A 57,671-nucleotide genomic window follows, 5' to 3' on the forward strand; every position below is an offset into this window, starting at 1 on the left:
TCACCGCATCCAGCTTGAACTGCCGGTCGTACGTCTTTCTCTTCTTCTCTGTCTCCATTTCCAGTCTCCTCTACGAGGTCGTAGACCTCCTTCACGAAGTTACTGGCTTTTCTCCTTGTCTACAAAACGGGGTAAGGTCCATGGCGAGCACGACATATATCTCATGTTGAGCCTCTTCCTTGGCTGTCGGCCGCAGACACGGGGCCTTGGACATTATCGATAAGCACCTTTGACAGGAGGAAGGGATTTGAACTCTGGCTTCGATGCAATTATGTCTCCTATTAATTGTGTAATGCTCTCGATGACATCCTTAAACTTGTTATGCGGGACCAGCTCTATCCCATCGTCCCAAACCACTGTTTTGTCCTGATCCTTGTATCTTATCCGTAACACTTGTTTACCCAAATCCGGAGATAAGGTTTCGTTAGCTGGCCTTTTATAAAGAGTATCTGGCAGTGAGAAGAACCCGTATCGCTCCAGAGTAGTAATGATGATTTCCTGTTCTCTGGTGGTCAACCACATCGTGGTCTTTACAGTACCAGGGATGAGATCCTTCTGGTAAGTTCCGTGGAAGGTGTCTAATTCATCAAGCGCACCTGTGTGAAGGAAGATCTGAACGAATTGAACATCACGGCTGCTCTCCGAGGATGAAGAGAAGAGACAGCATCCGGTCATGAGAATACTTCCAACGAATGTTAAGAATAATTTCATGTTTGATTCCGAGAGTTTATTGGCATTCGACCTGCCTCGTACTCGCGGCGAACCATTGGCCTTAAACTTTCTAACTTTTTCTTGCCGTCCAATGCATGTTGGACGCCAATGGGTTCTTTATTCTTTTTTAATTGCACTCCACGACAAGGTCCATTCCCCGCGCACTTCTGCCAGCATGACATTGACTTAAGAAGATCACCACCGAACTTAGCAAGCACAGAGACAACTTCTTCACGCTTGCCCCCTTAACTTCTGAGAGGTTATATCTCTCATCTGATATGTCTTAAGCTTTTTGTCTCACAATCATGAATGAATCTAACTCCAACATTCTCGCCAGATTTACCTCGTTAAATAACAATTTCGTGGCCATTTATCCACTTTAACACCGAATTTTCCCCCGGCGGATAGTAGTTTGTGACACATAGAAACCACTTTCAAGTAGTGAAAGCGCGCTAGTTCTCAATTTTGATTTTTATCAGCTTCTTCACGATCTCTACAGTCTTCGCGCTCTTGACTTCCATTCGAATTCCTCTCCCCTCCACATACTTCTTAGCGTTCCGAACCTCGTCAATGATCTTTTTCGGGATATCGCTCTCTTCGATTGCAGAGACCGCCTTATCCCCGAATATGAATGACATTCTGAACCCGCCGTCGACCGGACTAAGGAAGAAGAGATTGCGTTTCTTCAGGAGAAGCTTCATTGTCCATCCGGATTTTTCGCTGTAAAATTTCCATTCTGATTTGACCGGTCCGAAATCTTTCTCGATATAACTTCTTATCTCGCGCCAGAATTTTCCGGTGTCTCCGAGAATTTTGAGGAGCTTCATCTCGTCGGGTATGACTGCTTTATCAGGAAAAGGATTCGGTGTTACCACTATATTATTTCACCCATCTCCGTTCATTTTCATTTGATTAGAATTTCGATTATCAAAATTTTGACGGACTCTTCTCGAACCGGGAAATGGATGCCGGCGATTCCTTCAACCGCCGGCGTGTTTCCGTCAATCTCACCGTCAGATCTAAATCAAGTCGACGACTTGACAATCCTCAATACGTCCTGCGCAACGTCGACATTATATTCGAACGCGAGCTTTTTGTAGTTGACCAGATCGACGATTGTTCCGATAAGGCAGAGGCCGCCTGTGAACAGGTAGAGAATTCCCATTCCTATTTGTCCGACGAGAAACCGCTGGACGCCCGCAATTACGATAAATCCCAGTAGAGTGACAAGTAGAATGGTCTGTGGATCTTTTCTCCGCGCGTTATAGATCCCCGCAAACATCTGGACCTGATTGTCGTTAAGATCCTTGACAGCTCCCTGGACATAAGCCAGCTCGTCGCCCTGAAGCATCGGCATGAGTTGATAAAGATTCGCCATACTGTTTCCTCACTTTATGATTGGTTTAATGAAATCCTTTTAGCGGCTGCGGATCTGACCAGCGTTATGATCCGTTGAATCAAAATGACAAGCGCAGGTACACCGAACACGTGCGTCTTAAATGAACTGATAAGATCTCCGTGGAGAATGAAAGATATCGATCTCCCGAGTCCGCAGCCCGGACAGAAAGTGAAACCGAGATTCTTGAAAGGACAGAATGTGAAATCTGTTCGCAAGTACGGGTTGTAGATTGCCAGATAGACGAGTGCGGCAATCCAGATCAGGACTTCCAGGTTGGAGGCAATGAAGTGGACCGCAAACGATGGTGACCATTTCGCGGAACTGTCGGGCACGACCATATCAACTGCCTTCACCGGACTTCAGCCTCCACAACGAGTGTATTCATTTCTGCGGCACGCATCGCCGATTAAATCGTTTTGAAAATCTAAATTCCGGATTAAGAAGAGTCAAGCGGGTGTGCCGTTCAGTATTTTCACTTCAATTGAATTGGGTCGATACAATTGCTCGCCGTGTACCCGCAGGACACGCAGCCGTCCACAGGATGATTTTCATTTTCCCGTCTGCACTTTTTCTTTCTTTGTGATACTGCCGGCAGCGAACGCTATGAGTCCAGCCACGAGTCCGGTAATGGCGCCGTAACATCTCATTTCATCGAAGTGAGATGCTCGCTTAGTTCCCACAATTTTCTCGATGTCTCCGAGTCGCGTGAATGTTCGGAAGAGAGCACCTGCTTCTTATCGATAAAGTACTTTCCGGTAATTCCTGTCACCTCGACTGACGATGCAAGATAGACGATCGTCTCCGCTCCTTTTTCAGGCGAGCGCATCGTCCACCCGAACAGCGAATAGTACGTCTTTACCGGGCCCGATGCATTGCGATAAAAATCTGACTTCACCGCGCCGGGGTGCATGCAATTCACAGTGATCTCTTTTCCTTCCAGGCGGTGTGCGAGCTCGTAAGTGAACATGATGTTTGCAAGCTTTGATCGCGCGTACGCTTTCATCGATGAGTAACCATGCTCGCTCTGCGTGTCGACGAGATCTAGCTGCACGTACCGGTGTACATCCGATGCAACGTTTATTATTCTTGAGGGCGCCGACCGTTTCATGGTGTTCAGGAGTAAATTTGTCAGGTGAAAATATCCTAAATGGTTGAGGCCGAACGTCATCTCTAATCCGTCAGCCGTGAGATATCGCTTCGGCACCAGAGCGCCCGCATTATTCACAAGGATATGGAGCGAACCGAACCTGTCCTTAAACCCGTCGGCGACATCGTGGACCCCTTTCCGGTTTGACAGATCGCCGCAGATTAGAAAGATGTTCGAGTTACCCGATACCGATTTTATTTCGGTCGCCGCGAGCTCCCCATTGGTTCTGTTGTGACAGACGAGTATGACTGTTGCGCCTTTCTTCGCCAGCCCGAGAGCCGCAGCTTTCCCGATGCCGCCGCTCGCACCTGTCACCATGCATATTTTGTCTTTCAATTCGATATCAGCTTGTCCACTTATCCGACTTTTTAAGCTTCCATATCATGAAAGGGGAATGTTCCTCGTCAAATTTGCTCTTTGAATAGTCGCCATACAGATTGACAACATCAAAACCGCACTCGCGGATCAAGAGTTCAAACTCTTCCCGGTTGAACAGGTAAAAATTAATCTCGAGAGAGCGCTCGCCCACCATTCTGCTCTCATGATCGAACAACTCGTAATACTGAAATCCATGAGCAAGCCGTGTGGAGTGATCGTAATTAAAATGATACCTGACGACGAGTGATCCGCCCGTCTTGGTGGGGAATCGTCCGAGCGTGCCCGGGCGTCCGTCGATATTCCCGAGTCTGATCCGCTCGTTGTGAAGAGTACAAATGAAATGGCCCGAATCAGTCAGGTGTTCCATGATGCGTTCGAGTGTCTGCTTTTGCAGATCGCGTTCCAGGATTTCGGAGAAGGAATTAAATGGAATGAAAATCAGTTCGAATTTCTGGCGGAGCGCAAGCTGAGTCATGTCCATCGCGATGAGCTTACACGGAAGCCAGCCGTTTTCGGTCTTGCGCTGGAGGACAGAGAGCATGCCTGTTGAATAGTCGACACACGTCAGATCGATCCCGCCGCGGATGAGGGGGACTGAGACTCTTCCTGTGCCTGAAGTCAGCTCGAGAACTTTTCCCCGCGCGTTTTTGGCTTCCTCCAAGAAGTAGGGAATATCGAAATCTTGATTGACATAGGAATCGTAGAGGTCCGCCACGCGATCGAACTGTATCGATTTCAACGACGAACCCTCCCCAGCCTCTTTAAGAAAGCACGTCGCGTGGCAATCCCTGAGGCGTCAGCTCCCCGAATTCTCATGAAAAACTGATTTTCGCCCGATTTCATTGTCGAAAATTCTTTGACCGCTTCCACCCTCCTTGCTTGAGTTGAAGGGTTCAACTCAAGCGAAAATGTAAACCGGATTCATCGAAGAGTCAAGAAGAGCGGATGGGTGATTGATCCGGAATGCCGGCCGTACGGCCAGGATGGCAGCTTCTCAAAACCTAACTCACCACCCAGCAATTATGTGTCCGTTCCAGGAAGAATGAGGGCAACCGATGTCTGGTAGAGCTGAATCGCCTATCTCCTTACGCTTACCTCCTGACTTCTTCCGCTCTCGATTCCTTTCGAGTTCACGGAAGTGACATAATAAAAGTAGAGCGATCCCTTCTTCGCCTTCTTGTCGAGTGCTTCAAGATTTTCAGAAGGCGTGACTAGTGACGGCATTCACAACGCCGGGTATCACAAACTATTTCCGCATATTCGTCCGGTTCGCGAGTACACACAATATCGAAATGCGACAAAGTTGAAATGCGCTGCTATGTCAAGAAGATCAGCCAGCTTTGATTTGACTCGTTAATGTGAACGATGGGAATGCTGTAGATGGTTCCCCTCGCCGTGGTGACCATGATGCGCGGTGGGTTCGGTCGTGATGGGAAGCTTGCCGGCTGACGCGAGCGCGACTGCTTCGTCCGCGGGCATGCCCGACCCAATGTGTACCTCGACTTCAAATTTTTCGGCGACCTGGAACGCATGTGGTCCGATCCCGCCACAGATAATCTTCTTCACGCCCGACTTTGCGGAGTCTCTTATCACGAGATGCGGGTCGACTCCTTCACCGTTGGTGATGACATCGACACGATCGTCTTCGTCATCGTAGACAAGGAAGAATGGGGATTTCCCGAAATGAACGCTTACGTTCCCTGACATTGAACCCTTTTCTGATGCGATTAAGTATTTCATCTTTTCTTTCTTTAGTTGGTCAACTGTTATACTTGCCGTCGACAGATTGGTTTCGACGACTCTTTCTAATATGATGCAACCGGTTCGGAATGGTTGCGCCTTCCTTCCAAAAAACATCTCTCGGATCGCCTTCCGGATCCTTCGGTTTCATGGTAGCATGAGCCATGTAGTCTTCTCTTTCCTACCACGGGCTTTTTTTTCCGAGATACCAGAAATTTCCCGAGTCGAGATTTTTGGTCGCGAGCGCGAAGATCTCTTCAGCCGCCTCGGCACTCTTCCTGGGCGCGGATTGTCCGCCCATGTCTGTCCTCACCCAACCTGGATTCAGCGAGCTGACGCAAATATCCTTTGACTTCAGCCTGTCCGCAAGAATTCTTGTGTACATGTTGAGCGCCGCTTTTGAGATCTGATAAGAAGGCGTATACGCCCCATGGAAATCTGTAAGCGAGCCCGCTCCGGAAGACACATTTACGATACTTCCACCATCTTTCATTAGCGGAAGAATTAACTCGGTGAAATCCACGAGCCCCATAAGGTTCACGTCGAGAGTCTTTCTCAGCACGTCGCCGGTCATGATGCCGGACCTGTCTCGATCTTCTATGATACCCGCATTGTTGACGAGCACATCGATCTCGATTCCGAATTTTCGGATCTCATCGGCACAGGCTTTTATTCCGACGGGACTTCTGAGATCAAGAATGCAGACTCTGAAGTCGGGGTGAGCTATACTCGACTTTCCTGATGTCGAAGTACCGACAACATGCCATCCTTCATCCAGAAACTTCTCGGCCGCCGCCCTTCCAATTCCCCTGCTTGCGCCGGTAACGAGCGCCGTCTTCACCGGCCCACTACCGGGTCATTCAAAAATCTCTTCAAGCTTTGCTTGATTAACATTAGTCTCAGTACGATTAGAATTTTCTTGTCTTCATCAGAATGGTCTGAATAACGGACGCGAGGAATGGCTGAACGGCCATGGAATCGCCGCGAGAATAACCAGAAGCGCAATAACGTAGAAAATTGTCATGCGAGAAAATTTCTTCTTGTCATCGGGTGCCTTCTTCGACCTTATCTCTCCGATGGATATCAGCCCGATTGCAATCACCGTCATGGCGACGTGTTCGAGTCCGAAGAATCTTACTTCGGGAAAATCCATAGCTTTCCTGATGTCTGAAACGAAATACGCGGTAATCGGGCTGAGAATGTAAAGGGCGACACCTACCACGAATTGCACGCGAACGATAACTGAGGCCGCGAGCCTTGCGACCCCGTCGGCGTGAGTGAATTGTCCGCCGCCCATCCATCCTTTCGCTCCCCGGAAAATCGCATACAGCAGGCTGATGAGCACGAGCCACCTGACAGCTGAATGTGTAGCCAGAACTATTTCATAGAACATGGTGCTTTCTCCTCCTCTGGAACATCACGAGTCCGCCGGCAAGAGCGCGGCGGACCCGGATCGTTTATGAAGACTTATCCTCTTTCGCGGCACCGCCGGCTTCATCGTCAGAGTCGTGTTCATGCCACCTCCTCCACTGATCCCAGTGGCGGTGCCGGCCATAAAACGGTCTCGGCCGCCTGCCGAAACCGCCGAACAGGATTTTCGCCAGGACCAGCAATCCGATTGCCTGAAGATAATCTATTGTCTTCAATCCAAACAACACGGGGAGAAGCGCGTTCCATAATAGCATCACAATCAGACTTCCCACCGCCAGGAAAAACAGAACGAACGGCAGTCCTAAAAGAAACCACCAGCCTCTTCTGTGTCTTCCGAGGGGACCCTTTTCGGCATTCCAGCTACACATTGTTTTTTAACTCCTCATATAAATTTTTCAAACGTTTTCTCAAGTACAGGACCGCGTAGCGCTTCCTCGAAATCAGCGTGTTCACCGGTTCGCCTTTTATTTCCGAAATCTCTCTGAAGCTCATGTCTTCGAATTCATTCATCTCAAACACCTCGCGCTGCTCCTCGGGCAGCTCGTCAAGAGCGTCTTCCATCTCGTCCCAGAACTGGTTCTGCCAGTACGCTTCGTCAGGATAACCACCGAGGTTCGGGATTATCTCTTCGATAGAAAGAGAATCGCCCTGCTCGTCGCCAGAGTTTGCGAACCTGACATCCGCAAAAGTTTTCGGCTTCTTCTTCCGGCGCGAGTCTATGATCCTGTTCTTCGCGACGCGCATAAGCCACGCCGACACACGGTCCATAAACTCTATGCTCTGGAACGAATTCGCAAACTGGTAAAGAACGTCCTGCAAAATATCTTCCGCCTCTTCTTTTGTGGGCACATTCCGCCTTATAAAGTTGAAGAGTTTGCCTCTCTCCTTCTCTATCGTGGCTTCAATCTGTTTCGATATTTCTGCAGTCAACTCTATTTGGGCCTCTGTTAAGTATAACGGATTGGAAGGAGAAATATTTTAAACGAAAAACAAAACCTGTTGGGCGGTTCGGATTCGAGATGAATCGTGACGTTTCAATCTACAGGGAAGTATCCTCAATCCGCTGTACCACACCTACAAACCTAGAACGTGACGAATGCAATTAACGAGGTTGCTGCGGAGGCGAAAGCGCGATTGATACGGGATTTCTTCGGAGACGAGAAGTAGCCGTAATCTACTGTTCAAAACGACTACTAACTAGTAATGAACGGGCCTTACAATTACATAAGACGTCCACGATATCCGAGCATAATAATTCTTCCCTCGGGCATCTCATTTATCTTTCTACGGTGGATCACGCTCCTCCTTGTCGCAGCCGCAATACTTCTTCTGATACGGATGATAAACGACAAAGAGAACCTGATGCATGACGAATTTACGTAACAGCGAGGTCTCCTCGTGCACTATTTACCCGCGTGAAGATTTCCCCGTCGCGGAAAAGTTTTGAGAAGACTGATGCCCGCCGTTATATTCTAAAGGAAATGATCGGCTGAACGTTTTCCTTTTCCGGGCACAATACGAAACCAAGGAAGATCAAAAGCACTAATTTTGTCAGGGGGAAGAATGAAAGCATATCATCAACTAACGACGGCTCTTGCGCTCGCGATTCTTTTGATTCTGGCTGGAGACGGCTGCGCCCAGCGCTCAACGCCGCCAAGTAAGGCGTCGCTCTCAGTTCCATGTTCTTTAAACGACGGCTGGGTCCCAGGAAACCTCAGCGACGCGGATATCGATTCCACGCGGCTCGTGAATCTTCTGAGAAGAATAAATGAGAAAGAGTACTCAGGGATAGACGGGATACTCATTGTAAGAAATAACCGCCTTGTCTTCGAGGAATATTTTCCCGGAAACGATTTCGAGTACACTGCAAAAGATTTCAAGGGCAGACTCATTGACTACGACTGCGCCACGATTCACAACCTCGCTTCGGTAACCAAGAGCATTACTGCATTGCTGTTCGGAATTGCCGTCGATAAAGGTTTTGTTCGCGGAGTTGATGAAAAGCTGTACTCGTTCTTTCCTGCCGACAGCTCACTCTTCGACGGCGACAAGAAAAAGATCACGCTCGCGCACCTCCTCACGATGTCGTCGGGACTAAAATGGAACGAGCAGGACATTTCGTACGGCAATATGAGCAACGACATCGTGCAGTTGTTCATTGTCCCTGATCCGGTGAGATACATCCTGTCTAAACCTCTCGCAAACCGGCCGGGGACAACGTGGTACTACAACGGAGGCGGCACCAACCTTATCGGTCAAATCCTACAGAGAACATCAGGCGTCAGACTCGATACGTTCGCGCAGAAATATCTGTTCGATCCGCTTGGAATCAAAAACTTAAAATGGGTTTATATAAACGACCGATTCGTGGACGCATCCGGTGATCTCAGATTAAGTCCCAGATCAATGGCGAAACTCGGCTCGCTTGTGCTAAACAAGGGAGAATGGAACGGAACCAAGGTGATCAGCCCGCAATGGATCGAAGAGATGACGAGGAAGCGCGTGTGGCTGCCGAAAGATGATGGTTACGGTTATCAGTGGTGGCTTCAGACTTATAAGCTCGGCTCACGCGCCGTCGACTCGTATCACGCCGGAGGATGGGGAGGACAGTGGATAATCGTTCTTCCTGAACTCAACGCCGTTGTCGTTCTCACCGGCAACAACTACGTCCGGCCGGACGTGACAAACGACATCATGTGCAACTATGTTCTCCCGTCGATGGTGAAAGATTTCTCTTACGATTTCAAAAAAATACAAACGGAGGCTCCTCTTCCCGACAGCATATCATTTGTTGCATCCGGCGGCAATTCTCCGTTCGATTGCTTGTCCGGAAGATGGTGCGGCCAATGGGACGCCCACTTCCTTTCATGCCAGCTCGTCGTGGAAAGGATAAGCGCCCGTGAAGCTACTGTTGTATACTCGTGGGCCGATCACCCCGCAGGTTATTTCAAGAAGGGATGGGTACGGAAGAGTGCAGGCGTCGACTCCACAGGAACGATCAGGTTCGAGACATCAGACTCGCTCAGCTTCCGGTATGATCCAAAGGAGGACGTGCTCATCGGAAATTTGAAGAACCAGTATGTTACGTCAAAGGCAATTTTGAGACGGATCAAAATGTAAGTTGAAAGAATAAATTTGCATTCCATGTCGGCAGATATCGTTTGAAATTGAATCGGTCAGATTCCTTCAATAAAATCTCGGCCAAGAAAGCATTGAGTGAGGTCTCAGAGCGCAGTCGATCTTGAGTGACAACTTCCTATTGCTCGCACTTACGTTTCTGGCTTGTCTCGCGATTCGTTCTGTTTATGAACGGCTCAAAGACGCACGACTGATAAATCCCGAACACAAATTCATATTGTCCTTAGTCTTCGCGGCTATGGGCGGAATGTGGGTATCGTGGTTCGGTATGTGTCTCCTCGATCCGCTCGCGCTCAAGATTGGGAGCGTTTTCAAGTGGACCGGCTTTGCTTTGGTCATACTGGGCATCCTCCTTGCCGTCGCCGCACTCGTACAACTTCGCGGAGTCGAGAACATAGACCACCTCGTAACATCCGGTTTATTCAAGCGGCTTAGACATCCAATGTACACAGGTTTCATTCTGTGGATCCTCGGCTGGGCATCGTATCACGGCGCAATCCTGAGTTTTGGAATCGGAGCCGTTGGAATAGCAAACATTATCTACTGGAGACATCTAGAGGATGGGCGACTTAAAGAGAAGTACGGAGAGCCATATCTGAGGTACAGAGAGAAGACCTGGTTTTGATGTACGGCTCAGCTGCCACGCGCGTGGCAGGTTTACATTCCCGCCGTACTCTCAGGCATTCGTGGAACATGAGGTTGGCTTCAAACAATCGAGCGGATTCCTTCGGCCGGCTATCCCCTCTTCTCCGGAATTGTCCTCCCCATTATGAACGCGATCCCGCTGAAGGCAAACGCTTCGCACACGCTCGTCCATTCGTTTCCCAAAGTGCCCGACGGATCCGCAATCGCGCGCGGTATGTGAAGTATGATCACCCAGATGAAAAGCATGACTCCGAGAAGCGTAGCCGCGAGTCGGGCCTTGACATTTATGATTATTCCCACACCCGACGCTATCAACGCAATTCCGGCGAAGTAAGTCCAGAAAAGATCGCCCGGAATCCATCTTGGCACCAGCGATCTGACTAAGTCCGTGTATATGAAGTGATCGAGACCAAACACGGCCACCATTATCGCCAGCGGATATTTTGAAAGCGGCATGAAAAAATCTTCCAACTTAGAGAGCACGGACGGTTTTACCCCGCCGTCAATAGCTTGTCGCGGCAGCGATCCCGCCACGACGAGCGCGCCCCCGAAGAATGCGAACTCTTTGAACGCGGCTGTCCACGACCCCATCCGGGTTGCGTGTATTATTACGTCGTGCGGGATATGAAGGAACAGGACAAACGCGAGAAAGACGAGACCCGACAAGGCGGCCGCCGGTCTTCGCCATCTTCCGAATACGATGAGTGCAGCTCCCACTAAGTGGACCCACACATGTCGAAATGGCACCCACGCGGGAGGCCACGCAACCATCACCGGTTTGAAATCTGAAAATATGAAATGCTAAATCCCGATTCCGATCACACCGATTGCAAACTTGATCCGGCCTGCGAATAGAACTCTATCGTCTGAGATGAGATTTGAATCAACCATCTCTCTTCACCTTCTTTAAAAGCGGGAACAGTCGCCGGTATTCACCGAACATTTTTTTATACTGGCTGAAGATCTTCGCGTCCGGTTTGATCTCCTTCCTCACGGCTGTCATTTTAGTCGCGGCTTCCTTGAAATTCGCGTACCACCCCACACCTACCGCAGCGGCTATGGCAGCTCCCAACCCGGACGCCTCGATGTCCTCCGGAATAAGAACACTCCTCCCCGTTACATTCGATATGATGGTACACCACAGATCGCTTGCGGCACCGCCGCCGATGGCAACAAATTCTTTCACCCTCTTTCCAATTTCCTTTTCAACCGCGTTCAGTGCAAAAAGTTGTTCGAACGCAATCCCTTCCAGGATGGAACGATAAATATGCGCGCGCGCGTGAGACGACGACAGGCCCACGAACGCTCCTCTTGCATTTGCGTCCCAATATGGATTCATGACTCCGCATAAATACGGAAGGTAAAATAGCCCGTCGCTTCCGGGTGGAATGTTACGCGTCGCATCCTCGAGTTGTTCATAGATTTCGGTTGTCGGATCGATATTTAAGATTTTCCTTAACAGCCACTCTAAGGAAAATGTCCCCGCTCTCAAGCTGCACTCGTAGTAGTAGCCGCTATCAGAGCAGCTTCCCATGGTTCGGAACGCCCTGCTTATCCGGTAGCGATCTCCGTAAACCCCTGCAACGACGGCGGTACCCAGGTTGAGGTAAGCGCGATTGGTTGTCAGCGCATTCGATCCAAGTCCCGCTGCTTGACCGTCTCCCCCTCCCGCCACGACTATCGTGTCTGTCGTGAGCCCTGTTTCCTCAGACGCGTGGGCACAGACTTTTCCCAATATCGTCCCGGGGCTGTAAGTTTCCGGCAACTGGCTCTCACGCAGCCCGAGTGCCTTAAGAATGACCGGTGACCACTTTTTGTTTTTCAGATCAAAAAGTCCGAGCGGATCGGCGCTTGCCCAGCTGGTCTTGAAGGACTCCGTCAGTTTCCATGTTACGTAAGTGTGCACATCGCACACCATCGCGATTTTTCTGAACAGTTCCGGTTCGTTTCTTTTCATCCACGCGAGCCTGTACACCACCGGCGCATAATCGGGAGGCTTGCCGGTTATGCGGTGAATCCTGTCCTTACCGATCTTGCGGGCAAACGGTTCGACTTCGTCCTTACATCTTTCGTCGAGCCACACGATCCCCCGCCGAAGACTTTCTCCACCTGCGCCGAGAGTCACAAATGTCTCTCTCTGATTCGCGACTGCGAGAGCTGCAATTCTTCTCTTGTCGATCGCTTTTGTGATTTTGTTGAGCGCCATTACGGAGGATTTCCACCAGTCAGCGGGATCCTGTTCGTAATAATTCGCCTGCGGCGAGAACAGCGGGACCGTTTCACTTGCGTATGCGGCGACTTTTCCGCGCCGGTCGAACGCAATCGCCTTCGTGCTCGTGGTACTGCAGTCGAGTCCGACCACCAGATCGCCGGTCATCCTCAGCCCGTCAGTCGATGAATATCATGGTCTTCATGACGCCGTCCCTGCGGTGACTCACAAGCTCGAACGCATCCTGAGCTTTCTCAAGCGGGAACCGGTGAGTAACAAGTGGATCTACATTAATCCGTTTTGCCGCGACAAGGTCGATTGCCCTTTGAGTGGAGTTGAGTTGCCTCCGAACATTTATGATCGTAATCTCCTTCCTGCGGAGTTCGTGTATAAGGAATGAGATCTCATCTCTCTCCGGTATCCCTACGATCACTAGTTTGCCGCCGGGTTTAACGAGCTCAACCGACTGACCTATCGCTTCCTGATCTCCGCTGCATTCGAAGACAACGTCCATTTGAAGCGGTTCTATCCGCAAAATTTCTTTTACAACGTCTTCTTTATCAGGATTTCCTGACCACGAAGGATTCAACTTCTTTGAGAACACCACTCGCGCATCTATTTTATCTGTTACGAATACTTTGCCGACATTCTTCGTCCGCAAAACATGAAACACGGACATCCCTATCGGCCCCGCTCCGAGGATCGCGGCATCTGCACCATCGGAGAGAGCAGATTTCTCGACCGCGTACAGGGCAATCGCCAGAGGTTCTGTCAGAGCCGCCTGGTCGAATGTCATGTCTTCACCAATCGGAAAGCAATTTCTTTCGGGAAGAACGATATACTCGCACTGAGCGCCATCCAGTTGTTTCGGCGCGCCGAGGAACCGGAGTTCACGACAAGTATTCTCTCTTCCCGCCTTGCATTGGTCGCATTTCCCGCACGACACCGCTGGATCAATAGCTATCCTGTCACCGCGTTTCAGTCTTTTTACGTCCTTTCCGACGCCTTCCACGACTCCGGCTGTTTCATGTCCCACTGTGAATGGATACTGCACTATTTGCGAACCGATCCTGCCTGTGGTGTAATAGTGTATGTCCGACCCGCAGACACCAACAGTCTTAATTCGAATTAATACATCAGTATCGTTTTTTATCTTCGGATCAGGCAGAACATGTATCTCGAATTTTCCGGGACCCGTCAGAAGAGCGGCCTTCAATTCCAGAGTCTCCTTTCAATTGAATTCAGATCGGATTTATTCACGCTAATTTTCAGATTTCGCATCGGGTTAATATGTAAAGGATTTTGCTCAAAGACTAACCATGGTGTGCGTTACTCTGGGAATGAGGTTGAAGGGAAAAAGGGACAAAGCTGCAGAGGAACAAAGGCAAAATGGTATCATGTCGCGGAGTATTGGTCGATGCGGGATTGGAGTTGCACTTCGGTTCAGTCAACTCTGTCGACTCTGCGGTCTCTTATCTCGTTCAAAATACGTCGCGCATCGTACGGAGCAATGAATGAGTCGTACTTCTCTTTTGAGATCTTTCCGGCGTATCTCGCGATTACTTTTTCGACGCTTTCCATCCGCTCATCCATTTTCTTGCACGGAAACTCGATGCAGTCCGCGCAAGTGAACATACCGCGGCCGATGACGCACTTTCTGATCTCACAATCCTTGCCAGGAAGCGGACAGCTTCCACTGCCTTCTGTCAGACAACCCTTGCAGTGAAGATCTTTCGGCTGAAAATTCAAGTGGAAGTATTTCTTCCAACCCTGAGCTGCTCGCTCCCTGTCGGCAACAGTCTTGCTCCTACCGATGAACGCAACGCATTCATCGCACCTGAAGCCACATCTCGATACAATATTTTTCATCTTCTAACTCCTCACGCGGCATTGTCGCAAAATTGCATCTTGTTGCCCGGTAATTGGAATGGAATCTCCCGATCTCTAATCTCATGAATTAACAATTTGTTTGTGAAATCTCATGAAAGCATCCGAAGGATTCATATTCTTCAAAACTTTTATCAGCAACCCGGCGCTGACTCCCATTAATAGGATGAACATTACAATCGGTGCGACAGGCATAAAACCCGTCTCGAGTCCGCCGACGATTGCCCCCGCGAGAATCGACAGGCACATGTTCACTGAGAAGACGAGTACAATCGGAGAGAGGATGAATCCGAATCCACGTCTCTTCAAGAGGAGTCCTCCTGTAAATAATGCGAATGGAACGAGGAGGCCGAGGTCGCTCGCCTGACTTATTGCGGTCTGTTCTCCTCTGAATTCCCGCGGAAGAGTGCCTGTCACTGATGCCGGGACCAACTTGAGCATGCGTTCAAAGCACCTTCTCCAGATACATCTCGTTCATCGAGTAGCCCATTCCGGTATACAACGGGTAGCCGGATGTCGATGCATGCAAGCTAACACGTCTGATCCGGTGTCTCTTGCCCTCCGTATGAAGTCTCTCCATGATTCTTGTCGCGATACCTTCCCGCCTGCGTTCGCTTACGACATAAACGTTGAGAATGTATCCGAGCCGCGTCCCAATGTGTGAAATGTGCGGTGGACCATCGAGGAAGAGAATCGATCCGCAACCTACCACTTCTCCACCGCTGACCGCGACACAATCGAATTGACTTTTCAATCCTACATGAGTGAGATAGTAGCTCTTCGATTTGCGGATGAATCTGACTTTCTTTCCCGAATAATTCTCGTCCGGCCTCATCTCGGAAAACATCCTGTACCTGAAATCTGCGAGGATTCCGGCGTCTTTTTTTCCCGCCCGGCGGATGAGGATTTTCTCTTTCGCTGATTTAGTCGTCATGCTTTTCATTTTCTCCCAATCTCTCGAGAAGCGTGAGCTTAGTGATTCATCCTGTTGAACTGCTCATAAAATCCGCTTTGCGACGCAGCCGCGACGAGATTCTGCGCTTGACCTACACCGTGCTCGAATTCGTCTTTGGCCAGCGCGGTCATGGTAGATACCGCCACTTCGGAAGGAGGTATTCCTCTGAACGTTTGTCCTCTCCCCGCACGGGCGCCTTTATCGAGATCGGTATCAACCGTAGGAGGAATAATTTCGAAGACCTTCACGGATGTGTTCTTTAGTTGGTGCCGAAGTGAAATCGTGAATGAATGGATCGCAGCCTTTGTGGCACAATAAACGGGCATGATCGCTATCGGAACAAACCCGAGTCCGGACGAAACGTTGATGATAGCCGCTTCAGATCGCTTCATGAATTCCGGAATGAAGCAGGCCGACAAGTGGATTGTGGATCCGAGGTTGATGTCCAGCTCGTTTTCATTCGCGCGCAAATCCCGCAGACCCGCTTTCAAATCTATCATCCTCTGGATGCCCGCATTGTTTACGAGAATGTTAATGTCCTTGAAGTTTGAAGTGACCCAATTGTAGAGCCCCTCGCGATCTCCGGGGGAGGACACGTCGCATACATACGTGTGAATCTCAGGAAGCCTTCTCTCCGCTTCATTTAGTTTTTCCTCTCTTCTCCCACAGATGATTACTTTATTCCCGGCTTTCAGAAATTCCTCCGCGAGACAGTACCCGATTCCTGTGGCGCCGCCGGTGATAAGAACCGTATTTCTGGTTGTGTTCATTTAAAAGCTCCGCAATTTTTTGTATTCATGTATGACAAGCAGCAGGATCGTTGCACACTCATCGAGCTATTTCCTGTTGATGTTAACCTGGAGCCCGACGTTCATCACGAACGGCATCCATTGAAATCGGATATTGTCGCGAAGGGGCCAGGAGACTCCCATCTGAGCGGTGAACTTAAGGCCGGGTCCTCCGAGAGCGCCGAAGATAAACGGTTCCGCAAATAGCCCGTCCAGATTTGAAGTAATATTTCCTTCCTTATCCTGAATCTTTGTGAAATGAACGTATGACGCACGCATTCCGAAACCCCCGTCCGCAATATCGCCGTATGCTCCAATGTCCATCTGGAAGAAATACCGGGTGTACCACCCTGTCGCAATAATCTGTGAGGATGACGAATTGGTCCACGCATCGCTCGACGTCGACCTTCCGGCTCCCGCACCGGCGAACATTTCCATTGTCCCGTTGGCCGTCACCGGCATGTAATAGCCAAGTGCGCCTTCGAGATAATTGTGTACATTGTAGCTGAGTGAATCTGACGACGACTTGGAGCCGAACGAACCGTTCGCCATAATGCCGATAGCGCCCGATACGGCAACTGCAGTCTGGAAGTCCCAGCCCGTCGTTCCCGTATTTGCAGCGATCCTTACTTCTCCTGCATTTTTCAGGAGGGGCGCGTCGATCGTATTTGGAATGTAAACCGGGACGCACGACTCCACACACAATCCCAGGATTGCGCCAACCAGAAGCAGGCATTTCTGAAAATTCATACTCGCTCCCTTTTATGAATCAAAATAGCAATAAAGAACGAAATCTTCCGGCGACCACGCTCACGCAAGAAATGTCGGCGACCTCCTCGTCGGGCAGCACTTGACTTATATTGGTATATGTACTAATCTACATATATTCATCAGCCAACTATGAAGAACATCGGGAATATATTCGGAGCCCTTAGTGACCCGACGAGAAGATTGATCCTGGAAAACCTCCAGGGAAAAGACCTGACCCCGTCGGATTTGCTTGAACGTATAGATGTCAGCCAGCCTACCCTTTCTCATCATCTCGATATCTTGAAGCGGGCAGAGTTGATCCAGGGAGCGCGCGAAGGGCAATTCATCCGATATTCACTGAACATGACCGTTTTCGAAATGGCTCTGCAATATATGGTTTCTCTGACGAAAAGGAGAAAATGAAATGAAACTCGATTTGAAGCGGGAACTCATACCATTGGGAGTGATTGCCGCCGTAGCAGCGATCGCAGTTTATTATTATCCTCAGCTTCCGGAAGTAATACCGAGTCATTTCAATGTGCACGGGGATGCCAACGGTTGGATGCGGAAGACAACGTTCTTCGTCGTCATGGGGGCGACGTTCATTTCGATTTACCTCTTGTTCACCTTTCTGCCCAGCATCGACCCGCTAAGGAAGAAAATTGAGCCGAGATTTCGCGTCGTCCTGTTCTTGAGGGATATCCTTCTCGCCCTTTTCGGGGCGATCTTCATGCTAACCCTCGCCGCTGCCCATAGCGGAGTTCTTCAAATGAATCTATTCGGTCTTGCCTTCGGAGCATTGCTTGTCGTATTGGGCAACTATATGCCGAAGCTGCCGCAAAACTGGTTCATAGGAATCAGGACGCCGTGGACGATTTCTTCCGAAAGCGTTTGGAGGAGAACCCACATACTCGGCGGTTGGCTCTTCGCAATTTCTGGAATCATCTTCATCGTCTGCACTTTATTTAAAGTCAACAACCTTGTTCCGTTGGTCGCAATAATCAGTGCGGCGCTGATCAGCGTGCTATATTCGTTTTACCTTTTCAAAAGAGAACAATCGTCGGGACCCGGGGATAAGGACAACCCATGAAGTCTCCGGCGTCGCTGGAGTTCTTTCATTCAACTAAATCATGCGGGGCTGAACAATGAAATCAGGAATTAGAAAAATTGTCGCGAGCTACTCCGTTGTACTCTCTCTAGTCATGCTCGTCATATCCTCGAGTTCTTTCGCAGGTGCGAAGATTGACACTTCACTCGTAGGGGATTGGACCGGAACGATCGAATTCAGCGGAGCGAAATTGAAAATTGTTTTTCATGTGGTTAAGACGGATAGTGGAACCTTGTCTGCAACTATGGACAGCCCCGATCAGAGCGCCTACGGGATCCGCGCAAGCTCGGTTCAAGTGAAAGAAGATTCTGCTTTCATCGGCGTCAGCTCGATCGGAGGCGCTTATGAAGGAAGATTTTCGGCCACGAAGGATACAATCGACGGCAAATGGAAACAGGGCGGCGTTACAATAAAACTCGTCGTTTTAAAAAGCGCAGCTCCACTTCCTGTTGTGACAATGAAACGTCCCCAGGAACCTAAGCCGCCGTTTCCATACAAGTCCGAGGATGTTTCCTTCAAAAGTGAAATTACCGGGATGACTTACACGGGAACAATTACCGAGCCCGACTCCGGAGGTCAGTTTCCTGCGGCTATTCTGATAACCGGTTCCGGCGCGCATGATCGCGACGAGACGATTTTCGGTCATAAACCGTTCATGGTGATCGCAGATTTCCTGACGCGCCGCGGGATTGCGGTCCTAAGAGTGGACGATCGCGGAATAGGCGGTTCCACGGGCAACAAGATGACCGTCACCACCACTGCCCACACAGCAGACGCCATCGCGGAAATCGGGTACCTGAAAGGCCGCAATGAAATCGACAGCAAGAAGATCGGGGTGATCGGTCACAGCGAAGGTGGGGTCATTGCTCCTATGGTGGCTTCCGAATCGAAAGATGTCGCGTTTGTAGTCCTACTTGCTGGTACAGGGATGCCGGGCTCTGACATCATTCTAGCGCAGACGAAATTAATCGAAGAAACCGAAGGCGTCGATTCCGCTTTCCTCGCACGACAATTGGAAGATACCAGACGCACATTCGAGATTGCAAAATCGGACAAGGATAGTGCCGGCGCCGCGGCGGACCTGCGTTCCTATTTTGAGTCTACGATCGGAGAATGGGGGGCGGAGATCAAGAAGAACGGCGGGAAACCCGAAGAATCGATCGATGATAAGATAAGATCGCTGCTAAATCCCTGGTTCAGATATTTCTTAACCTATGATCCGAGACCCGCTCTTGAAAAAGTGACGTGCCCTTTACTCGCGATGGGCGGAACGCTCGACCTGCAGGTCCCTGCCGAGGACAATCTGAGGGAGATCGAATCGGCTCTCAAGAAAGGCGGGAACAAGGATTACACGATCAAATTACTTCCGGGTCTGAACCATCTTTTCCAGGATGCAAAGACCGGATCGCCAAAAGAATATTCGCAAATCGAAGAAACTTTTTCTCCGCAAGCTCTGAAAATTATGGGAGATTGGATCGTAGAGAGGTCAAGAAATAGATAATCTTGGAATCAGAGGGGCCGGGAGCTGGTCGCGGCTCCTCTTAGCTTTTCTGTTCGATTGAAATCCGATTCTTGTTATTCAATCTCTGTGTGTCCGATCCGGCAATCCGTTCACTCTTTCAGCCTGTCCGCGTACATCTTTCTGAACTTTGCGACCTTCGGTGCGATTACAACCCGGCAATACGGCTGATTCACATTATTGACAAAATACTCCTGGTGGTAATCCTCGGCGGCATAAAATGCCTTGAAGGGAGAAATCTCCGTGACAAGCTTGTCGTCCCAGATTTTCTTCTCTTCGATTTCTTTCACAATTTTCTCTGCTACCCGCTTCTGCCCGTCATCATGATAGAAAATCACCGATCTGTATTGCGTTCCGACGTCGTTTCCCTGTCTGTTTAGCGTGGTTGGATCGTGCACAGTGAAAAATATTCTGAGCAGATCGCCAAATGACACTACGGTCGGATCAAAATTGATCTGAACAACTTCGGCATGACCCGTCGCTCCCGAACAGACCTGCTGATATGATGGGTTTGCGACAGTGCCGCCGGAGTAGCCGGACTCGACGCTGATCACGCCCTTAAGATCGTCGAATACAGCTTCAACGCACCAGAAACAACCGCCGCCGAGAGTTGCCGTTTCATGCTTACCGGATGCTGACATTTTTTCTCCTGCTTATAATTTAATAACAATAAAGGTGCGTAGGGAATTTCATTGTCCGGCTAAACTTACAGCTGCGAGCATGCCCAAAGATCGCCGAGCCGTCTTCGACTGGCAAGTAGCGCCCTTGAATAATGAAACATTAGACTGCGTCATGGATGGCCTAGGGGGACACATTCGACTTGACAATACAGACTGAAGCGGAGTCGGTCCCGCAAATTTTACCCGGTTTGCTTTTATTGCAAGCCGGTTTTAGTTTTAAGCGAGTCGTGATTCAACAAGGCGTGATCTCCACGGTATCTCAAGATCGCCAATACGGCATTAGCCTTTGACGCGCACATCTCCTCGAAGAAATCGCACCTTGAGACAAATCATGGAGAGCTGGGAAGGGAAATTGAAGTTGAGCTCCAATCCTTCCGATAATAACATCGGTGAATCATTCATAAAAAGGGGCGTTTGCTTAAGAGGTGTCCTATGAGCATGTATAAAATAGTTTTGCCAGTCTTGATGTTCTTCGTTGCTGGATCTGTTTCAATCGCACAGATAGTTACGGGCAAACCATCGTCTCCAAAGAAGCCCGAGATAACTTATGAAAAAGTCGATGTGAAGAATGTTTTACCGGACAAGGTCTGCGTCGATTTTGTATTTCTAGTCAACAATCCAAATACATTCGGCATCGACAATGTGTTTGCGGACTATGAGCTATTTCTTAAGAAACAGCCGGCGGGTTCAGGCAAAGATATGAAATTCGATATTGCCGCGGCCGGGAAGTCGGAATTGAAAATGCCCATGGAAATTCTTTACAGCCACGCTTTTAAGTCATCCGAGGAACTTACGAAAGCTGTACTTAGTGGGCAGAAGACAATTCCCTTCCGATTGGAGACCAAATTCAAAATCCCTCTTGGCATTTTGCGAGTCGAAATACCTGTGACTGCGACGGGCGATCTTCCCCTTCCCGAGATCAGGTCGACTCCGACTGGAAAAGCGCTGCCAAAGCCTAAGTTCCATTAGTCGTCAAGGCTGTTGATCACCGCATGCTGTGACTGCCACTGAGCTCGACCCCAGGCCGTGAGCCACTCTCAGTAACTGGTCAGTTCCACCGTACCATTCAGAGCCGAAAGTGAAATCGTCCCTTCTCCAGTGCCCAGCGTTCCTTTGAGGCTCGTTCTAGAACTGGAAGCCAACGTCAGAGACAGATTCGAGACGGACACTGAGCCGTTCAGTACCGATGCCGTGACGCTTGCCGACGTCGACGTGGGCACAGCCAGCAGAATATTTCCGTTCAATGTGCTAAGAGTGCATTCCCCGTTTTGTGGAAGTGTGACTCTCCCGTAAATATTTCCGTTCGTCAGATTCGACTCGACGCTTCCCGCAATATCTTCCGCCGTAATTGTCCCGTTCACCTGCGAGATTCCGACGGAATTGTTGATGTCCTGTACATCCACCGAGCCATTGACGTTGTTTATCGAGACCGTCCAGTTCTTAGGGACTCTAATGTTGTAATCAACTCTATAATTTCTGTCGCCGCTGCTATTCGGCTGAGTTGTTCTGAGTTCAACAACGCTGTCGGTAAGGACTGTCGAGATCTCGATGTCCCCGATGTGGCTTTTCGCTTCATCAACGGATTGGTCCTGAACTGTCTTGCGACCCGAAATAATTACAGATGTAACCGTGTCGTCGCCGACGACATTAATATTCCCGTTGATGTTCTCGATCGAAATCCCTCCACGCTGACCGAGCGGTTGAGTGATCGAGAAGTTTTCACCATATTCGGACTGAGAATTATTATTGACATTAATATTGCAGCCGGCCAGGAGTGCGCCGGCCAAAATCCCGATAAAGAAAAACTTAATCTTTGGACGCATAGACGTTCCCCCTCTTTTTGGATTTTTCACAACGCTCATGTCTTAAGAATTCCACCGCACGCTCGCACATTGGACTGAAATTACGACAGCTGCTTTATCTAAAGTGAACGATGTTTCACACGACTCGACGCCCGCGGGGGTCGCTTCAATCTATCTTTGCGTAGGTTATGACACAAGTGCGGTGGGAGGTGTATGTGCGCGCCGACAAAACACCGGGCATCAGTGAAGAAGGTCGATCAACCTTACAAGTTGCTCTATCTTTTCGTCGTCCGTATCAGGAAGCGCCGACGTGAAAACTATTTCGATTTTTGCCTGCGCTTTTTCTTGAGTGATTCTATGAGTGATGTCGTTAACCCGGTCGAGCGCGTTCATTATGCCGGGAAAAATATTCCTGTAAAATTCTCTATCGTCGACCGGAAGATGCAGCTGCACGCTCGACCCATGCATTTCCACCTTAGGAAGCCGGAGCGGCTCCAGTGATATTTTCAAGCTGATAAGTTTTAGGAGGTGGTCGGCCTGGAGAGGAATCTTTCCGAACCGGTCGACCATTTCTTCGCGCATCTCGGTGATCTCCTTTACGTCTGAAGCTCTCGACAATCTCTTATAGAAATCGAACCTTTCGGCATCGAGAGAGATATAATCGTCCGGTATGAACGCGTCTACGTCGACTGTGATTTGCGGCTCGACCCTTCTGCGCGTGAGAGTATCGAGCTGCTCCGTCAGGTGCTCCTCGAATTTCGCTTCCGCGACCGCCTCTTCCAGGACGCGGTTGTACATCTCGAACCCCATGTTGTTTATGAACCCGCTTTGTTCTCTGCCGAGGAGGTTTCCGGCTCCTCGGATTTCCAGATCCCTCATCGCAAGGTTGAATCCCGAACCGAGCTCCGTGAATTCCTCTATAGCTGTCAGCCTGCGGACCGCGTCTCTCGTCAGATTGGAAAATTGCTGCGAGATAAGATAAGCATACGCCTGCACGTTTGACCGTCCGATTCTCCCGCGCAGCTGGTACAGTTCCGCCAACCCGAACCTGTCGGCGTTATTCACAATGAGAGTGTTCACTGAAGGTATATCGATACCTGACTCGATAATCTTCGTCGCGATCAGCACGTTTAGCTTCTTTTCGAGAAAGTGGATCATCGTCCGCTCGATATCGTTCGCTTTCATCTTTCCGTGAATTATCCCCGCCTTCGCCGCCGGGACTCTTCGTTTGACAAACTCACCGAGTTTTGCCAGGTCCTTTACCGTGTCGCTGACGACATAGACCTGACCGCCGCGGGCGATCTCCCGCTCAATCACCGACTGCATGTGTTTTCCGTCGAATCCGACAATGTACGTGTCGATGGGCAGCCTGTTTGCCGGAGGCGTTTGCAGGATCGATATGTCCATCGCCGACGAAAGCGACATGTAGAGCGTTCTCGGTATAGGCGTCGCCGTCATGTAAAGGGTGTCGACATTTGCCTTCAACTGCCGGATTTTTTCTTTCGCCTCGACGCCGAACCGGTGTTCTTCATCCACTACGAGGAGACCGAGATCGTGGAACTTTACGTCGCCCGAGAGAAGCCGGTGAGTGCCGATGACAATATCGACTTTGCCAGCTTCAAGCTTATCAAGAATTGTTTTCTGCTCCGATTTTTTTCTGAATCTGGAAAGAACTTCTACCTTCGCGGCGTAATCGGAGAGCCTGTCGCGGAACGTGTTGAAATGCTGTTCGGCGAGAATCGTCGTCGGGACGAGGACCGCTACCTGTTTTCCGCTCATCACCGCTTTGAACGCGGCGCGAACGGCCACCTCTGTTTTGCCGAAGCCGACGTCGCCGCATAGCAGCCTGTCCATCGGGTTTTCGCTTTCCATGTCCTGCTTGATCTCGGAAGTCGCCTTCACCTGGTCCGGCGTGTCCTCATACACGAACGAAGCTTCAAGTTCGTGCTGCCAGATGCTGTCAGACTGAAAATTGAATCCTTTGGATTTTTTTCTCTCCGCGTAGAGTTTAATCAGGTCCCTGGCAATGTCTTTCAACTTTCCCTTCGCACGTGTTTTCATCAATTGCCAGTCTGCGCCGCCGAGCTTGGAAAGCTTCGGTTTGAAACCATCCTCCGAAGCGTAACGCTGAAGCTTTCCGACGTACCCGACGTTCACATAGAGAGAATCCCCTTCGGCATATTCGATCTTGACGCACTCCTGTAAACTATCGACGATCTTAAGCTTCTCCATCCCGAGGAATCTGCCGATCCCGTAATCTTCATGGACAACGTAGTCGCCTTTTCGCAAGGTGGTGAGGTCTCGTCTCAGTAGACCAACGAATTTCTTGGCCTTGTCCTTACGGGAGACGAGCGGAGAGCGTCTTCCAAAAATCTCGTGCTCGGTAAGAATGGCGAGTTTGTCCTCGGGTAAAATGAATCCGCCGGAAAGCGAACCCTGGACCAGAGTCAATTCTTCTCTCAGCATCGTACCGTTGAGCTCATCGTACTCGGCAAGCATGTTTATAAAATTATCTTCGAGATGCTTGGTGCTCGAAGCAACAACGATCTTGTATCCATCGGCGGAAAGTTCGTCTATCTTCTTTGCGGCGAACTGGAGCTTTCCGCCAAAGGTCGGCTGCGGGAGCACGTTTATCTCGATCACACCCTCCGGCCGCTCGAGGATATTCCAGTCAATAGTCTGAACATTTTCGGAGAGCCTTTCTTTGAATTTTCGAAACTCCCTGGAATTTTCGTTCGGTATGGTGGATGGCTCGAAGAAGACAACAAGCGTTCCCTCAGGAACCTGATCGGCGAACGGCGCATTATTTCTTTTCGAGTCGGAGAATGGCAAAACCGTAAAGGAACCGATCGTCTCAATTGACCGCTGTGTGATAGAGTCGAAAACCCTAATGGAGTCGACGTTGTCGCCGAAGAAATCGATCCTGACCGGATTCTCCGCCGAATCGGAGAAGATATCGATAATGCTTCCGCGCACTGCGAAATCACCCACCTCTTCGACATAATCTTTCCTCTGGTAGCCATACCGAACAAGCGTCGCAATCAACATCTCATGGTCGAGGTCCGAATGCGCTAGGACTTCCACTGCAGTTTCCTGCAAAGATGCGTGGGCAGGAACGTCTTTGAAAACTGAGCTGTAATCGGCGACATAAAGATTCTTCTTGCCGGTGTAAAAATCGAATAAGCCTGCAAGATTGATTTGCTCGTCGGTAACCAGATCGACCGGGAGATGACCGGAGTAGATCGCGAAATCAGACTGGATCCGTTCGCTTGAGTCGCGATCATCCGTTACCAGGAGAATACTTGTGCGGCGTGTGGCAAGGAGTCTGGTCATGACGAAAGTGACGAACGGGAGACTAATAGAATGCAAAGCCGCAGGAGTACCAGCCGAAAGCCGGTCGGTCACTTTTCGCACGGTGGTGAGCTGAGAGAGAAGCGCGTTCAGCTTATCGGGAGCTGTGTCCTTCAAGTTGCCTTTCTATCGCCTTTCGCACGAAGCCGTCCGACTTTGCCAATCTCTTCTTCGCTTCTGCCGCGTTCACATTTGCGCACATCATCACGACGGCAGTCTTCACATGACCGCCCGCCAGCTTGAGGATCTTCGATGCTGTGTTATAGTCTGTGTTCGCGATTGTCATAAGTGTCCGTTTAGATCGCTCATGGAGCTTCTCGTTCGTCATTTGAAGGTCTACCATCATATTTTCGTAGACCTTCCCGAGTTTCACCATTGATGCGGTGGTGAGCATGTTCAGGACCATTTTTTGCGCCGTGCCGGATTTCATGCGCGTAGATCCCATGATTACTTCCGGACCGACTTCAGGACAAATCGCGACATCGACATCGAGATCAAATTGGGAACGCGGGTTAGTGGTAACGAAAATTGTTTTCGCACCGACCTCTCGGGCCTTTTTCACGGCGCCGACGACATAAGGAGTTCTCCGGCTCGCGGCAATTCCGCAGACAACGTCTTTGTCTGTAACAGAAATAGCCACGACATCGTTGGCGCCGTCGGATTCACTGTCTTCAGCGCCTTCCTGAGATCTAAAGACGGCCCGCTTGCCGCCGGCGATCAGGCCGCGGATCAGACCCGGATCTGTGCCGAAGGTCGGAGGGCATTCAGCGGCGTCCTGCACTCCGATGCGACCGCTCGTTCCGGCGCCGACGTAAATCAGCCTACCGCCGCTTCTCATTGCAACGACCACAATGTCGACGGCACGAGCGATATAGGGAAGTTCGAGGTTTACCGCGAACGCAATCTTCTTGTCTTCGTTGTTTATCACTTTCAGGATTCCGAGCGTGTCGAGTGAGTCAATGTCAGTTGAAGCTGGGTTTCTGGATTCAGTCGTGAGCGATATTAATTTGTCAAACAAAGTTGTTTGTTTGGTCATTCAAGGACTCCTTCTTCCAACATTTCCAAGCGTGAGCATACCAACTACTCCGGACCACTTTCTGTTACAGGTTCGCATTTTTTGATCCGGAGTTTCTATTGGTGTTCATTGTTTCACGTGAAACATTATCCATGTAAATAAACCATCAGCACGGAGATATCGGCAGGAGACACGCCAGAGATGCGGCTTGCCTGTCCGATGGAGGCGGGTTTGACTCGAGAGAACTTTTCAAGCGCTTCTCGCGAGATCGATTTCACTCTGGTGAAATCAAAACCCTCCGGTATTTGCATCATGTCGAACTTGTTGAACTTGTCAATCTCATCGTGCTGTCTTGCGATGTAACCGTCGTACTTTGTTTCTATCTCAACTTGGTTAACTACATCCCTCCGGCTTGCGGCGTCCTGGGGAACAGAATCCGTGCGGAAGAATTCAAGCTCCAGCAACTTCCCGAGCTCGACGTTTTGTCTCTTGATGAGCTGAGACAACTTCTCGTTTTCGTCGAGTGGCGAAGATCCGATCGAATCGAGATACGAGTTCACGGCGTATGGTGGTACACTCTTGGTGTTGACGTAGTCTGTGAGGATGGCGATCGCTTTTTCCTTTTGGACAAGGGAAGTATAAGTGTCCTCAGGGATCAGTCCGAACTCATGCCCATATCTCATGAGCCGCCTGTCGGCATTATCCTGCCGCAACATTAGCCTGTACTCCGCCCGGGATGTGAACATTCTGTAGGGCTCGTCTGTACCTTTATTAACGAGATCGTCGATAAGAACCCCAATGTACGCTTCAGATCTTTTAAGTATGAACGGCTCCTTGCCGCTTAGCATCAACGCAGCATTGATGCCCGCCATAATACCCTGACCGGCGGCCTCTTCATAACCGGACGTTCCATTTATCTGGCCGGCGAAATAAAGTCCACTGACAAGGTGAGTCTCGAGTGAAAGTTTCACCTGGTGTGGCGGGAAGAAATCATACTCCACCGCGTATCCCGGACGGAGCATCTCCACATTTTCCAGTCCTGGAACCGTTTTCATTGCCTCGAATTGCACTTCGGCGGGTAGGCTTGTAGAGAATCCATTGACGTAGATGACGTCAGAACCTCGGCCTTCGGGTTCAAGGAATATTTGGTGTCTTTCCTTCTCGGCGAACCTTACAATCTTGTCCTCTATAGACGGACAGTACCTGGGTCCGATCCCCTTTATAAGGCCGGTGAACAGTGGTGAGCGGTCAAAGCCCGTCCTCAAGACTTCATGAGTCCGATGGTTCGTGTATGTCAAGAAGCAGCTGATTTGGTCGCGGGTCACCTCGCGGGTCTGGTAAGAGAACGGTTCGGGTTCTGCGTCCCCCGGCTGTTCTTCCACCTTCGAGAAGTCAATACTCCGCCTGTCTATTCTGGGAGGTGTCCCGGTTTTCAGTCGCCCACTCACGAATCCCAGCTTTTCAAGCGAGGCTGTCAGACCGGTTGCCGCAGGCTCATTGAACCTGCCTCCTGCCCGGCTGCTAAGTCCTGTGTGCATTATTCCATTCAGGAATGTCCCCGAAGATATGACGAGAGCCTTACACTGCACCCTCATGCCGGTCGAAGTTTCGACACCTGCGATTGATCCATCCTCAACAGATATCTGTGTGACCATGTCCTGTAGGATGTGGATATTTGCCTGGGCCATGATACGCTGTCTTGCCTCGATCGAGTATCCTTCTCTATCATTTTGAGAGCGAGGTGACCAAACGGCCGGTCCTTTAGATCTGTTGAGCATCCGGAACTGAATGCCCGTAGCATCAGCAATCTTTGCCATCTCGCCGCCAAGCGCATCTATCTCGCGGACGAGGTTGCCTTTTGCCGTGCCACCAATGGCCGGATTGCACGACATCCTGCCAATCGCAGCGACATCCATAGTCATCAACAGCACGGAGTGTCCCATTCTGGCTCCAGCCAGAGAGGCCTCTATACCAGCGTGACCGCCGCCTATCACAATTATGTCGTATTTCAAGCTTCCCATTTTCCAGAGATCACAATATCGTTGAAATTAAGACACAAGATTCTGGCGGGCTGTACCACCCTGTGTTCCACGTGAAACATTCATTTACCTATACAGAATTTTGAGAATATGTTGTTAAGGATATCTTCTGTGGTGACCTCACCAGTAATTTCACCTAGTGCATCCAAGCCACATCTCAGGTCAAAGACGACAAATTCTCCTGATTTTCGACTTTTCAGCGATTCTATGGCCGAATTCAAGCTGTTTTTGGCCCTTTTGAGTGCGTCAAAATGTCGGGAGCTGGTCACCACTACGCTATTTTCGTCAGATTTTTTAGCCAGCGCCATCTCATATAACCCTTTTTTCAGCGATTCAATTCCTTCACCTGTAAGCGCAGACACGTAGTAACTCGACTTGTCCGACGGTTGACGAAACGCCTCTGTCTTGTACAAATCTATCTTGTTGAAAACCTTTAAGACTCTGACGTCTTTTTTTGCACAGGACTCTATAAGCTTGCGGTAAATAAGATCGCTTTGTACCATCTCCTTCTCGCCATAGTCCATAGCGAGGAGAAGGATGTCTCCCTCTAATGATTCCCTTTCCGCTCTCTTCACCCCCTCAAATTCAATAAGATCTCCGGTCTCCCTGAGGCCGGCTGTATCTGTGAGTCTGAACAGGATGCCGCCCAGAGAAATACTCTCTGAGATCGTGTCGCGCGTTGTACCCGGGATATCGCTCACGATGGCACGATCCTCTTGAAGAAGAAGGTTCAGAAGACTCGACTTGCCGACGTTAGGCTTACCGGCGAGCGTCACCCGAACTCCTTCCTTGTAGATCCTCCCAACAGAGTATCCGGATATCAGCCTCGACACGGTCTCAACGGCTTCTCCAAGTCGATCCTCAAGTGTCTTCCTGTTTGCGAACTGGACATCTTCGTCTGAAAAGTCAAGCTCAAGTTCGAGTAGCGACGCCAGATTTACGAGTTCTTCCCTGGCGGTTCTGATCTCCCTGGAAAGGTCCCCCGAAAGCTGTCTCAGCGAACTCTTGTATGCCGCATCGCTCTGTGAATGGATCAGGTCTCCGATCGCTTCAGCCTGAGAAAGATCGATCTTGCCATTAAGAAACGCGCGCTTAGTAAATTCACCCGGTTCAGCCATGCGCGCGCCGGCGCTGAGGATTCTCTGAAGGACCTTTTGCGTGACAATCCGTCCGCCGTGACAGCTGAACTCGACAGTGTCTTCTGACGTGTAGCTATTCGGCCGTCTGAACACGACGGCTATCACCTCGTCAATGAATGAACCATCGGCATCTGTTAGTTTCCCGAAGTGCGCGGTATGAGATGGAACGTTTGACAGAGGACCCTTCCCAACGAACACCTTGTCAGCTACGGAGAGCGCTGCCTGTCCCGAGATTCTCACGACCGCGATTCCGCTTTCTCCCACGGCCGTGGCAACCGCGGCTATAGTATCATTGTCTCTCAATTTCACGATCATAGATAAATTTAACACTCTGCTCCTCACTTCTAAACCGCCTGCGAGACATTGGAGGCTTTCTCTCGCTATACAGCAACGGGTCTTTCCACTGCAATCTTTAATCTCCCAACTTCTTGCATGTCTCTCTCTTTGAATCGATCTTGATAATAAAAGACGAATCACATGAAAGTTCTGAAGAAGTCCTCGAAACTCAACAACGTCTGTTATGACATCCGCGGACCGGTCCTTGATGAAGCCAAGCGACTTGAGGATGCCGGCGAAGATATTCTAAAGCTGAACATTGGCAATCCGGCACCTTTCGGTTTCAAGGCACCGGACGAAATTGTAAATCAAATCTCAGCGAACCTCGCGAACGCCGAAGGATACATCGACTCTAAGGGACTTATCGAAGCGAGACACGCGGTTGCCGAGTATTCAATCGAAAAGGGAATTGCGGGAGTGGACGTCGATCATGTTTTCATCGGAAACGGCGTGAGCGAACTTATCATGATGGCTATGCAGGGCCTGCTCAACAGCGGCGACGAAATATTAATACCTGCACCAGACTACCCGCTGTGGACAGCAGCGGTGGTCCTCGCCGGGGGAAAACCGGTTCATTATACTTGCGATGAAAACTCGGATTGGTACCCGGACCTTCACGACATCAGGAAGAAAATAACTCCGCGTACGAAAGGACTGGTTGTTATAAACCCGAACAATCCTACTGGTTCTGTTTACCCAAAGGAATTGCTCGAGAAGATCGTGAAGATTGCCGCGGCCAACCGTTTGATCGTTTTCAGCGACGAAATATATGACAGAATCTTATATGAAAATTCGGAACATGTGTCGACCGCTTCACTTGCAGACGACGTTCTTTTCGTCACTCTCAACGGCCTTTCCAAGTCGCACCTCATCACGGGTTACAGAGTCGGCTGGATGGTGTTCAGCGGAAACCTCCGGATCGCGTCAAGCTACATTGAGGGCGTCAATATGCTCGCGTCGATGAGGCTTTGCAGCAACGTTCCGGCCCAGTATGCAATTCCCGTGGCACTGAGAAGCGACAGGACAATAAGAGATCACACATCGGCCGGCGGAAGACTGAAAGGGCAGCGAGATCTGGGAATCGAAAAACTGAAAGGGATCCCCGGAGTATCTTGCACGATACCGCGCGGCGCATTTTATTTCTTCCCGAAGATCGACACGAAAAAATTTCATGTAAAAGACGACGAACAATTCGTGCTCGATCTCCTGAGAAAAGAGCGAGTGCTTGTAGTGCAGGGAACGGGATTCAACTGGTTCATGCCTGACCACTTCAGAATCGTCTTCCTACCGGAAAGAGATCATCTTGAGAAAGCTTTTGATTCTATTGCCAGATTTCTTGTCGACTATAAACAGAAATGAATCGATCTCACCCCAGAGGTCGCGACAGATTTGACGTTGATCGATCTCAGCCGACTTGTTAAAATGGAAACATGAAGACTCCAAGTCTCTGTAGCGTGCGCATCTGCTTGCGAACGACGGTATCGAGAACAATTCGATATACTCTTCTGCTTGCCGCGGCGATGTTCGCATTCAGTTGTGGCGGCACAAAAACACAAGACAGGTCTTCAGACAGCGAATCCGATTCTCTGAATTTGAAAACGGAGGGCAGTATGGCGTTTGTCCTGACGAGCACCGCCTTTAAGGAAGGTGAAAAGATTCCGAGAAAATTCACGTGCGACGGCGATGACATTTCCCCGCCACTGAAATGGACTTCCGCACCATCGGAGACGAAGAGTCTCGCGCTCATTACCGACGATCCCGACGCGCCAATGGGAACCTGGGTACATTGGGTGATATTCAATATCCCCCCGTCCGTAAAGGATCTTGCCGAAGGTGTTCCAGTAAAAGATTCATTGCAAAGCGGCGCGCTGCAGGGCAGAAATGATTCGCGCACAATCGGTTATAGCGGCCCCTGTCCTCCGGGCGGGACTCACAGATATTATTTCAAACTTTACGCGCTTGATACGACCCTATCGCTCAAGTCCGGATGTACTAAGCCCGACGTCGTGAAAGCAATGGACGGGCACATCATGGCACAGGCACAACTAATGGGAAGATACTCCCGGTAGTAAATTCAAGCGAGAGTGCCGCGTCGGGAATATTTGCGTGCGCCGCTCGGTTGCTGACACGATCCCCAGACTTCCGTCCCTTCGCACGGAATTGATCCTCAGCGGATCTCTCTACATGCCGGGCGGACTTACGAAACGGTTCCAGGTTAGACTGTGTATGGCGACTGCGGCAGATCGACTCGGTGTGTTCCCGCCTCGGCTCCGCAAAGGTAATGCATCTTGATTGTGAGCATTGACCGGTCTCTGACCATCTCCCTCCAGTCTCCAAAAGATAGGTGTCCTCTGGCTACTTCTGTCAGAAGAAAAAGTCCGCCGAGGACCGCCACTCTGAAAGGATAGCCGGTCGTATAGAGATTTGCCATCTCTTCAGCAAATTCCCCCAATGGCAACTTCGTTGGGACAAGAGGATGCAGGAGATCGAAGAGGTCCCGATTCGCATCTAGGACCGCGCCTCCGGACTCCTCAAACGCCTCGGTTCCCGGAAGCGGCGTCAGCACAGTGAAGAACGGAAGCCCGAGTCTCAATTTTCTCACATAGTTCTTCAGAGCGTTCATGTCGTCACGTGTCCATTGGGGATCCACGATGAATGCGACGACCGGTTCGATTCCATATTCGCGCAATAGCTCCAGGGATTTTTCATTTGTCTCAACATTATTTTGCTTCGCCGCCGCATCGAGACTGGCCTGGTCAACTTTTTCGAATCCTAGAAAAACGGACCGCAGTCCAATTTCGGACCACAGTTCAAGAAGCTCGCGGTGGTTAACGATAGAGTCGGTCCGCGCTTGTATCATGTACTTTATCATGATCCCTCTTTCCTTGATCAGCTTCCCGATGGTTTCTGCCCGCTTCGGACCGGCGAAGAAATTATCGTCCACGATCAGGAGTTGTTCGTTAGGAACGCTTTCGAGCTCTTCGAGCACCCTTGCTGGCGATCTCATCCTTACTTTCTTGTCATAGAATACCCAGACACTGCAGAAGCCACATCGATAAGGACAGCCGCGTGAAGTCTCAAGTGTGGAAATCGGCTGCTGACCATCAGTCTGTAACGTCTCGAGTACTTCTCAACCAATCCTCGCGCCGGCGGAGGAAAACTATCAAGCCGCCGCACAAAGCCGCGCGACAAAGTACTGAATTGTGTGCCGTCGAGATTCAATGTAAGTCCTGCGAGGTCTTTGAGGTTGCCGCGTTCTTTCAGGCATCTGATCAATTCAGGGGATGTTACTTCTCCTTCACCCATGACAACGACATTCACTGCAGGCACATTAAAATCGGAAGCACATAAAGTGGGATGATGCCCGCCGACGAATATGAATATCCCCGGATCGACAGACTCGATGCGAGCGGCAGTCCGGACGGTTTCATTGTAATCCACCGTGAATGAAGATGTAATGCCGCATGCGGCGACGTGATTGTTCTGAATTGCGTGTAATAGCCCATCGTTGCTTTCAAAACGCATGTCCAGGAGTTCCACGTCGCAATAGAGCTTCAGTGCACCGCCGACCGCCTCGAGACTCAGAGGTTCAACGCGTCCGAACGGATGAGCGAAATAGCCCTACGCCCGCGCGGCTGGACTAACAGCACATTCATGAGAGTCTCCCGTCTGAATTTACGCGTCCGTGGATTTGGTTTCAAACTCGCCGCCCGATTTTTTGTCGGACTTCATGAATAGTGTCGGCTCGATATTCTCCAATCGCAGCTATTAACATAAACTTAATGCCGGGGGAATAAGAAATCGTTTGAACGAATGTCCGGCGAGTGGCATATTCTTAAAACACCGTCGTGTGAAAATTGAAATTCGTTAAATATCTGGTCTATCTTTCTCCGGCGATACTCTTTGTCGTTGCGATTTCAATGAGGCAACTGAACGAAGGAGCGCTCGGTTCATATTCCAATCCGATCAGAATCTATTTTACTCCTTCTGTCGACGCCGACAGAATTTCCTTCAACGCAAAAACACTTACCGATTATCTCCATAAAGAAACGGGCTACTATTTCATCACGGCTGTTCCCGCCAGCTTTATAGCCGTAGTAGAAGCATTCGGGACCGGAAAGGTGGAAGTAGCGGCGATAAATACTTTTTCCTATCTGATGGCTCACGCGAAATACGGAGCTGAAGCCAGGCTCCGCGTAGTGAGAGAGGGAAACCAGATTTCATACAAGGGACAGTTCATCACGCGATTCGATTCGGGAATCAACTCCATCGACGATATTAACGGCAGAACGATGGCCTACGTCGATCCATCCTCAACATCGGGCTACATACTGCCGAAAGCGCTTCTCGACAACAAGGGGATCAAGCCGAGTGAAAGCGTCTTCGCGATGAGACACGATAACGTAGTCATGATGGTATACCAGAGGCAGGCCGACGCGGGCGCGACATATTATGCCCCGCCGAACCCGACGACCGGAGCAATAATGGACGCGAGGATGAGAGTCGCGCAGCAATTTCCCGACATCGCCGAGAAAGTCAAGATCATCGGATTCACGCAGGACATCCCGAACGATCCGTGGGTTTTTCGAAAAGATATGAGTGTGATAATGAAAGAGAAAATCATAAACGCGCTTCTCAAATTTGTCAAGACTTCCGAAGGGGAGAAGGCGCTCTTCGATATTTACGATATAACCGGACTGATCCCTACGAACGACAGCGACTACGACGGTCTGCGAGAAGTGCTTGAAAAACAGAACATCAAATTCGAAAACCTGGTGAAGAATTAAATGCTCCTCCAAGTTGAAAACCTGCACAAGTTTTACCCGTCCGGAACGCACGCGCTTAAGGGCGTAAGCATGGAAGTCGAGGAGGGCGAATTCCTCGTCGTCATCGGACTGAGCGGATCCGGTAAATCAACTCTCCTCCGCTGCATCAACCGGCTTATCGAGCCGACGTCGGGGAAGGTTTCATTTCTCGGCAAAGATATAACGCACATAACAGGGGAGGAGCTTCGGAACGTCAAGAAACAGATCGGAATGGTCTTTCAGCAATTTAACCTCATTAGACGGCGCTCCGTTCTCTCGAACGTCATCAACGGGAAACTTGGATCTCTCGGAACCCTCGAATCCATAATCGAAAAATATCCCGATGAAGTTTACGTCGAAGCTTACAAGTGTCTCGAGACCGTCGGAATACCCGAGACTGCGAACGAAAGGGCAGACAAGCTGAGCGGCGGCCAGCAACAACGGATCGCTATCGCGAGAAGCCTGATGCAAAAGCCGAAACTTCTCCTTGCCGACGAGCCTGTCGCGTCTCTCGATCCGGCGACTTCGAATTCCGTCATGCAATACTTCGAAAAGATCAACAAAGAAATGGGGACAACTGTTATCTGCAATCTTCACTTCCTCAGTCTCGTCCGGCGATACGCGTCGCGCGTCATTGCACTAAAAGCGGGCGAGATCGTGTACGAGGGTCTCCCGGGTGACATCGACGCCGCCTGGTTCAGGAAAATTTACGGAGAGGAAGCGGAAGAGGTAGAGATCCGATGACGGAAATACCGCCGGCTGATCCGCATCCCGCACGAATCATGGAGGAAATGAAACGCCGCGAGCGGAAACTGAATTTCTTCAATGCGATCCTCCTCGATATCTTCTTCGTGTTCTACAGCATCGTCGTGGTGCAGAGGGCAATCTACTACAAGTTTCTCCTTGATCTGAGGGATCTCCCGTTTTCGTGGTACGAAATCGGCGCGATTTTCGTCTCGAGTGTGATAATCGGAACGCTCTGGGCATATTCGAGGACATCCCTATCGTGCAGGCTTTTCGGCGTCGCGAACGATAACAGAATCACAAAGTGGACGGTCGAGATATTCGGCTGGTTCCTGTTCAACATCACGTTCATCGCCGGCTGGGTCGTCACGAAAATTTCAATCATCGGCCTTTTCAGCACAGACGGCTTGCAGGGAGCTGCACGAATCTTCGGCGCGTTGTTCCGACCGGAACTCGGCATTTTCGACGACGCCCTGTTCGCAATGATCGAGACTGTCTACATCGCGCTGATGGCGACTATGATTTCAATTCCGGTAACACTATTCATCAGTTTCTTCACCGCGAGGAACTTGATGAAAGACAACAAGCTAACGTTCGCTGTTTACTATTTCCTCCGGATCGTCTTGAATTTTGTCCGCTCGATCGAGCCCCTTATTTGGGCGATCATATTTTCGGTATGGGTAGGGATCGGCCCATTTGCCGGAATGATCGCGCTCCTGGTTCACACTATTGCATCAAACGCGAAACTGTACTCGGAGGCAATCGAAAGTATAGAAGAAGGTCCGGTTGAGGCGATCTCCGCGACCGGCGCTAACAAGGTCCAGGTTGTCTGGCACGCTGTTGTGCCTCAAATTGTTCTCCCATTTCTCTCGTTCACGATCTACAGGTGGGACATAAACGTGAGGATGGCAACTGTCATCGGACTCGTCGGCGGCGGGGGAATCGGTACAATGCTGATGCAATATCAGGGACTCGCGCGATGGAGGGAAGTCGGGCTCATTGTTCTCATGATCGCGTTTGTCGTGTGGGTAATGGACTTCATAAGCGCAAAGATCAGGGAAGCGATCTACTGAGCCATCCGCCGATGATTTGAATCAAGCTGTCGACCCCGCCATCGACTCCCATACCTGATTGAACCGGTATGATTCCCGCAATTTAAACGTTCTTGTATGACGCGGGTCAAGTCTCATTTGAAGGTGAGCTTTCCGCGGTGTATTTTTAAAAAGAGCGTCAGGTGTGATACCCGTATTCCTTAATTAGCAGCATGGAGAAAGTTGTATGTCACTTGATTTCAGCGAAATTATTTTGAGTATCGAAGAGCGGGAAAGAAAGCATCTTTTGTCTTTCAATGAATCAGATGTAAGCAAGAGACCATCACCTGACAAGTGGAGCAAGAAGGAGATTCTAGGTCACCTCATCGATTCGGCAAGCAATAATCATCAGCGGTTCGTACGCGCGCTGCTCACAGACAAGCTCGAGTTTCCAGCGTACACACAGCGGGAGTGGGTCAAGAGTCAGAATTACACGGACGAAGGCTGGAACCAGCTCGTGGAGCTGTGGAGCTCATACAACCAGCATCTCGCGCACGTCGTGGCACAGGTCCCGTCGGGTAAACTCACGACCCCCTGCAGGATCGGCACCAATGATGTCATGACGCTGGAGGCGCTCATTGCCGATTACGTCAAGCACATGGAACACCACCTGAAACAGTTGAGTGACGGAAAATAGTTCTGCATTACTCCGAGTGAGAACCGGGTCGAGCGTCCGATCCGGTCCGGGCTCTCGCGCACGAAGCCTGCGGTGCAACTTATTACGAATTCCAGAAACACATTCCGTCCGGCAAAATGACTTTTGAACCGAAGGAGGCTTCGACGGGGGTGTCCAAGACGGTCATATTTCATTCCGGTGTCCCATCTGAAAAGTACCCGGAGGAGTGACCGCAATGTCTCCCAGCCGTGTCTCGCCCCTCGTTCCGATTTCACACGAATGTTCACCCAGGATTTCGTTAATCATGACGACCTGGGCCTTCTATAAGTTTCTTCTGAATGCGGACTGAAAGGATTTCCGATGTCAGAATTCACAGAAAAGTCGCGCAGCTGGTCATACCACCGACAGCTCTTAGGCAAACGGGCAACCTGGGCAGATAAAGCATTAAGAGAGATCGTTGGTGTGAGCGGCTTGAATCAGGCGGGCGCACTCTCACTTCGTGCTCGCGTGAAATCTTTCGATGCGAAAAATTTTCTTGAACTGGACTGTAAACGTCTCGCGCTTCGTATTACCGGCATGAGGCGCGCTGTTTACATGGTCCCGGCAGAAAACGCGGGGGCTGTGTTCTCGGCAACCGCGGCCGACTCCCAATCTCCTCTTAGCCGCAACATGAGGACCGGGCCTTCAGCTCTTGACAAGAAGTACCGAGACCTCAGGGAGATGGTTGAAAAAGTGGCAATAAGTCCGCTCTCGCCGGTGGAGATCGCAGACGCGATAGGAATTCCCTTCCGAAATATCAGGCCGGTTATTAGCAGAATGACATCTGAAGGACGTTTGCTCGCTGTCGGGTCGAAGAGCATTCACTCGAACTGTTTGAGTTACGTGTCTGCTCGCTCGTGGTCGGATCGCTTCGCGCCGGTTGAGAGGCGGAAAGCTCTGACCTGGCTCGCAGCTGAATACATTCGCGCGTTCGGACCGGTACGAATAAAGGATTACAGATGGTGGGCGGGAACAACACCCGATTGCGCGATCGGGTCGTTCATGGAGAATGATATTGCTGAAATCGAAAGTGGATATTTCATTCTCAAAAACGACCTGCCTTCGTACGACAGATTCAGGCAACAGGAATTTGAAACCGTGGATCTCCTTCCGCTATGTGACCCTTACATTACCGGCTACGCGCCCGACGGGAGAGAGCGGTTCGTTGACCGAAAATTCCAGACCAGAATTTTCGGAAAGGTCCCGCCAACCATCGAGCAGGGAGTAGTCCTAGTAAACGGGACGGCAAAAGGAACATGGAACTACGGGTTTGTCGGGGGCAAGATGATCGTGTATCTGAAAATGTTCGTGGAAGGGACCGGCAGACTGAACTCCGCGATAAATGAAGAGCTCAATCAAGTCGCAGAGTTGTTTCAGGTAAAGAGCATGGTTGTGCGAGCGAGATAGTCTCCACCCGGAGAAAAATTTCCGAAAGGCTATCCTTTCATCAGTCGTCGCCTGTTGAACCTCAGGCTGTCCAATCTGACGTTTATCGGAATCCCCTGTGGAAATCTCGAGAATTTCTTGATCCCCAACCACCAATCTATGGTAGGGTCCTCTTGCTCATAGTGGTCCGCCCAGGAATCTGCCGAGGCTGATGCTGTTCCAACGATAATCCACGTCGGGAATGTAAAGATGAGTCCCAAACCGTGCGAGGCGGTCGAGAGCACCCCAAGAAGCGTCCACTCACCGAGCATGTTTGTCTCGTTCGAGTGTAGCTCGAGGATGGCCCGTTGAATGTTGCCACAACGAACTACTGTTGCCCTCGTCTCAGTCAGGACATAAACATTGCTATCCTGATAAGCGATAAATTCACCTTTGACGACAGCTTGCGGGCCCGTTCCATTTGTTTCCAGGGTAATCCATCCGCCGTAGACCTCCCATTGCGTCTCGGTGTCTTCAACCAGGTACCCCGATGGAGCTCGAGTCGTCGCGCACCCGGAAGTCCCGAGAACGGCGAGTGCACAGAGAGGAGCCAGCAGAACAATCTTAATGCTCGACATATTTGCTTCTCCAGAAACTCTGTTCCATGAAGGGCTCGACCTTTTTGAAACGAGGTGCCAGAATCTTGAGATACCGGCCTGGGTCCGAGAACATCGTAAGAGTCATGCTGGGATCCTCTTCCGCGAGCCACTCTTTTCTCACCCACTCCAAATAATATCCCCTTGCTTGGAGGAATATCTCGTAATTTTCATAATCTTCGGGCATCCTGTAGATGATTGAATACTTATCTCCCGGCATTGTGACAAGGGAAGTTCCCGAGCCGCTCAGGCTTTCCTTTGCCACATCATCGTTCGTTGAGTCACCGCGAATCACGGCCAGCGGTTGGATTGTTACCGGCTCAACTCTCTTATCCAATCCGGCAAGTGCCACATAGTCGATCCGCCATAAGCCTTTCGTCATTACGAGCCGGATCTTTACCTGACCTGAAGTCAGTCGAGGGAGCGGAACCAGTTCGAAATTGGTAGCGATTGGACCTATCTCTGAGACCTCTCCGGCTTTTTCCCATGCTCCATCGTTTCCTCGTACCATCACGTCAATTCCGCCTATCGCTCCCCAGAAAAGGGTTTTGGCTTTGGTAACGTAATCCGAATTCTGTCTCTGCAAATCCGCGACCAAGTAGCCGGAGGAATTTCCCATGAATGCCAGCGCCTGATAGAATAGATACGTTGTCAAAAGCGTCTGCCTGTACCCGATAACTAAGCCGGCCTCAGATGATGGCGCCCGGTTAAATGTAAGGTAAATACTTTCCTTTGCAGCAAGGTCATTTGAGTCGGCTGCACTGCATCGTTCGATTCCATCCGCCGCTGAAATCTGCTGCAAGCAGTCGCCCTCATCTGCAACTGCGGATTGAGGCGCAATCCTCTCCTTAGACTCGAAGAACTCTCCGGACGGCGTAACAAACACTCGAGCGCCCCTTGAACGCGGGGCGAGAAGTATATGCGCGAACTTTATGACGTGTGTCTCCATCGCTTCGTTGGTGAGCACCACTTCAAGGTTCCTGTTAACGGGCTTTGCCATGTAGAGGGCGTCAATGTCAGTCGCCTCGAAGGAGGGAGTAACACTTGCGGAAAATGCTTCGGCTTGAACCTTCATTCTCTTACCATCCCACACATAAAACGTCGGACACGAGCCGAAGCAGGCTTTCGGATGAGTAAGACAGAATACCGTCAGCGCGGCGGACACGCCGGTGACAATACACATTGCCATAAGCGGACCTGAAGAGCTCACGACGTTGCTCTCAAACAAAGCGACGTCCCCGAGTGGAATTGCAAAACTGTCCTGCTTCACCAACGCACGATATGGGTCGAAGAGTCGCCCTTTTCCGTAGACCTCTCTGCTTTCCTCGTTCACCTTCCAGTTCTCCAGAACGTAAACGTCACCGTTCATCATGTGTACTTTCAGGAACTTTGACGATTCAGTGATCTTTCCTGACTCCAAAACCTGGTACGTGCTTCTGGCCACCCGGTTGGATGAACATCCGGCGACAAGAATGATCGAGCATGAAAATGCGGCAGCAAAAAATATTACCTGTTGTCTTTGGTGCATTGATTTGCCTCCTGACTTGTCATACCCAGCGACGCAGGCAAGTTAATAATATGCAACGAATATCTCATTCCCCGCTGAAGGACTATAAGTCAGATCCGGCTCTTTCGCCGCATTTTAATCGCCGTCGGATCGACTCATGCAGACCGGCGACGGCCGCGGATCCCGGTCTCTTCATACCTCACCCATGAGCAGTGAGGAAGATTAAGACCTCAAGATATTACTCCGCGTTGCCTCGCGCTGTAAATCGGATCAAAACATTCCGCTTGACTGGATGTCGTTTTCTCTCTAACTTTCTGACGAGTTCTTTAAAACGATTTTAGTTCTGGTGTCCGTCCGCTCTTGTAACGGACCGACTAAAAGGGAACCCCGTCCGGAGAATTTACCGGGATAAATCGGGAGCTGCCCCGCAACTGTAACCGGCACCACGTCGCCTCCCACTGCTTTGCATCAAGCAGGGCGGGAAGGGTGGCGACATCCCAGGCCGTAAGCCAGGAGACCTGCCAGGACTTTCACGAATCAAATGCCTTCGAGGGAGAGGCCGAATTCACGGCGCAGCAGCGCCGGAGTTTTATCTTTCAGCCCGCCCTCATTGGCGGGTTTTTTGTTTCTACCGAATGATATTGATAGCTCTGACATTGTCGATTAACGATCCGGCCACCGACTCAACCCGCACATTCCGCGCGCCGGAAGTCGTCGTGTCGTCGACGCGCATCCCGCTTAAACCGGAAGACTCGCCCCAAAAGGTCGACCGCTTCGATGTGAAGGATCTGAATCCTCTCGGCATCTCGACCGCGGCAGAAGTATTTTCCCTCGCGCCGGGAGTGTTCGTTAAAGATTACGGCCCTGCTCAACTGTCGACGATAAGCATCCGTGGAACTACAGCTGAAGAAACTCTATTCCTCTTTGACGGAGTCAGATTAAACGGGATTCAAAACGGACTCGTGGATAATTTCCTCGTGCCGATGTCCGATATCGGTTCGATCGAAGTCTCTCATGGGGGTGCGTCGGCCCTCTACGGTGCGGACGCGATGGGCGGAGTCGTGAGCATGTCGACTGAATTACCGAAATCGTCCTCGATGAGTATCAACGCTGGCGCCGGTTCATTCGGAGATCAGCAAGTCGGCGGAAGGATTTCTCAGCTCTTCGGAGGCGCGTCAATTACCGTCGCTGCAAACCAGGAGCGGGCAAGAAACAATTACGATTTTATTTTCGGCGACGGTGCAGAAAATTTCGCAATGAGTAGAACAGGCGCCGATTTTATGAAGCGCGACGAGCTCGCGAGCATCGGCGTTCCGACATGGAATGGCTACACAACCTTCATTGTCCAGAATGTCGATGCAGACCGCGGAACTCCAGGCGCCGTAACCGGTCCATATTTCACCGGAGTGGCGAGAGAGCATGACAAAAATACGGTCGCTATCCTTCAGAATTCCGGCACTCTCGGTGCGGCAAACTACACGGCAGGTCTCGGTACGGTCTATGGTTATCTGCATTACACGGATCCATCTCTTCTCGTGAATGGAAATGAAACGAACGATTACTACAAAATGCTTTCGTTCCAGCCCGGCCTGCAATTATCCTTCGGTGATAAAAGGGAAAATCTTATTGCCGGACTCGACGGGGAGTCGGACCGCGCGGCAAGTTCGGAAATGAATGAAATAAGAGATCGACAAAGGTTAGGAGTCTTCGCGAGCGGATCTTTCGTAATCAACGAAAAACAAAATTTTGAGATGAGTATATTCCCTGCTGCGAGATTCGACGACTACTCGGATTTCGGGAGTTCGATTAGCCCCCGTCTCGGGATAAACGTTAAACCTGCGGCGGCAGTCCCGATCCACCTCCGCGCGAGTTTCGGGACTGCGTTCCGAGCACCGACATTCAACGATCTCTACTACGGCGGATTGGGAAATCCCAACCTCAAGCCCGAAAGATCCGTCGACTACGATGCCGGGATAATCATGAATTTGGATTCACCTCTCGACATATTCATAGACGCGGGTTACTACAACATCGAGACTCGCGACGGAATTGTCTGGCTTCCTAAAACCGCGACAATCTGGCTGCCCACAAACTATTCGAAGATTTCGTCCCGGGGTGTCGAAGCAAGCCTTCAGGCGAGCTGGAAAAGTTTCATCATGCTAAGAGGTAGTTACTCCGTCGGTAAATCCCTGGACGTTTCGGACCCGTCCGATCAATCGTCATACATGAAACAATTGATTTACACTCCCGAGGAACAAGCTTCACTTCTTGCGACTTTCTCGCCCTCGATTTTCAAACTTTCAGCAATCGTCAGGTATGTCGGTTTCAGATTCTTCACTCAATCGAACGACCAATTCCTGCCGTCATTTACCACCACAGATATTTCCGCGTCGGCGGGATTTCGCTTCGGTCACACAACGGTCGTGCCCCTATTCCGGATTAACAATGTATTCAATCTCACCTACCAGGTTTTACCTCAATACCCCGCTCCGATGAGGACGTTCGATTTCGATCTTGAAATAAGACTTGACCAATCACCCCGCGAGGCGTCATGAAAAGAATTTTGGTTCTCGCATTCACAACTTTTGTCATCAGCTCATGTGTAAAATCGCCGACGGGTCCGGGCGGCGGAAACACGCTCACTAACGCTTCGGTCGTGTACGTCGTCAACGAAGGCAACTTCGGAAAAGGCAACTCGAGTCTCACGGCGTATTATCCGGATTCGAACGCGGCGGTCACCGACGTATTCAAGATTGTAAACGGGCGGAATCTGGGAGACACCGGAAACGACATCGCAATTTTCGATCAGAAGGCTTATATCGTAGTAAATAATTCCGACAAGATTGAAATCATCAATTCACAGAACGCATCGTGGGTCGGAACCATTTATTTCGCGGCTGGGACAAGTCCGTACAGGATTGCGATCGACGCGCAGGACAATTTAGGATTCGTCTCTGATCTACAAACAAACGCGGTGTCCGTAGTAAACCTCACCACAAATTCTCTGACGGGCGATACGATTTCTGTCGGAAATAATCCGTACGGCATTGCATACTATTCGGGATACGTATTCGCCGCGAATTCCGGTTACGGATCGGGCAATACCGTGAGCGTGATAGACGCGGTGTCGAGGAAAGTAGTGAAGACGGTGACTGTCGGGACAGGTCCCACTGAAGTGTTATCAGATGGGAGCGGAGTCGTGTGGGTAGTATGTCCTGGAAATATCGGCGACATCGGGAAGGTTTATCTCATCAATACCTCGACGCTCGCGGTGGTCGACTCGATCAACACGAACGCGGGCATCTCGGCGTACGGCGGACATGCGTTCGCATTTGACGCCGACAGAGGCGCCGCTTACTTGATTGCCGACAGCTCCGTGATTAAGTTAAACCTGACAACGCACCAGATTTTGAACGACAACTTTATAAGCGGGACTTTCTTCGGAATGTCTGTAGACGGAGCGACAGGCAATATATTTCTCACGGACGCGAAGGACTACCAGTCGAACGGACAAGTTTACATTTATTCGCCCACCGGAACGTACACCAGCAAGTCCTTTACCGCGGGAATTATTCCGGACGCCATGGCATTCCAGAGAGGATTTTAGTTGAAGAGAATTTTCATTTCAGATTCGGAAACGATTTCATAACGATTACCCGGAGGCAACAATGAACATAATATTCGCGCTCATACTGATAGTGTTCGCCGCGTTTTCGAGACTTATCCCGCACGCGCCGAACTTCACGCCAATAATTTCGACGGCACTTTTTGCGGGAGCGTACCTGAACAAGCGTTACGCATACCTCGTCCCCGTGGCAGCGATGCTTCTAAGCGACGCCCTGATCGGATTTTACGGGATCAGTTCGATGGCGTTCACATACGGAAGCTTACTGATGATTGTTGCACTCGGACTCACGATGGGAAAGAAAGTTTCCGCATTAAGAATCGGATCGCTGTCGCTGGCCGGCGCGGTTCTGTTTTTCATCGTGACCAATTTCGGAGTCTGGGTGCTGCCATATTCGATTTACCCGAAGACTTTTGCCGGACTCGTGCAGTGCTATGTAATGGCGATACCCTTCTTTGGAAACACGGCGTACAGCGCTTTGATATACAGCGCGTTGATGTTCGGAGTTTATGAGCTGGCAGAGAAGTTCGTATTCAAGACGAAGACGGCGTAATTACAGGGAATACTCCCGGGACGCATCTTTGACGACAGAAAGGAAGAAGTACTGATGGAGCCGCTTTACATCGACTTTTCGCGGAGAATGAAAGCGTCGAAGGTCAGAATGATCATCTATATGCTTGTCGGATTATGCGTCATCGCTGATGGGATTTACCAGATAGCCGGCGACCGCGGACCGTTTCACGTCTCGATCGGGATCCTTCTTCTTATAGTCGGACCGTTATATCTCCTTCTCGTCTGGCTCTCGCCAAAGTGGAAATGGTATGTCAAAGTCGACGGGAGCACGATAGAGTACAAGCTTCAGATTGGAAAGCTGCGTCGCTACGAGTGGGATGGAATCAAGAAAGTGAACGTGACTGACAGCGGGATCACGATTGAAGTCGGAGACGGAAAGAAAGAAATCATCGGACTCGGCACATTCGGGAAGAAGGATCGCGCGCCGATCAGAGAAGCGATTTCAGGATTCGCGAAGGAGAAGGGGGTGCTGGCGGAGGGATAAAGCTCCTCCCTGTACAGAATAATGACAGTTCCTCGCCAGACTAAATCTCCACGACTGATTAAGAACATCTATTGTCTCGGGAGTTCTTCCGCGCTGTACGTCCCGCAGATTCTCACTTCCAGCTCTTTGCCGTTGTTGTCTATGCTGAAGACAAAATCTATCCCGTCTTTGTGACCGCCGCTCTTTGCCTTCCACTCGCCCAGAAGTGATGCCTGAGCGGAAAATAGTTTTACATCGTAGTACGGATACGGGTACTGGGCGCCAGACCTCTTCGGAAGAATGATCAACGCCGATAACATCAATGACGCGATGAGAATTATTCCCAATCCGATTTTCATTCCGCTCTTCTTCGTCTTGACTCCTTGGTTCGTTGTGTTTTGGTTGACCTAAAACACGAAACGCGGGAGAAATGTCCCGCGTTTCGCCTTCCAATTGCCGCCGCTCAACAGGCGGCTATAATCTCACATATTACTTCATGAACAGAAGCTTCTTAACCGCTGAGAAGCTGCTTCCGTCCGACTGAGCTTTCGCCTGTATGCGGCAGAAATAAATACCGCTGCTCAGGCCGGCCGGACTCCATGTGATGGTGTAACTGTTCGCTGTCTGCATGCCGTCCACAAGGTTCGCTACGACGCGTCCGAGGACATCATAGATCGTGACTTTCACGTACGCGCTCTTCGGAATGTCGTACCGTATAATCGTCGACGGGTTGAACGGGTTCGGATAGTTTTGCAGGAGCGCGAACTCTTTCGGTACTCCGTTCGGCTCGTTGACCGCGTCTATTCCCGTTCCGGTAGTGTAGCTAGCTCTCGTCGAGTATGCGCTTGTGCCGCCGGTGTCGCTGGCGCTGACATGCCAATAGTACTTCGTTGTCGACGCGAGAGGCGCGCCCAACTTCTTTGAAGTATCCGCAAGTGTCGTGTCGAATACGACTGTCGTGAAAGTGCTGTCTGACGCAACCTGCAGATGATAGCTCACCGCGTTCACCGATTTGTGCCAGGTGAAGGTCGTCCTGCGCGGCTCGCCGCTCGTGCCGAGTGGTGTCGCCAAAACCGGTGCAGCCGGCGCCGCAACGATCGTAGTGACCGAATCGATCGTCGAGAAGTCGCCGAAAACGCTGACGTTGTACGCACACACGCGCCAGTAATACTTGGTGAGGTGTGTCAGCCCGACGACTTTCCTTGTCGTGTCAGTCACGCTGGAATCGGCCACGACATAAGTGCCGAACGTGCTGCTGGTCGAAAGCTGGAACAAATATTTTGTAGCCAGCGGTGTCTTGCTCCACTTGAAAAGCAGTGTGTCCGCACGCTGGTACTGCGCGCCGTTATCAGGAAGAACCGCCAGCGGCGAGATGTGGATGTGCGTGATGTCTGTTGTGTCGCGCGGAATAAGTTCATATCCACCGTTCAGTGTCGAGCCAGACGAATATTGGCTGACAACACCCACGACACTCAGGGGGTACTTCGGCTCTTTCGTGCCTGGTATGTCGGTGCTCTTGCTTATGAAGAGCTGGATCGTGTCGATCGCGGCTGCGCTGGAAACGTATACGCTCCCGTTTACGCCCGACGCCGGCCAGGAACCCGAGATTTTGTACAGTGTATCGAGAGCTATCAGCTGGCTCTCGTAAGTTTCCGCGTTCATCGCATAGGTGTGGAGACCAAGATGCAAGGGAGCCGGAACGACGGCATTATGTTTTACAAGACCGAAGTGCAGTGTGTCGAGGACGAGCGGGCTGAGTTCGGTCAGGCCGTGGTACTGCGCGACCACGCCGATCACGAACACCGAGTCTCCGATGCTGAATGTGGTCGACATTGTTCCGTACTGAAACACATCGATTCCCGCCGTTTGGTCCTGAATGCAGTACGAAGTGTTTCCCGAAACGGATTGTATGTTCGGAGTTGTGATCACGCCGTAAACTTTCAGCGTATCGCCGCTGACAGAATAATCCGGGATCAGGTCGTGGTTGTCGTCTTTTCTCGCCTGCGCGATCGTCACCCTCTTCGGGCCGGGAACGCCGAGAATGAAACTCCCGAACGATGTGACTCCGCTGACGGTCACTGTTTTGTTAACGACATCTCTCGCAGAAACTGGAAGATTGACCCACGTTGAGCCGTTGCCCTGGTAAACGTGGAGAAGCGAATCCTTTGTTACCCCGATCGCCGCAAGATCGGCGGCTGAGTAGCTCAGAGTGAGTCCAGCAGTAAATGAAGTAATGGTGGCAGCATTCCCGATCTTGAAGTATCTCTTCAAAAGCGTCAATGAATCTGCCAGTGGTACAGGGGGAGTAACCGACCCATCAACTGTTCCAACGACCACTTCTCCGCTGCCTGTCAAACTGGAAAAATCAATTGTTACCGGCAGGTAGCTGGTCATTCCGGAACCGACGGGGAAAATCCACGCTCCGGTCACAGTGACGTTGTAAGCGAGATTGCCATCAATGTATGCACCGGCTCCATAAGTACCGCCGATTCCATTCGGTGCGATCAAAGTGTCTGTGCCGGTTATAATGCTGCCGGCTCCGCTGAGGTTGACTGTATTTATTGTCGTGGTTTTGCTGAGGGTGACGCCGGTCGATGTAAATATCCAGACCGTATTAACCGTGTCTGGCATAAGTGTACCGGTAACCTGCGGTCCGCCACCTAGAAAAGAGAAGTTCGCGCCAGTGCTGAGCGTATTGGTCCCGGTTGTTTGTATTGCACTGTTCACTCCGTTGGGACCAGTTAATCCCATCGCCCCGGTGGATGTAAGTAAGAAGTTTCCCGGTCCGATAACAGCATACGTGCCGGCGTTCAACATTCCGGTAACCGTTACTAAACCCGAGTCGATAATATTTTGACCAAGGACGGTGCTGGTGACACTGCCACTAAAGATCGCTTGATGGAATACCGTCGTTCCGGTGCCGGATATTACCTGTGTGGCAGGTCCGCCGTTCAAAATCACGGTGTCACCCGATGCCGCATTCCAATAGCCGTTGTTGGTGATAGCCCCTGAGACCTTGAATTCGTTTGTACCAGTATATAAGGTATCGCCGGCGCTGATAGTCAGGTCGCCGTTTATCGTGCATGTACTCGCGCCGCTGCCGATGTATCCCCAGTGCGCACCCTGTCCGCCAAAAGTCACGCTGGGATATGTCCTGCCGCTGAGCGATACACCGAACGGGTCAAATCCGGTCGATGCAATATTGAAACTATACAAACTTCCGGTATCGAATACGACGACACTCGCCGGTGCGGTTTTCGCAAATGGGTTTGACGCTCCGGTATTCTGATTGAACGTTGATCCACTCTTGAATTCGACGCTGTTTGTCGTGCCTGTCGAGCTTGTACCGAACGGGTTTCCTGTCGATTGTGACGCGTTGAAGACCGCTCCGTTCACAAACACAAGCCTGTTCGTCGCGTCGCTGGAAAGAATCTGAGAGCGGCCGAGTATTGTCACGGTGCCGCTGTCGACTCCGCCGCCGGTGCCCACAGTCACTATTCCGTTTCCTGCCGTGCCGGTCGCATTCACTGTAAGTGTAACGCTCGGAGAAACATTGAAGCAGTTAGTGGATCCGCCTGTCGCTGTCAGGGTAACCGTGGCTGCGCCATTCACCACGTATAATGTCGTATTCCCTGTAACGACGATCCTGCCGACTGTTTGATTGGCAGAGATCGCAGGCTGGTGAGATTGTGTACCATCAAAGACGAGCACGTCGTTTGTCGCCGGAGCAGAACGGCTTGGGTTCCAGTTTGTGGCTGTCGCCCATGTAGAATCCGTCGATCCGGTCCACGTGTAGGTCGTCTGGCTCTGCGCGCTTAACGCCGTCAGCGCGACAATGAGCGTGGTTAGAACAACTCGCATTGTTGCCTCCTGGTTTTTGTTATCTCGTTTTAAGAAGAAGATTATGGGGTGTGGTTGCGCGGAGACGCAGCTATGCTGCGATGTGGTTTCTTTTCGTAAACTTGTTTTGGTTCAAATTGCAAACACACCCACCTTTTTGACGACTGGCTACAATTTGGAACTCGCCGCGCGAAATGTCAAGTGACCTTGTTATGATGTTTGTGTTAAAAGGGACAACTCTGTGCGACAGGGCGGAGTCTGCTGCACGAAGTTCCCCCGGGGAAAGGAGAAACAGAAAGAATAAGATCTCTCGGTGAAACCACGTGATTCCTCTATCTCGCTCCGCGTAAGAAGCGACCGATTCCGCCCTATTTCAGCAGCACTAGCTTCTTTGTTTCGGTGAAATGCTGATTCCCATACGAAAGCGATCTTGCCGATAATCTGTAAAAATAAACACCGCTCGCAAATCGCGACCCATCGAAGGTAATCAAATGTGTCCCGGCAACTTGAGATCCGTTCACTAGCGCAGCCACTTCCCTTCCAAGAATATCATAGACTTTCAACGTCACGAAGCTGACCGCCGACAACTGATAGCTGATCGCTGTACTCGGGTTGAACGGGTTCGGATAATTTTGGGAGAGCGCGTATTCCTTCGGCAATGTGTTCCCGTTCCCGGTAAGGCCGAGAATGATGTTGTCGGTACCTCCCGCTTCGATATACCTTGCTTTGAATTCCTGGAGATAAAGGTTAGCGATCCGATTGCTGTGAATCATCAATGTGTTTTCATTATTCGACGTCTCTGCGGAGTTGGACCAGTTATGAGACCCGGTAATCACAATTTCGTCTGCCTTCGGGTTCTCGGCGTCCACAAGCGCGTACTTATGGTGAAGAAGTCCGCTCAGGCTACTTCCCTTGAGGTGCACATCGACATTTCCGGCGCCAAGCGCACTGAACTGGTTGCCGCTGTCGGTATTATTATCCATGACGACCCTTACCTTGTCCCCGGCCGCCTTCTTCGCAATAAGAAGCTGTGCGAGATCGCTTCGCGTGAATGTCAACATACAAACATTTATCGAGCTAGTCGCGAGCTCAAGCGTCTCGTAGATGTGGAGTGTCGTCTGGTCCGACGGACTGAAATAGAGATCGACAGGAATCCCACCGATATTGAAGTGATGAGGAGTGTTATCGGTTTTCCTGATCCCGAATCTCGACTGGGAGGCGTCTGGCGTATCGGTTGAGCTTCCCCACATCTCGTTGAATTCCATAGTGTAAGCATTCGCAAGCGACTTGTCCTGAATCTCCAGCGAGTTCTGCGCGTCGCTGTTGTTTCCCGGGTCGGTTGCGTTCCATGATCCTGTCCACACCCAATCGTCCGTGAACGAGCTCGTATCGCGAAGATCGAACACGGCAAATTTATTGTGCATCAATCCGTTTCCAGCATTGATGGGATCGAACGTGTCGGTAATGAATGGTATCCCGCTCGACTTCATCGTGTTCATGGGTGACGTATTCGAATTGTCGTTTTCGACTATCATCCTGACTTTCACGCCGCGGTTCTTCGCGTTGATGAGCGCACTCGCGACGTTGTTCCCGACAGTCCCGCTCAGACTGTAAAGCGCCACATCTATAGAGTATTGCGCAGCGTTTATTCTTGCGATGAACTTGGAGGAAATGTCGACGGTCTGTGCTTTCTCTCCGCTCGCGACGGTTGTGTCGACAGATTTCGAGAAGTAAACATTTACTACGGCCGTTGAGCCGGCGGGCGAGCCGGTAGAGAATATCGCGTCACCCGTCTGATTGGTGCCTGTACCGTCCGTCGCGGCGGCCTGATAATGGTAAACGGTCGCCGGCCAAAGACCGCCGAGGGTAATGGTATGTAGGGTGTCCGCCGTAGATACTACAACTGAATCTGAGTACGACGCCGTCTTGCCGAATCTAACCACCCCACTCGATGGTAACGCGGTTTTGAAATAGATGTCTACTGAATTCGGCGCGATGTTCTTCTCGGACGGAACTTCGACAAAAGTCGGTCCGCCATGAGTGATAATGTCGTCTTGAGTCCGTGCCTCCACTTCATAATCGCCAGTATAAGGAGGTGTGAGTGTAGCAGCGGTCCCAGGTTTATACTGCTTGAGAATTCCTACAACATCGAATGTGCCGCCGGGCACGATGAGCCCTGTCGGAATAAATCCGCCAGTCGTTCCAACTAGGTCTGTAAATGTCTCATTTGTCGAGCTATATGTAACTCCATTAACCCTGACAAGTCTCCCCTCGTTCGGTTCAGAATAATCGTCAGTGAAAGTCTGGTTGACATCCGCCGATGTCAGCAGGAGAGGATCGGGGAGAGGGTTTCCGTGCGAATAGAAAACCGTCTTGACGGAATCGGGAAGGATTTCAACCGTACCACGATATTGCTGGATCGTCCCGGTAATCCGGATGCTGTCGCCGACCTGATAATTGTACGAACGATTGTAGCTGAAGATATTTACACCTGCGGTGGCGTCCTGAACATAAACGTCGGTCCTCGTGGCATTGAAATCAGCCGTGATGACTCCGGCAATGGTGACGACGGCTCCCACCTGGTATGGTGCAACCGGTACTCCCTGCGAATCATTTATGTGAAGATCGATAATCCTGATAAGTTTTGTTACGGACACCTGGAGCTGCGCTGCGATCGGCGCGGGTGCCACGGTATCCACCGAAGTCTCGACTATGAAGTTGGCCGTCACCGCCGAATCTGGGGCGGTAACCGACTGAATTGTAATTTGCGCGCTGTCCGTTTTCGTAATCGCGGCACCCGAAATCGATATAGTATCTGCCGACACTGCAACTGTTGCGTCCGACATTCCCGTTCCGCCGAGGAGCACGCTTGTGGAGCTCATCGACCATGTCAAGACAGAAGGTACGATAACTACGACGTTGCCCGTCGTGTCGGTCGCGTCTCCAAGCACCTCGATAGAGAAGTTCGCCGAATGGCCCGCGTCGATAACGGTTGGGGAGATCCTGGCTGTTCCTATTCCGCTCCCGTTCGGAGAGAGGAATGGTTCCACCGGACTCGCCGAGTTCTGGGGCTGGGGAGATGCCCTCTGGACAAAATCACTTGCATTGTTGTCGGAGTCGTATCCGTTCCCGGCAAGCTCATCCGCACCACCCGGTGCCATGCTGGTGGTTGTGGAACCCGATGATGCTTTTCTTTCTATGGATGCCGTGTTGGACGGCGCAGGAGCCGGACCCGTTCCTTCGTAACCCGTTGCGGTGCTGCCGTATCCGACCAAATCTACCAGAGCGCCGCCTGTGGGATTTGAGCCGCTCAACGCGGACGTGCTGCTTGCAAGCGCGACTTTGCCCGCCGTCGAAGACATCGCGAGTGTACCGGTCGCATCGGGTGTCGGGAGACTAATTGTCCCGCCGCTTCCCTGCGCTTCCTGGACGAGATAGAAGCCGTGAGGTGCAATGGATCCCGACAGGTTCGTGACCTGCCAGCTGCTTCCCGCGGCAGATGAGTACTGCACGGACCAGCCGGCGAGACTTACGGGAGAAGTCGTGGGATTATACAGCTCTATAAAGTCATTCTTCAATGTCGCGCCCGAGTTTCCGCCACCACCATACACTTCACTTATCACAACATGGTTGGCGCTCTGAGCGAGGAGCGGTGTCGACTGGAAATATGAAAACAGCAGCACGAAGAAAACGGAAAACTTCCTGGATCTCATTACACCTTCCTCCATTTCGAATGCGGCCGGCCTGCCGCGATCGTTATCTGCTGTCGGTGCCCACCGATCTTATCGTTCGTCCCCGCACAGCACACAAATTCGTTTCACGACTCGGGTGGTAATATAATTGACAAGAGAGAGAATGAAAATGCAGATACATTTCAGATATCATCGCAGCGTAGTCGCGGGTGAGCGCTATAGGCGCCATCCGGCCATATAAATTGATTTCGGACCGGACTTCATGCCCGCGTATTCCAATGTTTCGCGACCGTAAAGAGCAACGAAGAGGGGCAGCCGTTCGAGCTGCCCCTCATCACGATGTCGTTCTTGCCAGTACTCACGCCCTGACGTGCCGGACCGACCGAATGACGACTTACACGATTCTGATTACTAGGGCTACTTGACCATGAGCATTTTCTTTGTGCTTACAAAACCGCTTCCCGATTTTCCCGTGATCACCATCCTGTAATAATAAATCCCGCTCGACATGCCCGTGAAGTTGAGCGTCGTCTCGAATGTACCCGCCTCTTTCTCGAAGCTCATGCTCCTCACTCTCATTCCAAGGAGATTATAAACCTCAAGTCTGATTTGAGATGCTTCTTTCAAGTCGTACGCGATTGTCGTGGACGGGTTGAACGGGTTCGGGTAGTTCTGGTATACGGCATAGTCTTTCGGAACGGTAACATCAACAGCGATGATGCCGCCAAGCTGCTCTGTTGCGCCCGATTTGTCAACAGCTTCGACTTTGTAGTAATACGTATGACCTGCGTTGACCTTCGGATCGACAAAAGAATACGATGCTCCGGTGGTGACGCTTCCCTTGGCCGTCAATGATTTGTTGGATTCATAGCCGGAAATGAATTCGAACGGTCCCTGGTCTGTCGTCGCGCGCAGGACGTTGAACCCGGCCAGGTTGATCTCGGTCGCGGTTGAGAAGTTAACAAGGACCTTCCCCGCGTTCACTTTCGCGGACATTGCGGTCGCGGTCACAGGGAGGGCTATATCTGTTGTCGAAAGCGTATTGTTCGAGAATGTTGTGTACAGTGCCGCGTTCGTGAACGTCAATGCGGTCTGGTCTGCCAAACTGACCAGCACTCTGCCGGCGGCAGAGCTATTAAGATCTGCAGCAAGGAAATAATATTCGCCTGACGAAGGAATCGGATGTCCGCCGCTTACGGTAAGTGTCGCGGTCGATCCGATAGCCGAAGTGGACGCAAGGAGTGTCGCGCTTCCTACGCTGAACGAGGCTGAAGAAGATGCATACAGCTTAAGCTGGGTAATGCCGCTGTAAGTTCCAGTCAGGGTTACAGTGACCGACGCAAGACTGCCTCCGTTTATGTTGCCTGCAAGCTGGAATCGCCCGATGGGATTATCGTTCGTGTTCGGTGTTCCGTTGGGGGCAGGATACGATGTTCCATCTGTAAACGTTTCAGTCGCGTAAGGTGCGAATGCTACTCCGCGGAATGCCGTGTTCGTAGCCGCAGTTGCAAGCGTGGTCGCAGTGCTGCTTGAGCCGGTGTCAGTGACCTTGATCAGCGTGGTTGGACTCAAGCTGGTGGTTGCGTAAATCACCGGATTCGTTCCACTCCAGTCAACAACCAACGCCCTCGCTCCCGTTGTTGTCGACCCGTTATTCAATAGCGTATACACCAAGCTCCAAGTCCCTACGCCCAATGTCCATTTCTGAATTCCACCGCCAGATCCTACGGCACCGTCGTCTGCCACATACATCGTGTTGCCATCCGGACTAATGGAAAAACCGTAAGGACTATGCGTACCAGAAGTCGGCATTCCTGCAAGTTCGGTAACTGTTTGCCCTGTTGTGGTAGGGGTCCCCGTCCCGACGGTTACAACGCCGAATATCGAGGTCGATGCCGTGGTTGCATAAAGCTGATTATTGAAAATCTTTACCCAACGAATGTTCGTTTGAGACGAGTGAAGTCCCGTCGTGGTCGTTGAGCCGAATGTCGTGTACCGAGTACCGGCAGAAGCGCCCTGTCCTGATCCTCCATTGCCTGAAACCCAGAGGTTCGTTCCATCGGTAGAGGCTGCACTTCTTACATTGCTGCCATTAAATGCATCGGTCAGTTTCGTCGAAAGATCCACGCTTGCAAGAGCATCAACTCTGGCAATGACACGATTTACCGACGACGCCGTGGATGATGCCGGCGTGGCCGTCGTGGGAGTCGCATCGTATCCCGCGAAGACGAGATAACGTCCATCTGTCGACCGGCTCATTCCTCCCTCACTCGTAGCGCTTCCCTGAAAAGTAATCTTGTTTGTTCCTGATGTCGGAAGTGTAATCGTCTGGACGAAAGTTCCTCCTGTGGTGTATTCATCCAGAAATGCCGCCGCCGCGGCATTCGAGAGACTCGCCGATCCATCTCCAACTCTGGCGACTACAAGATTCCCCGCCGTGAATTGCCCGAAGGCATTAGCGGTAACAAACACGATGAAAGCTACTGCTGAAGCAAAACGCATGTTGCCTCCTGATTTGTAAGTTTCAATAATTATGGGAAGGCGTTAGGTTGCGGTGGGCGCTCAACCCTGACATGATACTTGCAATTGCGTGGCAATCCTCTCTCACCCGCAAACTGCCTTCGCTAGCACGCTCGAACTTCAACTGTAATTTCAACCTCCCTTGCCCAAATGTCAAGTTAAGTTAGGATGAAATTTTAAGTGGACGATTTCGCGGTCCCACCAAATCGGTAGCTTACCCACACAAGTGTTTCCGCCGAACGAACTCAATGAAAAATTAATTCAACGGCAATCTTCATTTAATGTCAGCGAAATACCTTTCATGGAGAAAGGGAGGAAGTATGGTGAATTTGATCTTCAGAGAAGGCAACCGGCATGTGGTGCTTTCAAACCTGCCGGCGGATCAGTCTGTCAAAATCACGAATCTCGCCGAAACCAGGATACATAAATTCAATTGCCCGGTACACAAATCGCATTCCCGCGCGACGCTGCTCATAGACATCGCCGACGGAAGCGGTGAATGGAACATTGTCGACTACTGCTGCGAAGAATTCTACCACGAAATTAGCTCCGGAATGCCGTTCCCGTGGGACCGCCCACCCGGCATAAGAAGGCTTAACCGCGCAGCCTGACAGCGTTTTCCGCTCGGCGCCCCTTTCCTCTGCGGGAGATCTCAAAGGCCCACCGGATACGGTTTCAACAACCGTTTGCTTCCGCCGATTTTCGTCTCACCACTGACTCTCGCGTAACGTCACCCCCTGCCTCCGAAACATTCCATCCTACTCAAGCGTAATTTCCGTCGTGATCATTTTATCGTCCTCAATAGGATCGACAAATGAACGGGGGAAAAATAGGGAGGTAAATCATGAAAAAGATTATCGCGATCGTCTCATGCGTCGTCTTCGTTTCTGTAGCAGCGAGCTCTGCTCTGTCGCAGACAAAATGTATCTGGATTGAAAACTCCGAGAACCATGCGACCACTCAGAAAGTCGGTGTCTCACTCAGACTAGTCAAGCTTCTCGCTTCGTCAAGGGGAGACTTCGATATCAACGGTGTGAAAATGTCATACGATTCTCTTCTTCGCGCGTATGATGAAGGGACTGTCATGCGCATCAAAGACAGTACGGGAGAAGGAGAAACGAGGTTCTACGGCGGGAAGTTTGGGGAGAAAATGAATGAAGAAACGGAAAGACACAATCACATTATAATAGAAAGTTCTGACAGCGGAGAATCGACAAAAGTCTCGAAGCTGAGGGTAGAGTCTCTCGAAGCGGTAGGTATCGTGCTCGCAATGATTGGTTCGAAGAATCTGGACAAAGATATCGACACGATCGAATCGGCACTCGAGCAGGGCGGTGTATTTTACGCCCGCGATTACAAAAAGAATTCGCGATTATGGATTTATGTGAACTGATCGGAGCCCGTCACGCGAAGATCCACTTTCAGCCTTCTAATTGCACCCCGGCGATTTCCTCGATGCTGTCGCTTCGTTTCCGTTCAGCTTCCACACGAGGTTCTTGCCATTGAATGTCACGCTGAACATTTTGTCCTTCCTGCCCGGCTCAAAGACTGCCGGCTGATTCCTGTCATTGGGAGTCGGTGAGAATTTGTTTTGAGGACCGACCGGAACATAAACGGAAGCCGCATCGTCGTTCTCGTAGCCAAACCAAGCCGTGTACGTCGTGTCGTCCACCCGCGTGACACAATCTAAAATCGGCTGCAGTGATTGCTGCGGTACAGAGATAATGTTCAATGCCAACGAGTCTGTCGTTACATGCGATGACGGGGCGATGCTGTCTCTTACAGCGATGTATGCCGTGGTTGCGGTGTCGACATCTCCGGCTCTGACTGTTGCCTGAAGAAGCGTGTCGGCAATAAATGTTGTCGGCCGGTTTGTGCCATTAAGCTGCACTTTTGATTGTGATGTGAAATTCATTCCCGAGACGTTGAGCGTGAAGGCTCCGCTGCCGACGAGAACATTCTGCGGAC

The 57,671-nt window shown here is 50.8% G+C and carries 53 protein-coding genes, 1 pseudogene and 1 riboswitch (1 of these 55 running past the window's edge); of the genes and pseudogenes, 19 read left to right on the plus strand and 35 right to left on the minus strand.

Annotated features, from left to right (window positions below; all coding sequences use genetic code 11):
- Nucleotides 1-213 precede the first annotated feature (213 nt).
- The 12 genes from VIS48_13255 to VIS48_13310 all read right to left on the minus strand — a co-directional run bounded on the left by VIS48_13255 (nucleotide 214) and on the right by VIS48_13310 (nucleotide 7,736).
- Nucleotides 214-711 carry a hypothetical protein gene (locus VIS48_13255; GenBank protein HEY9167117.1) on the minus strand — a complete coding sequence of 166 codons (498 nt, stop codon included), beginning with the start codon at nucleotides 709-711 and terminating at the stop codon, nucleotides 214-216.
- Between the two features lie 452 nt (nucleotides 712-1,163).
- Entirely contained in the window at nucleotides 1,164-1,586 is a 423-nt protein-coding gene (locus tag VIS48_13260) for a DUF3788 family protein (protein HEY9167118.1), read from the minus strand.
- A gap of 149 nt (nucleotides 1,587-1,735) precedes the next feature.
- The gene (locus tag VIS48_13265; protein ID HEY9167119.1) at nucleotides 1,736-2,089 is read right to left on the minus strand and encodes a TM2 domain-containing protein; all 354 of its coding nucleotides are present in this window, start codon (nucleotides 2,087-2,089) and stop codon (nucleotides 1,736-1,738) included.
- Nucleotides 2,090-2,103: 14 nt separating this feature from the next.
- Nucleotides 2,104-2,463 (minus strand): DUF2752 domain-containing protein, encoded by a 360-nt coding sequence (locus VIS48_13270; protein ID HEY9167120.1) that lies wholly within the window; start codon nucleotides 2,461-2,463, stop codon nucleotides 2,104-2,106.
- Nucleotides 2,464-2,753: 290 nt separating this feature from the next.
- Nucleotides 2,754-3,593: an SDR family oxidoreductase gene (locus VIS48_13275; GenBank protein HEY9167121.1), complete on the minus strand. Its 840-nt coding sequence runs from the start codon at nucleotides 3,591-3,593 to the stop codon at nucleotides 2,754-2,756.
- A gap of 7 nt (nucleotides 3,594-3,600) precedes the next feature.
- The gene (locus VIS48_13280) at nucleotides 3,601-4,374 is read right to left on the minus strand and encodes a class I SAM-dependent methyltransferase (GenBank protein HEY9167122.1); all 774 of its coding nucleotides are present in this window, start codon (nucleotides 4,372-4,374) and stop codon (nucleotides 3,601-3,603) included.
- 338 nt (nucleotides 4,375-4,712) lie between these two features.
- Nucleotides 4,713-4,859 (minus strand): hypothetical protein, encoded by a 147-nt coding sequence (locus VIS48_13285; protein HEY9167123.1) that lies wholly within the window; start codon nucleotides 4,857-4,859, stop codon nucleotides 4,713-4,715.
- 129 nt (nucleotides 4,860-4,988) lie between these two features.
- Nucleotides 4,989-5,375, minus strand: coding sequence for a NifB/NifX family molybdenum-iron cluster-binding protein (locus VIS48_13290; GenBank protein ID HEY9167124.1), 387 nt, complete (start codon nucleotides 5,373-5,375; stop codon nucleotides 4,989-4,991).
- A gap of 181 nt (nucleotides 5,376-5,556) precedes the next feature.
- Nucleotides 5,557-6,216: an SDR family NAD(P)-dependent oxidoreductase gene (locus tag VIS48_13295; GenBank protein HEY9167125.1), complete on the minus strand. Its 660-nt coding sequence runs from the start codon at nucleotides 6,214-6,216 to the stop codon at nucleotides 5,557-5,559.
- 87 nt (nucleotides 6,217-6,303) lie between these two features.
- Nucleotides 6,304-6,768, minus strand: a complete 465-nt coding sequence (locus tag VIS48_13300) for a hypothetical protein (GenBank protein ID HEY9167126.1) — start codon at nucleotides 6,766-6,768, stop codon at nucleotides 6,304-6,306.
- A 64-nt stretch (nucleotides 6,769-6,832) separates the two neighbouring features.
- Nucleotides 6,833-7,174: a hypothetical protein gene (locus VIS48_13305; GenBank protein HEY9167127.1), complete on the minus strand. Its 342-nt coding sequence runs from the start codon at nucleotides 7,172-7,174 to the stop codon at nucleotides 6,833-6,835.
- Nucleotides 7,167-7,736 (minus strand): sigma-70 family RNA polymerase sigma factor, encoded by a 570-nt coding sequence (locus VIS48_13310; GenBank protein HEY9167128.1) that lies wholly within the window; start codon nucleotides 7,734-7,736, stop codon nucleotides 7,167-7,169. Before VIS48_13310 ends, VIS48_13305 begins: the two co-directional genes overlap by 8 nt.
- A gap of 633 nt (nucleotides 7,737-8,369) precedes the next feature.
- Between VIS48_13310 and VIS48_13315 the strand changes: the two genes are divergently transcribed.
- A complete protein-coding gene (locus VIS48_13315) occupies nucleotides 8,370-9,926 on the plus strand; it encodes a serine hydrolase (protein ID HEY9167129.1) in 1,557 nt (518 codons plus the stop codon).
- Nucleotides 9,927-10,047: 121 nt separating this feature from the next.
- Nucleotides 10,048-10,569, plus strand: a complete 522-nt coding sequence (locus VIS48_13320) for an isoprenylcysteine carboxylmethyltransferase family protein (protein ID HEY9167130.1) — start codon at nucleotides 10,048-10,050, stop codon at nucleotides 10,567-10,569.
- A gap of 110 nt (nucleotides 10,570-10,679) precedes the next feature.
- On the opposite strand, the gene VIS48_13325 is transcribed toward VIS48_13320, so the two are convergent.
- From VIS48_13325 to VIS48_13360, 8 genes are all read right to left on the minus strand, one after another.
- Entirely contained in the window at nucleotides 10,680-11,306 is a 627-nt protein-coding gene (locus tag VIS48_13325) for a hypothetical protein (GenBank protein ID HEY9167131.1), read from the minus strand.
- Nucleotides 11,307-11,472: 166 nt separating this feature from the next.
- Nucleotides 11,473-12,966 (minus strand): FGGY family carbohydrate kinase, encoded by a 1,494-nt coding sequence (locus VIS48_13330; GenBank protein HEY9167132.1) that lies wholly within the window; start codon nucleotides 12,964-12,966, stop codon nucleotides 11,473-11,475.
- 10 nt (nucleotides 12,967-12,976) lie between these two features.
- Complete coding sequence (locus VIS48_13335; GenBank protein HEY9167133.1) at nucleotides 12,977-14,014, minus strand: alcohol dehydrogenase catalytic domain-containing protein; 1,038 nt, start codon at nucleotides 14,012-14,014, stop codon at nucleotides 12,977-12,979.
- A 227-nt stretch (nucleotides 14,015-14,241) separates the two neighbouring features.
- On the minus strand, nucleotides 14,242-14,667 hold the full coding sequence (locus VIS48_13340) for a DUF3795 domain-containing protein (GenBank protein ID HEY9167134.1): 426 nt from the start codon (nucleotides 14,665-14,667) through the stop codon (nucleotides 14,242-14,244).
- An 81-nt stretch (nucleotides 14,668-14,748) separates the two neighbouring features.
- Nucleotides 14,749-15,126: a hypothetical protein gene (locus VIS48_13345; GenBank protein HEY9167135.1), complete on the minus strand. Its 378-nt coding sequence runs from the start codon at nucleotides 15,124-15,126 to the stop codon at nucleotides 14,749-14,751.
- Between the two features lie 4 nt (nucleotides 15,127-15,130).
- Nucleotides 15,131-15,628 (minus strand): GNAT family N-acetyltransferase, encoded by a 498-nt coding sequence (locus VIS48_13350; protein ID HEY9167136.1) that lies wholly within the window; start codon nucleotides 15,626-15,628, stop codon nucleotides 15,131-15,133.
- Nucleotides 15,629-15,657: 29 nt separating this feature from the next.
- Nucleotides 15,658-16,410 (minus strand): SDR family NAD(P)-dependent oxidoreductase, encoded by a 753-nt coding sequence (locus VIS48_13355; protein ID HEY9167137.1) that lies wholly within the window; start codon nucleotides 16,408-16,410, stop codon nucleotides 15,658-15,660.
- Nucleotides 16,411-16,476: 66 nt separating this feature from the next.
- A complete protein-coding gene (locus tag VIS48_13360; protein ID HEY9167138.1) occupies nucleotides 16,477-17,178 on the minus strand; it encodes a hypothetical protein in 702 nt (233 codons plus the stop codon).
- 150 nt (nucleotides 17,179-17,328) lie between these two features.
- Between VIS48_13360 and VIS48_13365 the strand changes: the two genes are divergently transcribed.
- From VIS48_13365 to VIS48_13375, 3 genes are read left to right on the plus strand one after another with little or no spacing between them, the layout of a single operon-like run.
- The gene (locus tag VIS48_13365; protein HEY9167139.1) at nucleotides 17,329-17,601 is read left to right on the plus strand and encodes a metalloregulator ArsR/SmtB family transcription factor; all 273 of its coding nucleotides are present in this window, start codon (nucleotides 17,329-17,331) and stop codon (nucleotides 17,599-17,601) included.
- 1 nt (nucleotide 17,602) lies between these two features.
- Nucleotides 17,603-18,268, plus strand: a complete 666-nt coding sequence (locus VIS48_13370; GenBank protein ID HEY9167140.1) for an SdpI family protein — start codon at nucleotides 17,603-17,605, stop codon at nucleotides 18,266-18,268.
- 55 nt (nucleotides 18,269-18,323) lie between these two features.
- Entirely contained in the window at nucleotides 18,324-19,787 is a 1,464-nt protein-coding gene (locus tag VIS48_13375; GenBank protein HEY9167141.1) for an alpha/beta fold hydrolase, read from the plus strand.
- 110 nt (nucleotides 19,788-19,897) lie between these two features.
- Here the strand turns inward: VIS48_13375 and msrA are convergent, their stop codons facing one another.
- Complete coding sequence (gene msrA / locus VIS48_13380; GenBank protein HEY9167142.1) at nucleotides 19,898-20,446, minus strand: peptide-methionine (S)-S-oxide reductase MsrA; 549 nt, start codon at nucleotides 20,444-20,446, stop codon at nucleotides 19,898-19,900.
- A gap of 471 nt (nucleotides 20,447-20,917) precedes the next feature.
- Here msrA and VIS48_13385 point away from each other — a divergent pair, with 471 nt between their 5' ends.
- On the plus strand, nucleotides 20,918-21,454 hold the full coding sequence (locus tag VIS48_13385; protein HEY9167143.1) for an LEA type 2 family protein: 537 nt from the start codon (nucleotides 20,918-20,920) through the stop codon (nucleotides 21,452-21,454).
- 68 nt (nucleotides 21,455-21,522) lie between these two features.
- Here VIS48_13385 and VIS48_13390 read toward each other — a convergent pair whose 3' ends face one another.
- The 5 genes from VIS48_13390 to mnmE all read right to left on the minus strand — a co-directional run bounded on the left by VIS48_13390 (nucleotide 21,523) and on the right by mnmE (nucleotide 30,161).
- Entirely contained in the window at nucleotides 21,523-22,308 is a 786-nt protein-coding gene (locus VIS48_13390; GenBank protein ID HEY9167144.1) for a hypothetical protein, read from the minus strand.
- Nucleotides 22,309-22,527: 219 nt separating this feature from the next.
- Nucleotides 22,528-25,755 carry a transcription-repair coupling factor gene (gene mfd / locus VIS48_13395; protein HEY9167145.1) on the minus strand — a complete coding sequence of 1,076 codons (3,228 nt, stop codon included), beginning with the start codon at nucleotides 25,753-25,755 and terminating at the stop codon, nucleotides 22,528-22,530.
- A complete protein-coding gene (gene murQ / locus VIS48_13400) occupies nucleotides 25,733-26,674 on the minus strand; it encodes an N-acetylmuramic acid 6-phosphate etherase (protein HEY9167146.1) in 942 nt (313 codons plus the stop codon). The genes mfd and murQ overlap by 23 nt, the downstream gene beginning before the upstream one ends.
- 125 nt (nucleotides 26,675-26,799) lie before the next feature.
- Entirely contained in the window at nucleotides 26,800-28,674 is a 1,875-nt protein-coding gene (gene mnmG / locus VIS48_13405; protein HEY9167147.1) for a tRNA uridine-5-carboxymethylaminomethyl(34) synthesis enzyme MnmG, read from the minus strand.
- A gap of 80 nt (nucleotides 28,675-28,754) precedes the next feature.
- Nucleotides 28,755-30,161 carry a tRNA uridine-5-carboxymethylaminomethyl(34) synthesis GTPase MnmE gene (gene mnmE, locus VIS48_13410; GenBank protein ID HEY9167148.1) on the minus strand — a complete coding sequence of 469 codons (1,407 nt, stop codon included), beginning with the start codon at nucleotides 30,159-30,161 and terminating at the stop codon, nucleotides 28,755-28,757.
- Between the two features lie 147 nt (nucleotides 30,162-30,308).
- On the opposite strand from mnmE, the gene VIS48_13415 reads away from it, so the two are divergent.
- Complete coding sequence (locus VIS48_13415) at nucleotides 30,309-31,526, plus strand: pyridoxal phosphate-dependent aminotransferase (GenBank protein ID HEY9167149.1); 1,218 nt, start codon at nucleotides 30,309-30,311, stop codon at nucleotides 31,524-31,526.
- Between the two features lie 251 nt (nucleotides 31,527-31,777).
- A complete protein-coding gene (locus VIS48_13420) occupies nucleotides 31,778-32,236 on the plus strand; it encodes a YbhB/YbcL family Raf kinase inhibitor-like protein (protein HEY9167150.1) in 459 nt (152 codons plus the stop codon).
- Nucleotides 32,237-32,382: 146 nt separating this feature from the next.
- Here VIS48_13420 and VIS48_13425 read toward each other — a convergent pair whose 3' ends face one another.
- Nucleotides 32,383-33,258, minus strand: a complete 876-nt coding sequence (locus VIS48_13425) for a radical SAM protein (GenBank protein ID HEY9167151.1) — start codon at nucleotides 33,256-33,258, stop codon at nucleotides 32,383-32,385.
- A pseudogene (locus tag VIS48_13430) lies at nucleotides 33,177-33,764 on the minus strand (cobalamin-dependent protein). The gene VIS48_13425 and the pseudogene VIS48_13430 overlap by 82 nt, the downstream one beginning before the upstream one ends.
- A gap of 260 nt (nucleotides 33,765-34,024) precedes the next feature.
- Between VIS48_13430 and VIS48_13435 the strand changes: the two are divergent.
- The 5 genes from VIS48_13435 to VIS48_13455 all read left to right on the plus strand — a co-directional run bounded on the left by VIS48_13435 (nucleotide 34,025) and on the right by VIS48_13455 (nucleotide 38,869).
- Nucleotides 34,025-34,954 (plus strand): phosphate/phosphite/phosphonate ABC transporter substrate-binding protein, encoded by a 930-nt coding sequence (locus tag VIS48_13435; protein HEY9167152.1) that lies wholly within the window; start codon nucleotides 34,025-34,027, stop codon nucleotides 34,952-34,954.
- Nucleotides 34,955-35,716, plus strand: coding sequence for a phosphonate ABC transporter ATP-binding protein (gene phnC, locus VIS48_13440; protein HEY9167153.1), 762 nt, complete (start codon nucleotides 34,955-34,957; stop codon nucleotides 35,714-35,716). It abuts the gene before it with no gap.
- Nucleotides 35,713-36,789 (plus strand): phosphonate ABC transporter, permease protein PhnE, encoded by a 1,077-nt coding sequence (gene phnE, locus VIS48_13445; GenBank protein ID HEY9167154.1) that lies wholly within the window; start codon nucleotides 35,713-35,715, stop codon nucleotides 36,787-36,789. The genes phnC and phnE overlap by 4 nt, the downstream gene beginning before the upstream one ends.
- Nucleotides 36,790-36,994: 205 nt before the next feature.
- Nucleotides 36,995-37,444, plus strand: coding sequence for a DinB family protein (locus VIS48_13450; GenBank protein ID HEY9167155.1), 450 nt, complete (start codon nucleotides 36,995-36,997; stop codon nucleotides 37,442-37,444).
- A gap of 339 nt (nucleotides 37,445-37,783) precedes the next feature.
- Nucleotides 37,784-38,869 (plus strand): crosslink repair DNA glycosylase YcaQ family protein, encoded by a 1,086-nt coding sequence (locus VIS48_13455; GenBank protein HEY9167156.1) that lies wholly within the window; start codon nucleotides 37,784-37,786, stop codon nucleotides 38,867-38,869.
- Between the two features lie 29 nt (nucleotides 38,870-38,898).
- Here the strand turns inward: VIS48_13455 and VIS48_13460 are convergent, their stop codons facing one another.
- Together VIS48_13460 and VIS48_13465 are read right to left on the minus strand one after the other, a co-directional pair.
- A complete protein-coding gene (locus tag VIS48_13460; GenBank protein HEY9167157.1) occupies nucleotides 38,899-39,465 on the minus strand; it encodes a hypothetical protein in 567 nt (188 codons plus the stop codon).
- A complete protein-coding gene (locus tag VIS48_13465; GenBank protein ID HEY9167158.1) occupies nucleotides 39,452-41,011 on the minus strand; it encodes a hypothetical protein in 1,560 nt (519 codons plus the stop codon). The genes VIS48_13460 and VIS48_13465 overlap by 14 nt, the downstream gene beginning before the upstream one ends.
- Before the next feature lie 306 nt (nucleotides 41,012-41,317).
- Nucleotides 41,318-41,531, plus strand: a riboswitch (cobalamin riboswitch).
- A 94-nt stretch (nucleotides 41,532-41,625) separates the two neighbouring features.
- Here VIS48_13465 and VIS48_13470 point away from each other — a divergent pair.
- From VIS48_13470 to VIS48_13485, 4 genes are all read left to right on the plus strand, one after another.
- Entirely contained in the window at nucleotides 41,626-43,545 is a 1,920-nt protein-coding gene (locus VIS48_13470; GenBank protein HEY9167159.1) for a TonB-dependent receptor, read from the plus strand.
- On the plus strand, nucleotides 43,542-44,597 hold the full coding sequence (locus tag VIS48_13475) for a YncE family protein (GenBank protein HEY9167160.1): 1,056 nt from the start codon (nucleotides 43,542-43,544) through the stop codon (nucleotides 44,595-44,597). Before VIS48_13470 ends, VIS48_13475 begins: the two co-directional genes overlap by 4 nt.
- 61 nt (nucleotides 44,598-44,658) lie before the next feature.
- Complete coding sequence (locus VIS48_13480) at nucleotides 44,659-45,168, plus strand: DUF6580 family putative transport protein (GenBank protein HEY9167161.1); 510 nt, start codon at nucleotides 44,659-44,661, stop codon at nucleotides 45,166-45,168.
- Between the two features lie 54 nt (nucleotides 45,169-45,222).
- The gene (locus tag VIS48_13485) at nucleotides 45,223-45,672 is read left to right on the plus strand and encodes a hypothetical protein (GenBank protein HEY9167162.1); all 450 of its coding nucleotides are present in this window, start codon (nucleotides 45,223-45,225) and stop codon (nucleotides 45,670-45,672) included.
- Nucleotides 45,673-45,740: 68 nt separating this feature from the next.
- Here VIS48_13485 and VIS48_13490 read toward each other — a convergent pair whose 3' ends face one another.
- The 4 genes from VIS48_13490 to VIS48_13505 form a co-directional block, all read right to left on the minus strand.
- Nucleotides 45,741-46,010 carry a hypothetical protein gene (locus tag VIS48_13490; protein HEY9167163.1) on the minus strand — a complete coding sequence of 90 codons (270 nt, stop codon included), beginning with the start codon at nucleotides 46,008-46,010 and terminating at the stop codon, nucleotides 45,741-45,743.
- A gap of 130 nt (nucleotides 46,011-46,140) precedes the next feature.
- A complete protein-coding gene (locus VIS48_13495) occupies nucleotides 46,141-49,512 on the minus strand; it encodes a T9SS type A sorting domain-containing protein (protein ID HEY9167164.1) in 3,372 nt (1,123 codons plus the stop codon).
- A 347-nt stretch (nucleotides 49,513-49,859) separates the two neighbouring features.
- Entirely contained in the window at nucleotides 49,860-53,204 is a 3,345-nt protein-coding gene (locus VIS48_13500; GenBank protein ID HEY9167165.1) for a phospholipase D-like domain-containing protein, read from the minus strand.
- 396 nt (nucleotides 53,205-53,600) lie between these two features.
- Nucleotides 53,601-55,685 (minus strand): T9SS type A sorting domain-containing protein, encoded by a 2,085-nt coding sequence (locus VIS48_13505; protein HEY9167166.1) that lies wholly within the window; start codon nucleotides 55,683-55,685, stop codon nucleotides 53,601-53,603.
- A gap of 338 nt (nucleotides 55,686-56,023) precedes the next feature.
- Between VIS48_13505 and VIS48_13510 the strand changes: the two genes are divergently transcribed.
- A complete protein-coding gene (locus VIS48_13510) occupies nucleotides 56,024-56,314 on the plus strand; it encodes a hypothetical protein (GenBank protein ID HEY9167167.1) in 291 nt (96 codons plus the stop codon).
- A gap of 233 nt (nucleotides 56,315-56,547) precedes the next feature.
- Nucleotides 56,548-57,096 carry a hypothetical protein gene (locus VIS48_13515; protein HEY9167168.1) on the plus strand — a complete coding sequence of 183 codons (549 nt, stop codon included), beginning with the start codon at nucleotides 56,548-56,550 and terminating at the stop codon, nucleotides 57,094-57,096.
- Nucleotides 57,097-57,132: 36 nt separating this feature from the next.
- On the opposite strand, the gene VIS48_13520 is transcribed toward VIS48_13515, so the two are convergent.
- Nucleotides 57,133-57,671 carry the 3' end of an IPT/TIG domain-containing protein gene (locus VIS48_13520; protein HEY9167169.1) on the minus strand. 1,021 nt of this gene lie beyond the right edge of the window, so the window shows 539 of its 1,560 coding nt (coding positions 1,022-1,560); its start codon lies beyond the right edge, outside the window; it ends in the stop codon at nucleotides 57,133-57,135.

The organism is Candidatus Kryptoniota bacterium (genome assembly GCA_036567965.1).
Lineage (GTDB): Bacteria > Bacteroidota > Ignavibacteria > Kryptoniales > JAKASW01 > JAKASW01.

Bases quoted from the DNA above. Each gene is read 5' to 3' on its own strand.
- VIS48_13490 (HEY9167163.1), bottom strand. From the start codon at position 46,010: ATGAAAATCGGATTGGGAATAATTCTCATCGCGTCATTGATGTTATCG.
- VIS48_13450 (HEY9167155.1), top strand. From the start codon at position 36,995: ATGTCACTTGATTTCAGCGAAATTATTTTGAGTATCGAAGAGCGGGAA.
- VIS48_13355 (HEY9167137.1), bottom strand. From the start codon at position 16,410: ATGAACACAACCAGAAATACGGTTCTTATCACCGGCGGCGCCACAGGA.
- VIS48_13455 (HEY9167156.1), top strand. From the start codon at position 37,784: ATGTCAGAATTCACAGAAAAGTCGCGCAGCTGGTCATACCACCGACAG.
- VIS48_13340 (HEY9167134.1), bottom strand. From the start codon at position 14,667: ATGAAAAATATTGTATCGAGATGTGGCTTCAGGTGCGATGAATGCGTT.
- VIS48_13385 (HEY9167143.1), top strand. From the start codon at position 20,918: ATGAGCATGTATAAAATAGTTTTGCCAGTCTTGATGTTCTTCGTTGCT.
- VIS48_13460 (HEY9167157.1), bottom strand. From the start codon at position 39,465: ATGTCGAGCATTAAGATTGTTCTGCTGGCTCCTCTCTGTGCACTCGCC.
- VIS48_13330 (HEY9167132.1), bottom strand. From the start codon at position 12,966: ATGACCGGCGATCTGGTGGTCGGACTCGACTGCAGTACCACGAGCACG.
- VIS48_13350 (HEY9167136.1), bottom strand. From the start codon at position 15,628: ATGAAAAGCATGACGACTAAATCAGCGAAAGAGAAAATCCTCATCCGC.
- phnC (HEY9167153.1), top strand. From the start codon at position 34,955: ATGCTCCTCCAAGTTGAAAACCTGCACAAGTTTTACCCGTCCGGAACG.
- VIS48_13515 (HEY9167168.1), top strand. From the start codon at position 56,548: ATGAAAAAGATTATCGCGATCGTCTCATGCGTCGTCTTCGTTTCTGTA.
- VIS48_13265 (HEY9167119.1), bottom strand. From the start codon at position 2,089: ATGGCGAATCTTTATCAACTCATGCCGATGCTTCAGGGCGACGAGCTG.
- VIS48_13470 (HEY9167159.1), top strand. From the start codon at position 41,626: ATGATATTGATAGCTCTGACATTGTCGATTAACGATCCGGCCACCGAC.
- VIS48_13415 (HEY9167149.1), top strand. From the start codon at position 30,309: ATGAAAGTTCTGAAGAAGTCCTCGAAACTCAACAACGTCTGTTATGAC.
- VIS48_13365 (HEY9167139.1), top strand. From the start codon at position 17,329: ATGAAGAACATCGGGAATATATTCGGAGCCCTTAGTGACCCGACGAGA.
- VIS48_13465 (HEY9167158.1), bottom strand. From the start codon at position 41,011: ATGCACCAAAGACAACAGGTAATATTTTTTGCTGCCGCATTTTCATGC.
- VIS48_13485 (HEY9167162.1), top strand. From the start codon at position 45,223: ATGGAGCCGCTTTACATCGACTTTTCGCGGAGAATGAAAGCGTCGAAG.
- msrA (HEY9167142.1), bottom strand. From the start codon at position 20,446: ATGTCAGCATCCGGTAAGCATGAAACGGCAACTCTCGGCGGCGGTTGT.
- VIS48_13500 (HEY9167165.1), bottom strand. From the start codon at position 53,204: ATGAGATCCAGGAAGTTTTCCGTTTTCTTCGTGCTGCTGTTTTCATAT.
- VIS48_13510 (HEY9167167.1), top strand. From the start codon at position 56,024: ATGGTGAATTTGATCTTCAGAGAAGGCAACCGGCATGTGGTGCTTTCA.
- VIS48_13345 (HEY9167135.1), bottom strand. From the start codon at position 15,126: ATGCTCAAGTTGGTCCCGGCATCAGTGACAGGCACTCTTCCGCGGGAA.
- VIS48_13370 (HEY9167140.1), top strand. From the start codon at position 17,603: ATGAAACTCGATTTGAAGCGGGAACTCATACCATTGGGAGTGATTGCC.
- VIS48_13255 (HEY9167117.1), bottom strand. From the start codon at position 711: ATGAAATTATTCTTAACATTCGTTGGAAGTATTCTCATGACCGGATGC.
- phnE (HEY9167154.1), top strand. From the start codon at position 35,713: ATGACGGAAATACCGCCGGCTGATCCGCATCCCGCACGAATCATGGAG.
- VIS48_13305 (HEY9167127.1), bottom strand. From the start codon at position 7,174: ATGTGTAGCTGGAATGCCGAAAAGGGTCCCCTCGGAAGACACAGAAGA.
- VIS48_13315 (HEY9167129.1), top strand. From the start codon at position 8,370: ATGAAAGCATATCATCAACTAACGACGGCTCTTGCGCTCGCGATTCTT.
- VIS48_13505 (HEY9167166.1), bottom strand. From the start codon at position 55,685: ATGCGTTTTGCTTCAGCAGTAGCTTTCATCGTGTTTGTTACCGCTAAT.
- VIS48_13290 (HEY9167124.1), bottom strand. From the start codon at position 5,375: ATGAAATACTTAATCGCATCAGAAAAGGGTTCAATGTCAGGGAACGTA.
- VIS48_13300 (HEY9167126.1), bottom strand. From the start codon at position 6,768: ATGTTCTATGAAATAGTTCTGGCTACACATTCAGCTGTCAGGTGGCTC.
- murQ (HEY9167146.1), bottom strand. From the start codon at position 26,674: ATGACCAAACAAACAACTTTGTTTGACAAATTAATATCGCTCACGACT.
- VIS48_13375 (HEY9167141.1), top strand. From the start codon at position 18,324: ATGAAATCAGGAATTAGAAAAATTGTCGCGAGCTACTCCGTTGTACTC.
- VIS48_13495 (HEY9167164.1), bottom strand. From the start codon at position 49,512: ATGCGAGTTGTTCTAACCACGCTCATTGTCGCGCTGACGGCGTTAAGC.
- VIS48_13360 (HEY9167138.1), bottom strand. From the start codon at position 17,178: ATGAATTTTCAGAAATGCCTGCTTCTGGTTGGCGCAATCCTGGGATTG.
- VIS48_13285 (HEY9167123.1), bottom strand. From the start codon at position 4,859: ATGCCGTCACTAGTCACGCCTTCTGAAAATCTTGAAGCACTCGACAAG.
- VIS48_13420 (HEY9167150.1), top strand. From the start codon at position 31,778: ATGGCGTTTGTCCTGACGAGCACCGCCTTTAAGGAAGGTGAAAAGATT.
- VIS48_13475 (HEY9167160.1), top strand. From the start codon at position 43,542: ATGAAAAGAATTTTGGTTCTCGCATTCACAACTTTTGTCATCAGCTCA.
- VIS48_13480 (HEY9167161.1), top strand. From the start codon at position 44,659: ATGAACATAATATTCGCGCTCATACTGATAGTGTTCGCCGCGTTTTCG.
- mnmG (HEY9167147.1), bottom strand. From the start codon at position 28,674: ATGGGAAGCTTGAAATACGACATAATTGTGATAGGCGGCGGTCACGCT.
- VIS48_13390 (HEY9167144.1), bottom strand. From the start codon at position 22,308: ATGCGTCCAAAGATTAAGTTTTTCTTTATCGGGATTTTGGCCGGCGCA.